This window comes from Kitasatospora sp. NPDC054768 (genome assembly GCF_053612025.1).
On record NZ_JBSHBN010000013.1, the window covers coordinates 48,342 to 93,301 of the forward strand.

A 44,960-nucleotide genomic window follows, 5' to 3' on the forward strand; every position below is an offset into this window, starting at 1 on the left:
CGGGCCGGCGAACTCGGGCATCTCCAGGTACAGGCAGAACAACGGCTGCCCCGAAGGCGGCACCGACACCCACGTGGCGGTGATGGGCTGCGGCGCCAGATCGTGAACGGTGAAATCCCGATCGGGGACCGGCATGCTTGCTTCTCCGGGCCCCTGCAACCAGAAAGACTGCAGATTTGAAACGCGATACTTTGCTTCGAGGATGGCGCGCAGGCCGTCAACAGGTCCTGAGATTCCAGCGACGACGTTCATCTGGTCCACGAAGTTCCCCATGGGATTGTGAGGGTGTACGCAGGCGGAAAAGCTCGGAGAGCACCAAGGGATGCCAAGCAGGGCGGACGGCCGGCCTGACCAAGGAGGAGGTCCCCGTTGCGCATGGGCGCGGTTCACCAGTCGGGCAACGACGAACTCGGTCGCTTCCTGAAGTCGCACCCGTCCGCGCTACCGCCTGATCGCTGACGGGTTCGTCGCATCAGACTATGGACGCCAACGCGCTCCCGTCAGCCGGTTCACTCGGACAACGATGTCCTCCCCGGGGCCGGGAAGCTGGCGAGCAGGTCCACGACGGACACCGACATGAAAAATCCCCTCGTTACCGACACGAGTGACGCTGCTGGTAGCGCCCGACCCTCGACAAAACAGGCCAGGCCGGACTCATCGCACCAGGAACCGAGCAGCGGGCATCGACCATCGTCATGGGCCCGCCCGCCTGGCAAGAACCGATCACATCACACATCGTGATCATCCGTCACCTCAAAGCGATATTTCGCCATCCGTGCGGCCGGAATCGGCAGCCACTCACTCCGGAAGTCGGCGAAGGCCGACCCGAACGCGACGCAGAGCAGGCTCCCGGCGAGAAGCAGCGGGCCACACCTCGATGATTTCCAGTCGACCTCGATCGAGCCAAAGACTGACGATACGTCATAGCACCTCCGTGACAGGTGATATGACGTAGTCGAGCTGGAGGTGGTCCGTCATGACCCGCTACTGCGTCGACCCCGCTCGACACGAACTCATCGCCACCTGGGGAACCGGCCAAGGCGACCTTGCCTCACGGATCGCCGCCGTCCCGGCCGGCACGGACCTCGCCGCGCTCTCCCGCCTGACTGCGGCCCTTACCCAACTGTCGGCGGCGGCCTGGCGCACCTACACCCACCCGGCCGGCGCCGCCGACTCATTGGAGGTGAACAGCGAGGGCTGGCGTCGGGAAGAGGAACGCAAGGCGTTCGCCGGGGTCGCCGCAGCCGTGACCACGCCGAACCTTCCCCAGGGCGGCTCGGTGATCGTCGAGTACAGCCCGGTGCTGGAGAACGCGCACCGCGTCGGGGATTCGCCTGCCGGGGAGGTACGCCTCGATGAGCCGGTGGTCGACGCTCGGCTCAGGGAGGGTGAGCGAGCGCAGCTCCGGGTCGTCGTAGGCCTCTGTCCCGAGGCCGACTGGTTTGCCGGACGTGAGGCCTCGGCCGTCGAGCCGCAGGGCGACCGCGGGGGCCACCGCCGAGCGCGCCCCTGCGGCCGGACAGGGCCAGGGGCAGGCGCGGGGGCCCCTCCTCCCGGGTGAGAGCTCGGTGGCCGGCTGCCCTACGGCTACCAACGACTACCAACGGCTGCGCGAGGGTGCGGAGTTGAGTCTGGAGGTGAGCGCCGCGAGGAAGGTCGGGAGCTTGTCCACCATGGATCTGGGGACCGGGGTGGTCTGGACGGTGTCCCGCCGCACGTCCTGGACGACGAGCCTGTAGGTGCCGTTCTCCTCGACGAGTTCGGCGGCGTAGAGCAGGGTTTCTGTGGAGGTTTCCATCGGGGGTCCTAGGCGTGGGTGTCGTTGAGCCAGGCGGTCCACGCCCCGGTGGCCCGCTGCTCGTCGGCGTCCTCGGCGAACAGGTGGTGAGCCAGCCAGATCGGCGTGCCCCAGGTGCTGCCGTTGAAGAAGCGGTAGAGCGTGTCCGGGCCGCGCAGGCCGACGAAGTCGGGGCTGAGCCAGTCCACGACCACCTCTTCCGGGCCGCCGTCCGGGCCGGGGACGTGGAGTGTGAGCCGGTCGCCGACGGCCGCGTCCTCGGCGAGGCCGAGGCGTCGGCGCAGGGCGGCGAAGTCGGCCGGGTCGGAGGTGGGTTCGGGGCGCTGGGCCTTGACGTAGACGGCGGGGCGGCCGGCGAAGTGCCGCAGGTACTCGGCGAGGCCGTGCTGGTAGAAGTCGACGTGCTTCTCGGCCGCGTCCGACTTGGCGTCCCACCTCCAGGCCTCGTCGACGACGCCCGTGTGCACCCAGTGGATTCCCATCCGCAGGTGGCTCGTTCCGCCGTCGGCCGGCTCGATGTGGTAGCTGAGCGTGTTGGAGAACCCGCCGTCCTGGGTCGCGCGGACGGCGAAGCGCCGCGGCGGCTCCCAGGCCACGACAGTGGCGTCGCCCCGGGTGGCCTTTCCGCCCACGCGCGGCTCGACCTCCATCGGGTACAGCCAGCCGAGGTTGCCGGCGCCGGTGGCGACCGCGTCCCAGACCTGTTCGGGCGTGGCGGGCAGGTCCTGTTCCCGGCGGACCTCGAACTCTCGGGCCATGGTCGGTTCTCCTTCGTCGTCGTTCATGGTCAGTAGCCGTCGTTCATGATCAGTAGCCGTCGTTCATGGTCAGTAGGTGAGCGGGAGGGTGCTCAGCCGCCGTTGCAGCGGGTTGGGCCGCCAGTCCAGCGCCGCTTCGTCGGCCAGCCGCAGCTCGGGCAGCCGGCGCACCAGCGTGCCGATCGCCACCTCGGCCTGGAGCTTGGCCAGTGGGCCGCCGAGGCAGAAGTGCGGTCCGTGGCCGAAGCTCAGGTGCCGGTTGCCGGGGCGGGTCAGGTCGAGCCGGTCGGGGTCCTCGAAGCGCTCGGGATCGCGGTTGGTCGCACCGAGGAACAGGTACGCCAACTCGCCCTCCCGCAGCGTCCGTCCGCCGATCTCCAGGTCCTCCGCGACGACCCGGACGATCGCCTGGGTCACCGTGTCGTAGCGGGCCAGTTCCTCGACGGCGCCGCGGATCAGCCCCGGGTCCGCGCGCAGCCGGGCCAGTTGGTCCGGGTGGCGCAGCAGGGCGAGGACGCCGTTGCCGAGCAGGTGGGTGGTGGTCTCGTCGCCGGCGGTGATCAGGACGAAGCAGGTGGACAGCAGTTCGGAGTCGGTGAGCCGGTCGTCCTGCGCCTGGGTGGCGACCAGGGCGCTGATGAGGTCGTCGCCCGGTTCGCGCCGGCGCTGCCGGATGAGCCCGGACAGGTACTCCTCGTACTGCCCGATCGCCTCCTCGGACTTGTCGATGTCCTCGCCCAGCCGGCCGAAGCGGCGGAACCAGGTCTTGACCTGCGGGCGGTCCTCGTCCGGAATGCCGAAGAGCTCACAGACGACGGACATCGGCAGCGGGGCGGCGACCGCCTCGATCAGGTCCATGGCCGGCCCCGCCGCGATCGACTCGTCGATGAGCCGGTCGACGATGCGCTGGATGCCGTCGCGCAGGGCTTCGACGCGCCGGGCGGTGAACGCGCGGTTGGCGAGCTTGCGCAGCCGGGCGTGGTCCGGCGGGTCGGTGTTGGTCATCACCCGGCCGAGCCGGTCGGTGAGCCGGCTGAAGGCCTTGAGGTCGCCGCCGAGCGCTCCGTAGGCGCGGGTCATCCGGTCCCGGTCGTTGGACAGCCGCAGGTCGCTCAGGGCCGCCTCGACGTCGGCGTACCGGGTGAGGTACCAGATGCCCTGGGCGCTGCGGTGGACGGGGCTCTCGCGCCGCATGCGGGCGTAGAACGGGTACGGGTCCCGCCGGGCCTCGGGGGTGAGCAGGTCCGCGGCGTAGTCGTGGGGCGGGGCGAGGCCCGCCGCGGGGCGGGCCTCGTCCGTGGTGTCGGTCGGATTCACTACGGGCCGCGTTACCGCTGGGCGTCCATGGCGTCGGCGAGGCTCCTGGGCCGCATGTCGGTCCAGGACTTCTCGACGTACTCCAGGCAGGCGGCGTTGGTGTCGGGGCCGTGGGCGACGGTCCAGCCGTCGGGGACGTCCGCGAACCGGGGCCAGAGCGAGTGCTGGTTCTCGTCGTTGACGAGCACGAGGAAGGTGCCGTCCTGGTCGTCGAAGGGGTTGGTCATGGGTCAGTCCTCCTGGTGGGAAAGGGTGGTGGTGCCGTCGGTGTCGCCGGTCGCCTCGGTGATCCTGGCGGCCAGGATCGGCCCGATCTGGGCGAGCGAGCCGGCTTGGGTCATCCGGTCGTGCCGGGTGGTGACCTCGTGGGATTCGATCCGGCCGGCGACGTACGGGCGCCAGATTGCGGGCCCCGCGTTGTCCTCGACCCGGTCGATCGTGGAGTTGAACAGCAACAGGTCTCCGCCGAACCTGCCGGGGACGAAGTCGACCGCCAGCTTGGCGTTGTTGATCATGATCTCGACGATCACCTCGATCTGTCGCTCGTTCAGGCCGGCCAGTGCGCTGCCCCGCCGGTTCAGGACCTCGGCAACCTCGGCGTAGGTGATCTCCTGGTCGCCCAGCTCGTCCGGGTCGACGTCGAGCACCCCGACGAGCACGTCGCGCACGGTGGGCACCGGCACCTCCGCGAACTGCACGTCCTTCACCGGGTAGGCGTCGAGGATCGCCAGCAGTGCGGTCCGTTCGCCGCGCGACTGCAGCTCGCAGGCGAGCGCGTGGGCGATCAGCCCGCCGGCGGACCAGCCGAGGAGCAGGTACGGGCCCTCCGGCTGGATCTTCTGGATCTGGTCGGCGTAGTCGGCCGCCATCTCCTCGTAGGACGTCGGCAGGGGTTCGGGCCGGCCGAGGCCGCGCGCCTGGATGGCGTAGACCGGGTGCTGCGGGCCGAGGTGGTTCAGCAGTCCGCTGTACGACCAGCTGATGCCGCCGCCGGGGTGGACGCAGAACAGCGGTGTGCCGGTCCCGGTCGAACGCAGCGGCAGCACCACGTCCAACGCGTCGTCGGGATTGTCCATGACCAGGCGCTCGGTGAGACCGGCCACGGTCGGCGCCTCGAACAGCATGCGCAGGCCCAACTCCAGGCCGAGCGTCTCGCGGACGCGGGAGGCCAGGCGGGCGGCCAGCAGCGAGTGCCCGCCCAGGTCGAAGAAGTTGTCGTCGATGCTCACCTGCTCCCGGCCGAGGACCTCGGCGACGAGACCGCACAGCAGCTGCTCCTGCGGCGTCCGGGGTCCGCGTCCGGCGTCCGAGGCCCCGTACTCGGGGGCGGGCAGGGCGGCCCGGTCGAGCTTGCCGTTGGCGGTCAGCGGCAGCGCGTCCAGGGTGACGAACGCCGCCGGCACCATGTAGTCGGGCAGGTCGCGGCGCAGCCGGCCGGACAGCTCGGCCGCCTCGGGCGCGCCCTCGGGGGCGGGCACCAGGTAGGCGACCAGGCGCTTGTCGCCCGGCCGGTCCTCGCGGGCGACCACGGCCGCCTGGGCGACGCCCGGGCAGCCCGCCAGAACGGCCTCGATCTCGCCGGGCTCGATCCGCAGGCCGCGCAGCTTGACCTGGTGGTCGGCGCGTCCGGCGAAGTCCAGCGTGCCGTCGGTCCGCCACGACGCGAGGTCGCCGGTGCGGTACATCCGGCTGCCGGACGGCCCGTACGGGTCGGCGGTGAAGCGCTCCGCCGTCAGGCCGGCCCGCCCGAGGTAGCCGCGGGCCACGCCCGTCCCCGCGAGGTACAGCTCGCCGACCATGCCGGTCGGCATCGGGCGCAGCCGGTCGTCGAGCACGTAGGCGCGCATGTTCGCCATCGGTCGGCCGATCGGCACGGTCGCGGCGTGTTCGGGGAGGTCGACCACCGGGTGCCAGGTGGCCAGGGTGGTGGCCTCGGTGGGCCCGTAGCCGTTGACCACCTCGATGCCGGGGCAGGCCTCCCGCACCCGGGCGACAGCGGCCGGGGAGACCACGTCGCCGCCGGTCCACACCTCGCGCACCCCGGCGAGCAGGCCCGGGCGCTCCTCGGCGACCAGGCGGAACAGTCCGGCCGTGAGCCACAGTCCGGTCACCCCGTGCGAGGTGATCGTGTGCTGGAGCAGGTCGAGGTCGAGCTGCTCCGGCGGCGCCACCACGACCCGGCCGCCGTTGAGCAGCGGGACCCACAGCTCGTAGGTGGAGAGGTCGAAGGCCGTCGGGGAGTGCATCAGCACCCGCTCGTGTCCGCCGCCCCGCCATTCGGGGGTGAGCGCGAGGCCCGCCACGTCACGGTGGGTGACGGCCACGCCCTTCGGCCGGCCGGTCGAGCCGGAGGTGTACATGATGTACGCCAACTGCCCGGGTTCACAGGGGACTTCGACGTCGGACGGATCGGCGGCCTCGGACCGCACCAGTGCGGTGAGCACCTCCCGGGTGAGCACCAGGGCGGCCCCGCTCTCCCGCAGGATCAGGTCGATCCGGGAGGAGGGGAAGCGCGAGTCCAGCGGCACGTAGGCGCCGCCGGCCTTGATGATCGCCAGGATCGCCACGACCAGCTCCGCCGAGCGGTCCAGCATGACCGCGACCGGCGTCTCCGGCCGTACGCCCTGGCGGATCAGCGCCCGCGCCAGGCGGCCGGCCCGCTGGTCGAGCTCCGCGTAGGTCAGCTCGGTGCCGCCGGCCACGACCGCGACCGCCTCCGGGGTGGCCCGCACCTGGCGGGCGAACAGCTCCGGCACCGCGGCCCGGGGCAGCTCGGCCGCGGCACCGTTGGAGCCGGCGAGCAGTCGGCGGCGTTCCTCGACGGGCATGATGTCGATCCGGCTGATCGGCCGGTCGGGGTCGGCGACGGCCGCGCGCAGCAGACGGGCCAGGCGCTCGAACAGCAGCTCCACGGTGGGCGCGTCGAACAGGTCGGTGGCGTACTCCACGGCGCCGACCAGGCCGTCGGGGGCCCCGTCCGGGCGGAACTGCTCCGCCAGGCTGAAGGTCAGGTCGACCCGCGCGGTCCCGGTCGGCGCCTCCAGGTGGCCGGTCTCCAGCCCCGACAGCGCGAACTCGCCGAGCGGCGCGTTCTGCAGGGCCAGCATGATCTGGAACAGCGGGTGGTGGGCCAGCGACCGCGCGGGGTTGACCACCTCGACCAGGTACTCGAACGGCACGTCCTGGTGGTCGTACGCGCTGAGCGCCTTCTGCCGGACCCGGCCGAGCAGTTCGGCGAAGCCGGGGTCCCCGCCGGTGTCGGTGCGCAGCACCAGGGTGTTGACGAAGAAGCCGACGAGCTCGTCCAGCGCCTCGTCGGTACGGCCGGCGATCGGACTGCCGACCGGGATGTCCGTGCCGGCGCCGAGCCGGGTGAGCAGGGCCGCGAGTCCGGCCTGGAGCACCATGAACATGCTGGCGCCGCGCGCGGCGGCCAGGTCCCGCAGGGCCTGGTGCAGTTCCGCGTCCAGTCGGACCGCGACCCGGTCGCCCCGCTGGGAGGCCACCGGCGGCCGCGGCCGGTCGGCGGGCAGCTGCAGCTGCTGCGGGACGCCGGCCAGCTCGTGCTTCCAGTAGGCCAGTTGCCGGGCGAACAGGCTGTCCGGGTCGGCGGCGTCCCCGAGCAGGTCGCGCTGCCAGGCGCTGTAGTCCGCGTACTGCACCGGCAGCGGGGACCACTGCGGGGCCTCGCCCCGGCAGCGGGCCGCGTAGGCCGCGGCGAGGTCACCGGAGAGCGGGCCCATCGACCAGCCGTCGGCGGCGATGTGGTGCACCACGACCAGCAGCGCGTGCCGGTCGGGGGCGAGCGCGTACAGCTCCGCCCGGACGGGCGGCTCCGCGGCCAGGTCGAAGCCGCGCCGGGCCGTCTCCGCCAGCCGTTCGGCCAGTGCGCTCTCGTCGATCTCCATCACCGGCAGTGCGGGGCGCGCCCGAGCGGCGCTCAGCACGACCTGGTACGGCACGCCGTCGATCTCGCGGAAGACCGTCCGCAGGCTCTCGTGCCGGGCGACCACGTCCGCGAGCGCGGCGTGCAGGGCCGGGCGGTCGAGTTCGCCGGTCAGGCTGAGCGCGAGCGGCATGTTGTAGGTGGCGCTCGGCCCGTCCATCCGGTGCAGGAACCACAGGCGGCGCTGGGCGAAGGAGAGCGGCACCCTCCCCCGGCCCTGACGGCCGGGAGGTGCCCCCATGGGGCGGGCCCGGGCGGTCAGTGCGGGCCGCGCAGCTCCGGAGCCGTCCAGGCGGGCGGCCAGCCCGGCCACGGTCGGGGTCTCGAACAGCGTCCGGACCTCCAGCTCCGCGCCGAGGACCGCCCGGACCCGGGAGGCCAGGCGGGTCGCCAGCAGGGAGTGCCCCCCGAGGTCGAAGAAGCCGTCGTCGACGCCGACCTGGGCCAGGCCGAGCACCTCGGCGAACAGCTCGGCGAGGAGCTGCTCCTGCGGGGTGCGCGGCGCCCGTCCGGCCGCGACCGGGCCGAGGTCCGGTGCGGGCAGCGCACGGCGGTCGAGCTTGCCGTTGGCCGTCAGCGGCAGCGCCTCCAGCGCCACGAACGCCGAGGGGACCAGGTGGTCGGGCAGCCGGTCCCGCAGCCAGTCGCGGAGTTCGCCCAGGAGGGCGCCGGCGCCCCGGTTGCCGGTCGGGCGGTTGGTCAGCGAGGACAGCGACGCTCCCGTGGCCCGGGCCGGCCGGTACGCCTCGACCGGGGAGCCGTGGAGCGCCCGGGGGTCGGTGAAGACGACGTCCACGGCGTCCGCCGCGGTGGCCGACCAGGTGACGGCCGTCGGGCGGCCGAACTCCGACCCGAGGGCGTGGAGGTCCTCCGGATCGGGGAGGCCGCCGTCCTCCGGGGCGTGCATCCGTTCCAGCAGCTCGGCGAGCGAGCCGTCCCCGTTCTGCACGGCCCGGGCCAGAGCGGCTTCCCGCGTCACGCGGCGGTTCGGCACCCCCGTGATCCGCAGCACTCCGCCGGACGGCCGGGCGAGCAGCTCGCGCAGTTCGGCCTGCCCGGCGACCTGCCGCCCCCACGCCAGCTCGACGGACCGCTCCGGAGCCGTCGGGGTGACCGGCGGCTTGTGCAGCGTCACGTCGTAGCGGTAGCGGGTCAGCTCGTTGTGGTGGCGGCCGCGCTTGACCTCGACGGCCGTCGTGCCGATGTCCGTACCGTGCTCCCGCAGGGCGGTGAAGAAGTCCGGGTCGACCAGGAGCTCCTTCTCCACCCGCAGGGCCTGCTCCACCGCGCGGCGCACCGCCGTGAGGTCCGCACCTTCGCCGACCCGGTGGAACTGGACGGCGGTGGCCAGCGGACGCAGCAGCCGCAGGTTGCGGACGTCGCCGACGAAGAGCGCGCCGCCGGGGGGCAGCAGCCCCATCAGCTTCCCGATCACGTCGGCGAGGTACTCCGCGGACGGGAAGTACTGCACCACCGAGTTGATCACGATGGTGTCGAACTCCCCGGCCGGGAGCCCGTCGGTGTCGTGCGCCGGGCGGGTCTGCAGCACCACGCGCCCGGCCAGGTCCTCCTGCCCGGCCACCTGGGCGGTGAGCGCCTCGATCGCGGTGGCGGAGAAGTCGGTCGCCCAGTACGTCTCGCAGTGCGGTGCGATCTGTGAGAGCAGCAGACCGGTACCGACGCCGACCTCCAGCACCCGGCGGGGGCGCAGGGCCAGGATGCGGGAGACGGTCGCGTCCCGCCACTCCCGCATCTGCTCGACGGGGATCGGGCTCGCGTCGTAACTGCTGTTCCAGCCGACGAAGTTCTGGCCGAAGCCGGCGTCCTCGGGAGCGATGGGCAGGGCGTCGTAGATGTCCTGCCACTCGCCCACGTGGTCCGCTTCCAGGGCGCTGTCGCGGGCCTCCTCCTGGCGAGGGACGACGTAGCCGACGAGCCGGTCGTCCTGGGCGAGGACCGCGGCCCGGGCGACGGCCGGGTGCTCGGCCAACGCCGTCTCGACCTCGCCGGGCTCGACCCGGAAGCCGCGCACCTTCACCTGGTCGTCCGCGCGGCCGACGTACTCCAGCTGCCCGTCGCCGAGCCAGCGGACCAGGTCGCCGGTGCGGTACATCCTCCCTCCTTGCCCGCCATCGGGCTGGGGGCACCTCCCGGCCGCCAGGCTGGGGGAGAGGGGCCCATCCCCGGCTGGGCCGAACGGGCAGGCGACGAACCGTCCGGCCGTCAGGCGCGGCCGGTTCAGGTAACCGCGGGCCAGACCCGCGCCCGCGACGTAGAGCTCGCCGGGAACGCCGGGCGGCACCGGCCGCAGCCGGTCGTCCAGCACGTACACCCGGGCGTTGGCGATCGGCCGGCCGATCGGCGGTACGCCCGCCCCCGGGGACAGCGGGTCGCTCATGGTCGCGCACACCGTCGTCTCGGTCGGACCGTACGCGTTGATCATCCGCCGGCCCGGCGCCCACCGGGCCACCAGCTCCGGCGGGCAGGCCTCCCCCGCCACGACCAGGGTCGACACCGCCACCGAGCCTTCCGGCACGGCGGCCAGGACGGACGGCGGCACGGTCGCGTGGGTGGCCGCCAGGCCCGGGTCGGTCAGCGCGGCCACCGGGTCCGCCGCCGGGGGCAGCACCAGGGCCGCGCCGCGCAGCAGGGCGGTGAAGATCTCCGACACCGAGGCGTCGAAGCTGGGCGAGGCGAACTGGAGCACCCGGCTGCCGGGTTCGATCGCGAACCGCTCGATCTGGGCGGCGACCAGGCTCGCGACACCGCCGTGGGGGACCACGACACCCTTGGGGCGGCCGGTCGAGCCCGAGGTGTAGATCACGTAGGCCGGGTGCCGGACGTCGAGTGCGACGTCCGGGTCGGTGTCCGGCCAGTCGCCCTCGGCCACCATGGCGGCGTCGTCGACCATCAGCGCCGGACGGGCGTCCGCCAGCATGAAGTCGATCCGCGCCTGCGGGTACACCGGATCCACCGGCAGGTACGCCGCCCCGGCCTTCAGGACGCCCAGGACCGCGACCACCGCCTCCACCGAGCGCGGCAGGGCCACCGCCACCAGCTGCTCCGGGCCCACCCCCCGGGCGATCAGCGCGTGAGCGAACCGGTTCGCCCGCGCGTTCACCTCCCGGTACGTCAACTCGACGTCGCCGCGGACGAGGGCGACCGCGTCCGGCGTCGCCGCCACCTGCGCCGCGAAGGCCTGCGGCACCGGGACGGCGCCCACCTCGCGGGCGGTCTCGTTGCCCCGCTCCAGCAGCCGGTGCCGCTCGTCGCCGTCGAGGAGGTCGATCCGGCCGATCGACCGGTCCGGATCGGCGGTGACCGCCTCCAGCAGGAGCGTCCAGCGCCGCACGAGGGCTTCGATCGTCGAGCGGTCGAACAGGTCGGTGGCGTACTCCGCCGCGCCGACGATCCCGGCCGGGCTCCCGTCCGGGCCGAACCGCTCGACGAGGCTCACCCCGAGATCGAACTTGGCGGTTCCGGTGGCCACCGCGTAGGTGGCCACCTCCAGTCCCGGCAGCGAGAACCGGCCCATCGGGGCGTTCTGCACGGCCAGGATGGTCTGGAACAGGGGGTGGTGGGACAGCGAGCGGGACGGGTTGAGCGCCTCCACCAGGTGCTCGAAGGGCACGTCCTGGTGGGCGTACGCCGACAGCGCCGTCTCCCGCACCCGCCCGAGCAGTTCGGCGAAGCTCGGATCACCGCTGGTGTCGGTGCGCAGCACCAGTGTGTTCACGAAGAACCCGACCAGGTCGTCCAGCGCCTCGTCCGTGCGCCCCGCGATCGGACTCCCGATCGGGATGTCCGTGCCCGCGCCCAGCCGCGTGTACAGCGCCGCCAGCGCCGCCTGCAGCACCATGAACAGACTGGTGCCGGTGTTCCGCGCCAGCTCGGTCAGAGCGGCGTGCAGTTCGGGGCTCAGCTCCAGGCCGACGTGGTCCCCGTGCCGGCCCGCGACGGCCGGCCGCGGCCGGTCGGCGGGCAGCCGGAGCAGCTCCGGCAGGTCGGACAGCTGGCGCTTCCAGTAGTCGAGCTGCTCGGCGAACCGGCTCTGCGGGTCGGCGGCGTCGCCGAGCAGGTCGCGCTGCCAGAGCGTGTAGTCGGCGTACTGCACCGGCAGGTTCGACCGACTCGGCGCACGGCCCTCGCTCCGGGCGGCGTACGCCTCGGCCAGGTCGCGGGCCAGCGGGCCGGTCGACCAGCCGTCACCGGCGATGTGGTGCATCACCAGCAGCAGCACGTGCTCGTCCGGCGCCACCGCGAACAGCTCCGCCCGCAGCGGCGGCTCCGCCGCCAGGTCGAAGGGCCGCCGGGCGAACTCGGCGAGCCGGTGGTGCAGTTCGGCCTGCGATACCTCGGTCGACCCGGCCCGGGGCCGGGCCTCGGCCGGGTCCAGGACCCGCTGGCACGGGACGCCGCCCACCTCCGGGAACACCGTCCGCAGGCTCTCGTGCCGGGCCACCACGTCAGCCAGCGCCTCGTCCAGCGCCGCCCGGTCGAGCGTCCCGGTCAGCTGGAGCGCCAGCGGGATGTGGTAGGTCGCGGCCGCACCGTCCATGCGGTGCAGGAACCAGAGCCGGCGCTGGGCGAAGGACAGCGGTACGGCCTCCGGCCGCTCCCGCGCGGTCAGCGCCGGGCGGGCGTTGCCGGCCTCCGTCAACGACACGGCCAGACCCGCCACCGTGGGCGCCTGGAACAGCGCGCGCAGCCCCAGCTCCACGCCGAGCACCGAGCGCACCCTGGCGGCCAGCCGGGTGGCGAGCAGCGAGTGCCCGCCGAGGTCGAAGAAGTCGTCGTCGATCCCGACCTGCGGGCGACCCAGCGCCTCGGCGAACAGCTCGCACAGGATCTGCTCCTGCGGGGTGCGCGGTGCCCGTCCCACAGCCGTGGTCACGGCCTCGGGCGCGGGCAGCGCGGCCCGGTCCAGCTTCCCGTTCGGCGTCAGCGGCAGCGCCTCCAGCAGCACGAACGCCGACGGCACCAGGTAGTCCGGCAGGCGCTCGCGCAGGTACGCCGCCAACTCCGCCGGACGGACGGTCGTGTCCGGACGAGCCGTGACGTAGCCGACGAGCCGGTCGTCCTGGGCCAGGACCGCGGACTGCGCGACGGCGGAGTGCCCCGCCAGGGCCGCCTCGATCTCGCCGAGTTCGATCCGGAAGCCACGGACCTTCACCTGGTCGTCGGCGCGGCCGACGTACTCCAGCTCCCCGTCGGCGCGCCGGCGCACCAGGTCTCCGGTGCGGTACATCCGCGCACCGACCGGGCCGAACGGGCAGGCGAGGAAGCGCTCGGCGGTGAGTCCCGGCCGGTCGAGGTACCCGCGGGCCAGGCCGGGGCCGGTGACGTAGAGCTCTCCCGCCACCCCCGGCGGCACGATGCGCAGCCGCTCGTCCAGCACGTAGACCCGGAAGCCGGCGACCGCACGGCCGATCGGCGGCACACCGCCCGCTCCCGGGGACAGCGGGTCGCTCATGGTCGCGCACACCGTGGTCTCGGTCGGGCCGTACGCGTTGACCATCCGCCGGCCGGGCGCCCAGCGTGCCACCAGCTCCGGCGGGCACGCCTCCCCCGCCACCACCAGGGTGGTGGCGGTGACGTCGGCACTGTCCACCACCGCCAGGGCCGAGGGCGGCAAGGTCACATGGGTGACGCCGAGCCGGTGGTCCGTCAGCGCCTCCAGCGGGGCGTCCGCCGGGGCCAGGACGAGGGCGGCACCGCTGAGCAGGGCACTGCACAGGTCCCAGAACGACGCGTCGAAGCTCGGCGAGGCGAACTGGAGCACCCGGCTGCCGGGCACCACGCCGAGCCGCTCGACCTGCGCGGCCACCAGGCCCGACACGCCGGAGTGGCTGACCACGACGCCCTTGGGGCGGCCGGTCGAGCCCGAGGTGTAGATCACGTAGGCCGGGTGCCGGACGTCGGGCGCAACCAGTGGATCAGTGTCCGGCCGGTCTCCGCCGGTCACCATCGCCGGGTCGTCGACCACCAGAGCCGGCCGGGCGTCCGCCAGCATGAAGTCGATCCGCGCCTGCGGGTACGCCGGATCCACCGGCAGATACGCCGCCCCGGCCTTCGACACACCCAGAACGGCCACCACGGCTTCCACCGAGCGCGGCAACGCCACCGCCACCACCTGCTCCGGCCCCACACCCCGGGCGATCAGCGCATGCGCGAACCGGTTCGCCCGGACGTCCAGCTCCCGGTACGTCAGCTCGGTGCCGCCGCAGACCAGCGCGACCGCATCCGGCGTCGCCGCCACCCGCGCCGCGAACAGCTCCGGCAGGCTCACCCCGGCCGCCCCGTCCTCGACGACGGGCAGCAGCTCGGCGCGCTCCTCGACGGACAGCAGGTCGATCCCGCCGATCCGCCGTTCCGGGGCCGCGGCGACCGCGGCCAGCAGCCTGGTCCAGCGGGCGACCAACGTCTCGACCGTCGCACGGTCGAACAGGTCGGTGCTGTACTCGACCGCACCGCTGAGCCCGGCCGGCGCACCGTCCGGCCCGTACTCCTCCGCGAACCCGAAGGTCAGGTCGAGCCGCGCGGTGCCCGTGGTCACGGCCATCCCGGAGACCCGCAGGCCGGGGAGGTCGAAGTCGCCGCCCGGCGCGTTCTGCACGACCAGCCCGGTCTGGAACAGCGGGTGGTGGGACAGCGACCGGGACGGGTTGAGCGCCTCCACCAGGTGCTCGAAGGGCACGTCCTGGTGGGCGTACGCCGACAGCGCCGTCTCCCGCACCCGCCCGAGCAGTTCGGCGAAGCTCGGATCGCCACTCGTGTCCGTCCGCAGCACCAGCGTGTTGATGAAGAACCCGACCAGCTCGTCCAGCGCCTCGTCGGTGCGCCCCGCGACCGGGCTCCCGATCGCGATGTCCGTCCCCGCGCCCAGCCCCGTGTACAGCGCCGCCAGCGCCGCCTGCAGCACCATGAACAGGGTCGCACCCGAGCGTCGCGCCAACTTCACCAGCGCCGTGTGCAGTTCGGCGTCGATCCGGAGTTCCAGCAGGTCGCCGCCGTACGACATGGTGGCCGGGCGCGGCCGGTCGACGGGCAGCCGCAGCTGCTCGGGCAGCCCGGCCAGCGCCTGTGTCCAGTAGGCGACCTGGCGGCCGAACACGCTGTCGGCGTCCTGCTCGTCGCCCAGGATCTCGTGCTGCCACAGGGTGTAGTCGCCGTACGTCACCGGCAGCGGCGGCCAGGTCGGCGCCCCGCCGCCCCGCCGGGTGGCGTAGGCCGTGGCCAGGTCGCGGGCCAGCGGGCCCATGGACCAGCCGTCCCCGGCGATGTGGTGCATCACCAGCAGCAGCACGTGCTCGTCCGGCGCGACCGCGAACAGCTCCGCCCGCAGCGGCACGTCCGAGGTCAGGTCGAAGCCGCGCACCGCCGCGTCGCGCAGCAGGGCGGGCACCTCCGCCTCGGCGGCCGCGCGCACGGCCAGCGGGACGGGCACCTCGGCGGGGTCCAGCACCCGCTGGTGCGGAATGCCCGCGGTGTGCGGGAAGACCGTCCGCAGGGTCTCGTGCCGGGCCAGCACGTCGGTGAGCGCGGCGCTCAGCGCGTCCCGGTCGAGGTCGCCGCTCAGCCGCAGGGCCAGCGGCATGTGGTAGGTGGCGCTCGGTGCCCCGAACTGCTGGAGGAACCAGAGCCGGCGCTGGGCGAAGGACAGCGGCATCGGTTCGCGGCGGGGCCGGGGAACCAGGGCCTGCCGCGCGGTACCGGCGTCGTGCAGCCCGGCCGCCAGCCCGGCGGGCGTCGGCCGCCGGAACAGGGCGCGCAGCTCCAGCTCGACCCCGAGGGTCGCCCGGACCCGCGAGACCAGCCGGGTGGCGAGCAGGGAGTGCCCGCCCAACGCGAAGAAGTCCTCGTCGACTCCGACCCGGGCCAGGCCCAGCACCTCGGCGAACAGCTCGCACAGGATCTGCTCCTGCGGCGTGCGCGGCGCCCGGCCCGCCTCCCTGGTCGTGGCCTCGGGAGCGGGCAGCGCCACCCGGTCCAGCTTCCCGTTCGGCGTCAGCGGCAGCGCCTCCAGCAGCACGAACGCGGACGGCACCAGGTAGTCCGGCACCCGGCCGCGCAGGTAGGCCGTCAGCGCCGCCGCGGTCGCCCCGCTCCCGGCCGACGGGACGACGTACGCGACGATCCGGTCCTCCCGGGCGAGCACCGCGACCTGGGCGACGTCCGGGTGCGCGGTCAGCTCGGCCTCGATCTCGCCCGGCTCGACCCGGAACCCGCGCACCTTCACCTGGTGGTCGACCCGGCCGGCGAACTCCAGCTCGCCGTCGGCGCGCCAACGGACCAGGTCGCCGGTGCGGTACATCCGGGTGCCCGCCGGACCGTACGGGTCGGCGACGAAGCGCCCGGCGGTGAGCCCGGGCCGGTTCAGATAGCCGCGGGCCAGCCCGGCCCCGGCCAGGTACAGCTCGCCCAGCACCCCGGGGGCGACCGGTCGCAGCGCCGCATCCAGCACGTACACCCGGCAGTTGGCGATCGGACGGCCGATGGGCACCGGCAGCGGGCAGTCGGCGGGGTCGGACGGCAGCGAGTAGGCGGTGATCACATGGGTCTCGGCGGGCCCGTAGTGGTTGTGCAGCACCCGTCCCGGCCGACGGGCCTGGAAACGGCGCACGGCACCGCCGAGGCGCATCGCCTCACCGGCCTGGGCGACCAGCCGCAGGTGCGGAAGCTCCAGCCCGGCCTCCTCGGCGGCCTCGGCCAGTGCCTCGACCACCAGGTTGGGCGCGAACAGCTCCGCCACCTCGTGCCGGTCCAGCCAGTGGGCGAACAGTTCGGCGCTGCGGCGCTGCTCCTCGGTCGGCACCACCAGGGTCTTGCCGTACAGCAGCGCGGACAGCACCTCCTGCACCGAGACGTCGAAGCTGATCGCGGTGAACTGCGCGGTGCGCGTGCCGGGTTCGCCGCCGACGGCCTCGTGGTGCCACTCCAACAGGTTCAGCAGCCCGGCGGCCGGCATCACGACGGCCTTGGGGCGGCCGGTGGAGCCGGAGGTGTAGATGACGTAGGCGGGACGGCGCCCGTCCACGGCCACGGCCGGATCGTGCTCCGGCAGGTCACCGTCCGGCGTGACGGCGGCGAGGTCGTCGAGCACCACGGCCGGGCCCGCGTCCTCCAGCATGTACGCGATGCGGGCGGCCGGGTAGTCCGGGTCGACCGGCAGGTACGCCGCGCCCGACTTGAGCACCGCCAGGACGGCGACCACCAGCTCGGCCGAGCGCGGCAGCCGCAGGGCGACGGTCCGTTCCGGTCCGACCCCCCGGGCGATCAGCGCGTGGGCCAGGCGGTTGGCCCGGCGGTTCAGCTCGCGGTAGGTCAGCTCGGTGTCCTCGAACACCACGGCCGGGGCCTCCGGGGTCGCCCGGACCCGCGCCTCGAACAGCGCGGGCAGATCGGCCGTGGGGACCGGGCCGGCGGTGTCGTTGCGGGCGACCAGCAGCTCGTGCCGCTCCTCGGCGGTGAGGACGTCGATCCGGCTCAGCGGCCGGTCCGGCTCGGCGACCACCGCCGCCAGCAGCCGCAGCCACCGGGCGAGCAGCGTCTCCACCGTGGCGTGGTCGAACAGGTCGGTGCTGTACTCGACCCGGCCGACGATGCCCTCGGCCGGCCCGCCGGCGCCACCGTGCTCCAGCAGGTGGAAGCCGAGGTCGAACATCGCGGTGGGCGTGCGCACCAGGAGGATCCCGGCGTCCAGACCGTCCAGCGCGAACTCGGTGCGGGGCACGTTCTGCAGTGCGAGCAGCACCTGGAACAGCGGCTGACGGGCGAGTGACCGGGACGGGTTGAGGGCCTCGACGACGTGCTCGAACGGCAGGTCCTGGTGGGCGTACGCGCCGAGCGCGTCCTCCCGGACCCGGCCCAGCAGTTCGGCGAACGACGGGTCGCCGGAGGTGTCGGTGCGCAGCACCAGGGTGTTGACGAAGAAGCCGACCAGCTCGTCCAGCGCCTCGTCGGTCCGGCCCGCGATCAGGCTGCCGACCGGGATGTCCGTGCCCGCGCCGAGCTTGTCCAGGAGCGATGCCAGGGCGGCCTGCAGCACCATGTAGACGCTGGCGCCGTGCTCCCGGCCCAGCCGGACCAGGCCGGCGTGCAGGTCGGGGTCCAGTTCGACGTCGAGGTGCCCGCCGGCGTAGGAGGGGGTCGCGGGGCGGTGGCGGTCGGCGGGGAGCTTGATCTGCTCCGGCAGGTCGGCCAGCGTCCGCGTCCAGTGGTCCGTCTGGCGGGCGAACAGGCTGTCCGGGTCGGCCGGGTCGCCGAGCAGCCGGTTCTGCCACAGGGCGTAGTCGGCGTACTGGACGGACAGCGGCGCCCACCGCGGCTCCTCGCCCCGGCGGCGGGCCGCGTACGCGGTGGCCAGGTCGGCGGACAAGGGGCCCAGCGACCAGCCGTCCCCGGCGATGTGGTGCATCACCACCAGCAGCACGTGCTCGTCCGGTGCCGTCTCGAACAGCTCGGCACGCAGGGGCGGTTCGGTGGCGAGGTCGAATCCGCGCGCCGCGGCCGCCGTCAGCAGCTCCGTCAGGTCCGCCTCACCCACCCGGGTGACGGCCAGCCGGGGTGGGGCCGTTCCGGCGTCCAGCACCTCCTGGCGGGGAACCCCGTCGAGCTGCGGGTAGACCGTGCGCAGGCTCTCGTGCCGGGCGACGACGTCGCCGAACGCCATCTGCAGGGCGGTCCGGTCGAGTTCACCGGTCAGCCGCCACGCCAACGGCATGTTGTAGACCGAGCCGGCGTCCTCCAGCTGGTGCAGGAACCAGAGCCGTCGCTGCGCGAAGGAGAGGGGGACCGGGGCCGGCCGCTCCGCGCGGCGCAGCGCGGGCCTGGCCCGGGCGGCCCCGCCGAGCCCGGCGGCCAGCCCGGCCACCGTCGGCGTCTCGAAGAGGGTGCGCAGCTCCAGTTCCACCCCGAGGGCGGCACGCGCCCGGGCGACCAGCCGGGTGGCGAGCAGGGAGTGCCCGCCGAGGTCGAAGAAGTCGTCGTCGGCCCCGACCTCGGCCACGCCCAGCACCTCGGCGAACAGCTCCGCGAGGACCTGCTCCGGCGGGGTGCGCGGGACCCTGCCGGTCCTCGGCGCGGTGTGGACGGGTTCGGGCAGCGCGCGCCGGTCCAGTTTGCCGGTGGCGGTCAGCGGCAGGCTCCCCAGGGGCACGAAGGCGGACGGGACCATGTAGTCCGGCAGTCGCTCGCGCAGGTGTGCCCGCAGTTCCTCCGGCCGGAGTTCCGCCCCGGTGACGGCCACCGGGTAGGCGACCAGCCGCGCGTCCCCGGCCCGGTCCTCCCGGACGGTCACCGCGACCTGGGCGACCTGCGGGTGTTCCGCCAACGCCGCCTCGACCTCGCCGAGTTCGATCCGGAAGCCGCGCACCTTGACCTGGTCGTCCGTACGCCCGAGGAACTCCAGGTTCCGGTCGGCGCCCCAGCGCGCCAGGTCGCCGGTGCGGTACATCCGCGTGCCGCCCGGACCGAACGGGTCCGCCACGAAGCGCCCCGCGGTGAGCCCCGGCCGGTTCAGGTAGCCGCGGGCCAGGCCCGCTCCGGCGAGGTACAGCTCGCCCGCCACGCCCGCGGGCACCGGCCGCAGCGTGCTGTCGAGCACGTACAGCCGGATGCCCCCGAGCGGCCGGCCGATCACCGGGCGCGGACTCGATCCCAGCGGTGCCACGAGGGCGTCCACCGTGCATTCGGACGGCCCGTAGTAGTTCAGGCAGGACACGCCCTCGACGGCCCGCAGCCGGTCCCACAGCTGGTCCGGAACGGCCTCCCCGCCCATCGAGACCACCGCGGGACGGCGCCCCGGGTCGTCCAGGAGCCCCCGTGCGACGAGCACCTGCAGATAGGACGGGGTGGCGTTGACGTAGTCCAGCCCGGCGCGCGCGGCGTAGTCGACGAAGGCGTCCGGGTCGGACCAGGTCGCCTCGTCCAGGACGTGCAGCTCGTGGCCCGCGTACAGGCTGGACAACTGGTCGCAGGAGGCGTCGAACGACACCGAGGTGGTCAGCCCGATGCGCAGCCGCTCCCTCGTCCGCCGCGGGAACAGCAGCTGCCGCTGGTTGGCGAACAGGTTGAGCAGGCCGCCGTGGGTCGACACCACGCCCTTGGGCCTGCCGGTGGAGCCGGAGGTGTAGATCACGTAGGCCGGGTGCCCCGGGTCGATGGCGACCAGCGGGTCCGTCTCCGGGCAGTCGGCCACCAGGGCGGCCGTCGCCGGGTCGTCGAGCACCAGCCATCCGGCCGCCCCGGCCTCCGGGAGCCCGTCCCGGGTCCGGGCGTCGGTCACCACCAGGGCCGGGTGTGCGTCGTCGAGCAGGTGGGCGATCCGGGCGGCCGGGTACTCGGGATCGACCGGGACGTAGGCCGCCCCGGTCCGCAGCACCGCGAGGATCGCCACGACCAGGTCGGCCGACCTCGGCAGGGCGACCGCCACCAGCCGTTCCGGCCCCGCGCCCCGGGCGATCAGGGCGTGCGCCAGCCGGTTCGCCCGCGCGTCCAGCTCCGCGTAGGTCAGCGAGAGGTCTCCGCACACCAGCGCCACCAGCTCCGGCGTCGCCCGCACCTGCGCCCGGAACAGCTCCGGCAGGCTCGCGGCCGGAAGCTCCACGTCCGGTCCGGTGCCCAGGGCCGTCAGGTCGCCGTGCTCCGCGGCGGAGAGCAGACCGTACCGGCTGAGCCGCCGCCGCGGGTCGGCGACCACGGCGCGGAGCAGTCGCTCCCATCGCTCGAACATCGTCTCGACGGTGGCCGGGTCGTACAGGTCGCTGGTGTACTCGACGAACCCGTCGATCCCCTCCGGGGAACCGTCCTCCGCGTGCCGCTCGGACATCGTGAAGATCAGGTCGAGCTTGGCGGTGGTCGTCGTCAGCGGCATGTCGCGGACGTGCAGCCCGGGCGGGGCGAAGTCGGCCCGGGGAGCGTTCTGCAGCACCAGCATCACCTGGAACAGCGGGTGGTGCGCCAGCGACCGCGCCGGGTTGAGGGCCTCGACGAGGTACTCGAACGGCAGGTCCTGGTGGGCGTACCCGGCCAGCGCGGTGTCCCGCACCCGGCCCAGCAGCTCGGCAAACGTCGGATCGCCCGAGGTGTCCGTACGGAACACCAGGGTGTTGACGAAGTAGCCGACCAGCTCGTCGAGGGCCTGGTCGGTCCGGCCGGCGACCGGGCTGCCGACCGGGATGTCGTCGCCCGCACCGAGCTTGCTCAGCAGCGCCGCCAGCCCGGCCTGGAGCACCATGAACAGACTGGTCCCGTGTACGCGGGCGAGCTCGCGCAGTCCGCGGTGCAGCTCCGCGTCCAGCCCGGCCGGCACGAAGCCGCCCCGGTGGGAGGCGACGGCCGGGCGGGGCCGGTCGGCGGGCAGCCGGAGCTGCTCCGGCAGATCGGCCAACTGCCGTGTCCAGTAGGCCGCCTGGCGGGCGAACGGGCTGTCGCTGTCGGTGGCGTCGCCGAGCAGCTCGTGCTGCCACAGGGCGTAGTCGGCGTACTGGACCGGCAGCTCCGCCCACTGCGGCTCCTCACCCCGGCAGCGCGCCGCGTAGGCGGCGGTCAGGTCCTGCGTGAGCGGGCCCAGCGACCAGCCGTCGCCGGCGATGTGGTGCAACACCATCTGGAGCACGTGCTCGTCCGGTCCGAGCTCGAACAGGCCGGCGCGCAGCGGCAGATCGACGGCCAGGTCGAACGGCCGGGCCTTCGCGGTCGCCAGCACGCCCGGCAGCCCGGCCTCGGTGGTCCGGCTCGCGTCCAGCCGCGGGCGGCCCGCCACGACGTCCAGCACCTGCTGGTGCGGCACGCCGTCCACCGCCGGGAAGACGGTGCGCAGGCTCTCGTGCCGGGCGACCACGTCCGCCAGGGCGGCCTCCAGCGCCCGCCGGTCCAGGTTCCCGGACAACCGCCAGGCCAGCGAGATGTGGTAGTTCGCGCCGGCACCCTCCAGCTCGTGCAGGAACCAGAGCCGCCGCTGCGCGAACGACAGCGGGATCCTCCCCCCGCCTTGACGGCCGGGAGGTGCCCCCATGGGCCGCGGGTAAGGTGCCAGTGCCAGCTGCGCCCGGCGGGCACCCGTCAGGGCGGAGGCCACGCCGGCCGGGGTCGGGGTCTCGAACAGGGTGCGCAGCTCCAGCTCCACCCCCAGGGTCGCGCGGACCCGGGCGGCCAGGCGGGTCGCCAGCAGCGAGTGCCCGCCCAGGTCGAAGAAGCTGTCCTCGACGCCCGCCCCGGCCACCCCGAGGACCTCGGCGAACAGCTCGCAGAGGACCTGCTCCTGCGGGGTGCGCGGCGCGCGGCCGGTGCCCGCGGGGGCGAGGTCGGGAGCGGGCAGAGCCCGGCGGTCCAGCTTCCCGTTGCCGGTCAGCGGCAGCGAGTCCAGTGCCACGAACGCCGACGGCACCATGTACTCCGGCAGCCGTCCGGCCAGGTGGGCGCGCAGCTCGGCCGGGCGCGGCGCGGAGCCCGGGGCGGGCACCAGGTAGGCGACCAGCCGGGTGTCGTCGGCGCGGTCCTGCCGGGCCAGCACGGCGACCTGGGCGACGCCGGGGTGTGCGGCGAGCGCCGCCTCGATCTCGCCGAGCTCGATCCGGAAGCCGCGCACCTTCACCTGCTGGTCGGCCCGGCCGACGTAGCGCAGGCTGCCGTCGGCCGCCCGGCGCACCACGTCGCCGCTGCGGTACATCCGGGAGCCGGCCGGTCCGAACGGGTCGGCGAGGAACCGCCCGGCGGTCAGGCCGGGCCGGTTCAGGTAGCCGCGTGCCAGGCCCGGGCCCGCGACGTACAGCTCGCCCGCGACGCCCGGGGCGACCGGACGCAGGCCGTCGTCGAGGACGTACGTCCGCAGGTCCGGGACGGCCGTCCCGATCTGGCCGGCCGGGGTGCCGGACCGGTCGAGCGCCGCGTGGGTGACGTGCACCGTGGTCTCGGTGATGCCGTACATGTTGACCAGCCGCGGCGCGTCGTCCGGGTGCCGCTCGTACCAGCCCGCGAGGCGGGCGGGCTCCAGCGCCTCTCCGCCGAACACCACTGTGCGCAGGGCGAGTTCGGGCCTCGTCTCCTGATCCGCCTGGATCAGCTGGTGGAAGGCGGACGGGGTCTGGTTGAGCACCGTCACCCGCTCGCGGGCGAGCAGCTCCAGGAAGCGGCCGGGCGAGCGGCTGGTCTCGTGGTCGACGACCACCAGCCGGCCGCCGTGCAGCAGCGCGCCCCACAGCTCCCACACCGAGAAGTCGAAGGCGTAGGAGTGGAAGAGCGTCCAGACGTCCTCGGCGGAGAAACCGAACAGTTCCCGGGTGGTGGCGAACAGCCGCACCACGTTCCGGTGCGGGACCACGACGCCCTTGGGGTTGCCGGTGGAGCCGGAGGTGTGGATGACGTAGGCGGGGTGGGCGGGATCGACCGCGACCTCCGGGTCGGTGTCCGGCAGCCCGTCCAGGTCGGTGGTGTCCAGCAGCAGCCGGTCCACCGCCTCCGCGCCCGGCAGGTCGCCGATCCGGCCGGTCGTCACGAGCAGCGCGGGCCGGGTGTCCTGGAGCAGGTAGGTGATCCGGGCCGCGGGGTACTCCGGGTCCACCGGCACGTACGCGGCGCCGGCCTTGAGCACCGCGAGGATCGCGACCACCAGCTCGGCCGAGCGCGGCAGGCCCAGCGCCACCAACTGCTCCGGCCCCGCCCCGCGGGCGATCAGGGCGTGCGCGAGCCGGTTGGCCCGGGTGTTCAACTCGCCGTACGTCAGGCTGGTTTCGCCGTCCGTGAGCGCGACCGCGGCCGGGTTCGCCCGGACCTGTCGCTCGAACAGCGCGGGGATGCCGGTCTCCGGCAGCTCGCCGTCCCGGCCTTCGCCGGCCGTCAGCAAGGCGCTCAGCTCGTCGGCGGACAGCACGTCCACCCGGCCGATCCGCCGACCGGGGTCGGCGACCGCGGCCCGCAGCAGTCGCAGCCACCGCTCGACGATCCCGGCGGCGGTGGCCTCGTCGAACAGGTCGGTGCTGTACTCCAGGACGCCCGAGAGACCGTCGGGCTGTTCGGCCAGGACGAAGGTCAGGTCGCACTTGGCCGTCCCGGTCTGGACCAGATCGGTCGCCACCCGCAGCCCCGGCAGCTCGAACGCGCCGAGCGGAGCGTTCTGCAGGGCGAGCATGGTCTGGAACAGCGGGTGGTGCGCCAGCGTCCGGGACGGGTTCAGCGCCTCCACCAGCTGCTCGAACGGCACGTCCTGGTGCGCGTACGCGGCGAGCGCGTCGGCGCGCACCCGGCCGAGCAGTTCGGTGAAGGACGGGTCGCCCGACAGGTCGGCGCGCAGCACCAGGGTGTTGACGAAGAAGCCGACCAGGTCGTCCAGCGCCTCGTCGGTGCGTCCGGCGATCGGCGTTCCGATCGGGACGTCGGTGCCGGCGCCGAGCTTGCCCAGCAGCGCGGCCAGCCCTGCCTGGAGCACCATGAACAGGCTGGCCCCGCCGTCCCGGGCGAGCGCACGCAGGCCCTGGTGCAGTTCGGCGTCGATCCGCACCGGCAGCTGGGCGCCCCGGTAGGACATCGCCGTCGGCCGGGGCCGGTCGAACGGCAGCTCCACCTGCTCGGGAAGGTCCGCCAGCTGCTCGCGCCAGTAGGCCAGTTGACCGTTCAGCAGGCTGTCCGGGTCCGAGCCGTCGCCGAGCAGGTCCCGCTGCCACAGGGCGTAGTCGGCGTACTGGACGGGCAGCGGCGCCCATTCCGGTTTCGCCCCCGCGGAGCGGGCCGCGTACGCGGTCGTCAGGTCCTGCGAGAGCGGCCCCGTCGACCAGCCGTCACCGGCGATGTGGTGCACCACCAGGAGGAGCACGTGCTCCTCCCGTCCCAGCCGGAACAGCTCGGCGTGCAGCGGCGGCTCCGCGGCGAGGTCGAATGCGTGCCGGGCCGCCTCGGCCAGCCGGTCCGTCAGGTCGCGCTCGCCGACCTCGGTCATCCGCAGCCTCGGCCGTGCCGCGTCGGGGTCCAGCACCCGCTGGCTCGGCACGCCGTCGACCGCCGGGAACACCGTGCGCAGGCTCTCGTGCCGCTCGACCACGTCCGCCAGGGCGGCCTCCAGGGCCCGCCGGTCCAGCTCTCCGGCAAGCCGCAGCGTCAGCGGGATGTTGTACGTGGCGCTCGGGCCCTCCATGCGGTGCAGGAACCAGAGCCGGCGCTGCGCGAAGGACAGCGGGACCGCCCCGCGCCGCTCCCGCCGCCCCAGGGCCGGCCGTGCCCGGCCGGCGGCGTCCACCGCCGCCGCCAGCTCCGCCACCGTCGGCGTGTCGAACAGGTCGCTCAGCCTCAGCTCCACGCCGAGGGCCGACCGGACCCGGGAGACCAGTCGGGTGGCCAGCAGGGAGTGCCCGCCGAGGTCGAAGAAGCTGTCGTCCGAGCCGACGTCGGCCACCCCGAGCACCTCGGCGAACAGCCCGGCGAGCAGGTGCTCGGTGGCGGTGCGCGGGGCGCGGCCCGGGACGGCGGCGGTCTGCTCCGGCGCGGGGAGGGCCCGCCGGTCGAGCTTGCCGTTCGGCGTCAGCGGCAGTGCGTCCAGCACCACGAACGCCGACGGCACCATGTACTCCGGCAGCCGCTCCCGCATCCGGGTCCGCAGGGTGTCCGACCGGACGGCCCGCCCTTCGGCGGGGACGACGTAGCCGACCAGCCGGGGCTCGTCGTCGGTGCGCACCACGGCGGCGGCCCGGGCGACCTCCGGGTGCTCCACCAGGACGGCCTCGATCTCGCCGAGTTCCACCCGGAATCCGCGGATCTTGACCTGGTCGTCGGTGCGGCCGAGGAATTCCAGGTTCCCGTCCGGGCTCCGCCGCACCAGGTCGCCGGTGCGGTACATCCGCGAACCGCTCGGCCCGAAGGGGTCCGCCACGAAGCGCCCGGCCGTCAGGACCGGCCGGTTCAGGTAGCCCCGGGCCAGCCCGGCGCCGGCGATGTACAGCTCGCCCGGCACACCGGCGGGCAGCGGCCGCAGCGCGCTGTCGAGCACGTACAGCCTGGCGTTGGTGACCGGTCGGCCGATGACCGGGACCGGGCTCGAACCCACCGGCGCGACGACCGAGTTGACCGTGCACTCGGACGGCCCGTAGAGGTTGAGTCCGCGCACCCCGTCGGCCTCCCGCAGATCCGCCCAGAGCTGCGCGGGGACGGCCTCGCCGCCCGCCGCGAGCAACGCCGGCCGCCACTGCGGATCGCTCAACAGCCCGTGCGCGACCAGGACCCGGAGGTAGGACGGGGTGGCCTCGATGTAGTCGAGCCCGCAGCGCGCGGCGTAGCCGACGAAGGCGTCCGGGTCGGTCCAGGTCGCGTGGTCCAGGACGTGCAGCTCGTGGCCCCCGAACAGGGCGAGCAACTGGTTCAGGGAGGCGTCGAAGGACACCGACGTGGTCAGCGCGACCCGCAGCCGCTGCCGCTCGTCGAGCACCGGCCGGAACATGGCCTGCCGGTGGTCGGTGAGCAGGTTCAGCAGGCCGCCGTACGTCGGCAGCACGCCCTTGGGCCGCCCGGTGGAGCCGGAGGTGTAGATGACGTACGCCGGGTGTGCCGGATCGACGGCCACCCTCGGGTCCGTGTCCGGCAGCCCGTCCAGGTCGGCGGTGTCCAGCACCAGCCGGTCGACGGAACCCGCCTCGGGCAGCCGCTCGCCGCTGCGGGAGTCGGTCACCAGCAGCGTCGGCCGCGCGTCGTCGAGCAGGTACCCGATCCGGGCGGCCGGGTACTCCGGGTCGACCGGGACGTACGCCGCACCGGTCTTCAGCACCGCGAGGATCGCCACCACCAGCTCGGCCGAGCGCGGCAGGGCCACCGCCACCAGCCGCTCCGGTCCGGCGCCCCGGGCGATCAGGGCGTGCGCCAGCCGGTTCGCCCGCGCGTCCAGCTCCGCGTACGTCAGCGAGACGTCCCCGCACACCAGCGCGACGAGGTCCGGGGCCGCCCGCACGTGCTCCCGGAACAGCTCCGGCAGGCTCGTGGCCGGGACCTCCGCCGCCGGCCCGCTGCCGACGGCCGCCAGCTCGCCGTGTTCCTCGGCCGTGAGCAGCTCGATCCGGCCCAGCAGGTCGTCCGGGTCGCAGTCCGCGACGGTGTCGAACAGCGCGAGCAGCCGCTGCTGGTGCGCGGCGAGGTCGTCGTCGCCGTACGCCTCCGGTGCTCCGTGGAGCCTGAGGAGCGGAGGGTTGCCGTCCCGGTAGTCGAACACCCAGACCGCCAGGTCGGTGGTCGATCCGGACACGAAGTGGTGCACGGCGGCGGGGTGCCCGCCGAAGCCCGGCCTGGAGTTGAAGGCCATGATGTTGACGATCAGCGGGAACGCCGTGCCGATGCTGCCGGGCGCGCCGAGGTCGCGCAGCAGGTCCTCGCTCCGGTAGCGCTCGTGCGCGACGGCCGCCTCGACCTCCCCCGCCACCTGGTCGACGAGTTCGCGCCAGCGCATGTCGGGGCGCACGGTCAGCCGCAGGGGCACCACGTTGGACATCGTGCCCGGCACCGACATCAGGTCCCGGTCGGCGGATCGACGGGCCGTCACGGGAAGCGCGAGCACCACGTCCTGGGTGCCGGTCAGCCGGTGCGCGTAGAGCGCCGTCGCCGCGATCACCAGACGGGACCAGCGGACACCGGCCCGTCCCGCCGCCGCCCGCAGCGCGTCCGGGCGACGCAGTTCCCGCTCCTCGCGCAGGCGCAGGGCCAGGTTCGGGTCGGTCGGGGACCGGTCGGTGAGCCTCGTCGGTGCCGGCCGGTCCGCGAACCGCTCCGTCCAGTAGGCGCGGTCGGCGGCGAAGTCGGCGGACGAGCGGTAGGCGGCGTCGCTGTCGACCAGCTCCCGCAGCGAACCGAACGGGGACGGCGGCACCGGGCCGCCCTCGGCCAGCGCCGAGTACACCTCGCCGACCCGCTGCCGGACCAGGGCACTGCTCAACGCGTCCAGCACGACGTGGTGGTAGTTCAGGTACCAGAGGAATTCCGTCGGTGACAGCCGGATCAGCGCGTGGCCGAACAGTGGGTCGCGGGCGAGGTCCAGCGGGCGCGTCAGGTCCCGCTCCATCCACTCCATGGCCGCCGCCCGGGGAGCGGGTTCCCCGCTGAGGTCGAGGTGGGCCGGCGCCCAGTCCCAGGTCTCCCGGACGACCTGCCGCGGGCCCTCGCCGTCGTCGACGAAGCTCACGTGCAGGGCGTCGACCTCGTCGACCACCCGGCGCAGCGCGGTCTCGAACGACTCCGGGTCCACCGGCCCGTGGATCTCCAGGCACTCGCCGACGCGATAGCCCGGGATGGCCGTCCGGGAGCGTTGTTCGGCCAGCCAGATCTCGCGCTGGGCCGCGGTCAGGGGAAGGACGTCGCCGTCGCGACGGGACATGGGGGTACCTCCAGAAGAATGGGCAGGCGTGTGCGCAGGGCACGCCGGGCCCCGCCGACCGCGGTGGCGTCACGCGGTCGGCGGGCGGGTGCTGCTGCTGTGGTCAGGCGGCGAGTTCGCCGGCCTGGAGCTGCCAGAGGGATGCGTAGAGTCCGTGCCGGGCGAGGAGTTCGTCGTGGGTGCCCTGTTCGGCGACCACGCCGCCCTTGTCCATGACGTAGATCCGGTCCGCGTGGCGGACGGTGGAGAGCCGGTGGGCGATGACGACCATGGTCCGCTCGGCCGCGAAACTCCGCAGGGTGCGCTGGATGGCGGCCTCGGTCTCGTTGTCCACGGCGGAGGTGGCCTCGTCGAGGACCACGACCGGTGAGTCCTTGAGGATCGCCCGGGCCAGGGCGATCCGCTGGCGCTGGCCGCCCGAGAGCGCGGCGCCGCGTTCGCCGATCAGGGTGTCGTAGCCGTCCGGCAGCGTCGCGACGAAGGCGTGCGCCTCGGCCATCATGGCCGCCTCGACCACGGCCTCGTCCGAGGCCCCGAAGCTGCCGTAGCGGATGTTGTCGGCGATGCTGCCGTCGAAGAGGAACGGGTCCTGGGCGACGAACCCGATCGCCTGGCGCAGGTCCCGGCGGGGCAGGTCGCGCACGTCCCGCCCGTCGAGCAGCACGCTGCCGGACTCCGCGTCCTGGAAGCGCATCAGCAGCTTGGCGACCGTCGTCTTGCCGGAGCCGGTGGCACCGACGAGGGCGGTGACCTGCCCGGCGGGGATGGTCAGCGAGAGGTCCTCCAGCACCGGCGGCCGGCCGGGGTAGGCGAAGGTCACGCCGTCGAGGACGACCTCGCCCCGTACCTTCCCGGTGTCGAGCGGTCCGCCGGTGCCCTCGGCCTCGACGGGCAGGGCGTGCAGCCGGTGGACCCGGTCGTAGGCGGCGAGCGTGCGCTGGTACTGGTCGACGATGCCGCCGAGCCGGTTCATCCGCAGCAGCACCATCTGGGGCAGCCCGATCAGCGGGCTGAACACCTCGAACGGCAGGCTTCCGTTGAGCACCGACCGACCGCCGATCAGCAGGGTGCCCGCCATCGAGCTGGTCGTGCAGACCCGGACGGTCTCGGCGTGCCGGATCGTGCTCCGGTCGGTCCGCTCATTGCTGTCCTGGGCCCGCGCGCTCAGCCGGTCGATGCGCTCGGCCTCGTAGTCCTCGGTGCAGAAGCTCTTGACGGTGGCGCCGGCCTCCAGGGTGTTCACCAGTTGGCTGTGTAGCCCGGCCCGGTCCTCCCCGGCGACGGCGTAGTCGGCGGTGACCTTCTCCTGGTAGCGGAGCGACAGCCAGGCGATGACCGGGATGGGCAGGAAGGCGATCCAGGCGATCTGCGGTGCCAGCAGCAGGAACACCGGCACCAGGATGGCCAGGCTGGTGCCCATCTGGAGCACGTCGTTGGCCGAGGTGGTGAAGAAGGCGCCCAGCTGGCGGACGTCGTCGGTGAGCACGCCGGCGATCCGGGTGGTCCGTTCGCCTTCCAGGTGCCGCAGTTCGAGGTGCTGGACGTGGTCGTACGTGCGGCTCCGCCAGTCGTGCTCGATGTCCTGGCCGAGTCGGCGCCACTGGAGGTTCGAGGAGTAGGAAAGGCCCGCGACGGCGGCACAGGCGACGGCCACCAGCCCTGCCAGGCCCCAGAGTTGGGCGGACGCGGTGGTCAGGCCGATGCGGACCAACGGCGCGGCCTCGCCCTTGATGAGGACCAGCGCGGTCCAGCCGAGGAAGGTGGCGAGCGCCATCTCCGCGACCTGGCAGGCGACCGAGAGCGCGGAGGCGCGGAAGAGTCGGCGCCGGTGCGGTCCGACGACCTCCAGCAGGGGGTGGCGTTCGGTTCCGGTCCCGGCCGGCTCGCCGGCCGTGTCGGCCGTTCCGCGCCAGGCCTTCCGAAGGACGGCCACGGTCGCGGTCGCGACCCCGCCGAGTGCCACCAGTTGCCTGCTCAGCGCCGACCCCCGGATCAGCGCGACGCCGGCCGCCACCCCGCCGCCGACGGCGAGGACCGGTCGCACGACGAGGCCGCGGTCCGGGCGCGGGGCCGGTGCGGCGGGCCGCGCCGGCGCCGGGCGCACCGTCCCGGTCGGCCCCTCCAGGACCAGGGTGACGGCCCTGCGGACGATCCGGCCGACGTCCGCGGCGCGCACCCGCGCGTCGTGCCGGACGAGGACTCCACCGGTGACCGGACTCGCCTGCGCCTCGGTGATCCCGGGGACGCGCCGCAGGGCGGCGGCGAGGATCTCGGCCGTCCGGGGCCGTCCGAGGACCGGCTTGACGTCCCAGCGCTGGCGCCCCGGGATGACCGAGCGCGGGCGCACGTCCGAATCCACGGGAAGGTTCCCGGCCGCTGCGGCCAGCAGAGATGGCATGTGTACGATCACCTGTTTGCGGAGGTCGCGGATGGACCGTCACTGGGCATGACGGAGCACCGCGACGAATGGAAAGTCTGAAGGGAAAGCGATACGGCCGACAGGGCGGTGGTAGCTGCTCGGGCACATCTTCCGAGACCGGTCGAAACATGCGCCCGAGCGACTGATCGGTCCGCGGGGCGGAGCGTCAGGGCGTCTTGCCGGCGCCGGCGGTCGCGGTCGCGCGGATCTTCGGGGCCCTCGACTCGTGCTCGACCCGGTGGACGGGCTCGGTCTTCTCCTTGTGCGGGACGGGGCCCTCGGCGGCCCGGCGGTGCTCGTCGGCGGTGATCTGCGCTGCCACCATGTCGGCGGCCACCTCGGCCGCGAGGTCGTGGATGCCCTCTCCGGCCTCATGGGCCGCCTTCTTCACCTCCATGGCGATGCCGACGGACGTCTTGACGACGCCACGGACCAGCGGCTTGAGGAGCCGCTTGGCCAGCGGCGCGACGACGAGGCCGATCAGGAAGGGCGGTACTACGGGCGGCATGATGCTCCAACCTCTCTACGCAGACGGATGACAGGGGACCCCGGGGGCACTGCGAACTCCGGAGCACGCACAACAGGGCGGACGGAAGCACCCGTGTCCGAAATTCTTCGTTCCCGTGCCGGATTCCCTGCTGGGCCGAAAATTCCTCTCGGGGTCCACCGCCCGCTCCGCTGGCCACCGTAGTCGAGCCAGGTCCACCGAGAGCAAACTTCCTTGGCAGATTTCACCCGTGCGAGTGCTTTAAATCCAATCCGCCTCCAAGGGTTTAAATATGCATACTCACCGAATAAGCCAATGATCCTATTTACATATCAGGTCCCGTCCTTAGCCCCTCGTTCCACCCGTCGGCGCAGCACGGGGAACGGCAGCCCGCCACCACCCAGCACGGCCTCGTGGAAGGTCCGCACCTCGAAACCGGCCCCCTTCTCGGCCTCCGCCCGGGCCCGCAACCGAACGAACTCCAGGTAGCCCGCACGGTAGGAGAGCGCCTGCCCGGGCAGGTCCGTCGCGTAGCGCAGCAGGTCCGAGGCGATCTGGCCGTCCGCCTCGGTGGAGTTGGCGCGCATGAAGTCCCGGGCCTGCTCCAGGCTCATCGTCCCGAGGTTGAGCCCGGTGTCCACGACGAGGCGCTGCGCGGTGAATCGCTCCTGCGCAAGGCGCCCGTAGGCGTCCCAGGGGTCGTCGTAGAGGCCCATCTCCCAGCCGAGGCCCGCCGCGTACTCGGCCCAGCCCTCGTTGAAGGCGCCGAACTCGGCCACCTCACGACGCAGTTGCGGCAGCACGCGGTTCTCGGCCTGCCGGGCGAGGTGGAAGTGGTGCCCGGGGGCCAGCTCGTGGTGGATCAGGGAGGCCGCGCCGATCAGCGAGCGCCCTTCCAGACCGGAACCGTTGTAGCGGTAGCGCCCGATCGGGGCGGCCGGAGTCGGCAGCTCGTAGTACCCGAAGGTCATCCCCGCCTCCAGCGCCGGATCCAGCCGCGCCAGTCCGTACGGCGCGGCCGGCAGCACCGCGAACCAGCGCGGCAGCAACGGGGCGAGCCGGTCGAGGTAGCCGCGATAGCGGGCCTCGACCTCCTCGGGAGTCCGCGCGTAGAGCCGGGGCTCGGTGCGCAGCCGCTCGTGGAACTCCCCCTCCGGGCCGTGGAATCCGAGGGCGACGCGGACCTCCCGCATCCGCTCGGCGAGCTCCCGGCACTGCTCCCGGCCGAGCTCGTGGAGCCGCTCGGGCGGCGTGTCGCCCCCGCTGTGGATCCGGACGAACTCCCGGTACGCCTCCTCCCCGCCCTCGTACCGCGCCCAGCCGACGGCCCGCGGTGCCTCCCGCAGGTAGTCCGGGTCGTCGAGGACGGCGAGCAGGCCGTCGAAGACCGGGGCCAACTCCGCCTCCACCAGCCGCCGCACCCCGTCCCGGAGTCGGCCCCGGACGGCCGGGCCGAGCCCGCCGAGCCGGCCGTCGTCCACCGCCACCCGACGCGTCACGGAGCTCCGCAGGCCGACGACGGTGGTGCGTGCGCCGGCCAGGGCCGGGGCCGGCACCCGGAAACCGCGGGCGGCCTGTTCCGCCGTCTTGTCGACGATCGAGCCGACCGCCCGGGCGAGCTGGTGCAGCAGCGACAAATACCGCTCGACGTCGGACGGTTCGACGAACCGGAAGGGGCACAGGACCGCGTCGACGTACTGCGACAGCGGGAACAGCCGGTACGGCGTGGCCGCGGGCGTCAGCCCGTAGCAGCGGTGGGCGCGCACCTCCTGCTCGGCCAACCCCGCGAGGAATCCGACGGTGTCGGCATCGGTACCGGACAGCTCCGCGCCGTCGAGCGTCCGCGCCCGGGCCAGCACCTCCTCGGCGAACCGCGCCCGCTCCTCGGCCTCGGCGGGCGACACTCCGGGGAGCGTCTCGACCGGGAGCCCCTGGCGGACTCTCAGCAGTGGATCGCGCTCCAGCAGGAACTCCCAGTAGCGATCCGCCAGATGGCTCGTCGCCCGGCCCGGCTCGTTCGTCCTCGCGCTCATGCGGCCAGTGTGGCGGTGACGGGTCGGCCGCCCTGCCCGGTCGGCGAAACAGCAGCCGCAGTATCCCTCGAACGGATGAGGCGGCGGGTTTCGCCCCCGACCCGTACGGAAGCCGACCGCATCAACCGGAGCGCCGGGATATCACCGTGCGCACGGACGTTCTGATGAGCTTACTTGTCCCTGGTCGGCGCGCCAGGAGGGTCCCGCATGCGTGCGCCGCATCCGGTTTCCGGGATCGCGGCGCCCTCATCACCCGGACCGCCCGACGTAGCGTGCTCGGCGACCCCTGCGCCTCCGGCCGCTGCCACACCGCCCCGGAGGTCCTGATCGCGCCCGAGCGGAGCACCGTCGCATGACCGTCACCCAGGACAAGCCCCTGCACCACCACACCGGCGCGGGGCTACCCGCCCCGTTCGCCGTCGCGGGGACCGGGGTGCACCTGCCCCCGACCGTCGTCACCAACGAGCAGCTGACCCGCTCCCTCGACACCAGCGACGCATGGATCACCAGCCGCACCGGCATCCGTGAACGCCGCCGCCTGGCCCCGGAGCTGGCCACCTCCGACATGTGCGTCGACGCCGCACACCAGGCCCTGGACGCGGCGGGCACCGCCCCCGCCCAGTTGGACGCGGTGATCGTCGCCACCTACACCTGGGACCAGCCCCTGCCCTCAACCGCACTGATCGTCAAGGACGCCCTGGGCGCCCACCGAGCCCTGTCCCTGGACGTCACCCAGGCGGCCTGCGCATCCGGCGTCCAGGCCGTACTGATCGCCGCCCACCTCCTCCAGAACCCTTCCATCACCACCATCCTGGTCCTCGCCGCCGACTGCGCCTCCAGGATCACCGACCCCACGGACCGCACCACCGGCGTCTTCTTCGGCGACGCCGCGGCCGCCGTCGTGCTCACCCGCTCCGAGACCGCCGGCGCGGGCCTGCTCTCCTACGACCTGGGCTCCCAGCTCTCCTACGACGTCCAGGTCCCGGCCGGCGGCTCCCGGCTGCCCACCAGCACGGCCACCCTGGCCGCCGGCGCGCACTACCTGCGCATGGACGGCCGCTCCGTCTGGAACACCGCCACCACCCGCCTGCCCGAGAGCATCACCAGCGCCGCCCGGCAGGCCGGTGTGCCGCTCGACGAGATCCGGCACTTCTTCCTGCACCAGGCCAACCTGAACCTCCTCGCCGAAACCGTGAAGGCCATGGGCGTCCCTCGGGAGCGCGTCCCCGTCACCGTCGACCGGCTCGGCAACACCGGTTCGGCCGGCCTGTTCACCGCGCTCCACTCCACCGTCACCGCGGGCGGCCTGCGACCGGGCGACACCTACGTCCTGTCCGGGATCGGCGCGGGCTTCCAGTGGGGCACCCTCTGCCTCCGGCACGCCTGACCCCGATCACCGTGTCACATTCGAACACTCTTACTGCGCAAGCGAGTTGACTCGCCAGTGGCAGAACTCGGTGGCACCATGACGCCCATGCCCCGTCGTACTCCGCCGCCCGTCCGGACGGCCACCGCCACCGTCCTGGCCGCCGCGGTGACCCTCGCGATGACCGGCTGCGGGGGCACGGCCCGCCCCTCGACGAGCACCCCGCTCGTCGAACACGGCACCGTCCGGATCGCCGTGTCCAGCGAGACGCCGAGCTTCGACCCGTACTCGACCTTCGGCGCCGCCCAGGCCCGCTACGCCTACGACTCGCTGGTCTCCCTCGCCCCCGACGGCACCGTGGTCCCCGGCCTGGCCACGTCCTGGCAGGCCTCCACCACCACGGCCACCTTCACCCTCCGCCCGGGGATCACCTGCTCCGACGGCACCCCCCTCACCGCCTCCGCGGTGGCCCGGGCACTGACGTACGCGGGGGACCCGGCCAACCAGCTCGCCGGCGCCCAGACCGTCCTGCCCGACGTCCCCTTCACCGCGACCGCCGACGACCCGGCCGGCACGGTGTCGGTCGGCGCCACCGCCCCCTTCCCGTTCCTCACCCGCACCGTCGGCCTGCTGCCGATCGTCTGCCCCGCCGGGCTCGACCGCCCCCGGTCGCTCGACCGCGCCACCCAGGGCACCGGCCCGTACGTCCTGAGCCGCTACTCCCCCGGCGGGCCGTACGAGTTCACCGTCCGCGAGGGCTACACCTGGGGCCCGGCCGGCGCGACCACCGCGGCGCCCGGCCTCCCGGCCCGCATCGTCATCTCGGTGGTGCCCCAGGCCTCCACCACCGCCAACCTGCTGCTCACCGGGGGCGTCGACATCGCGGACGTGAACGGGCCGGACCGCGCCCGGCTCACCGGCCACGGCCTGTCCGCCACCGACGTGCCGACCGTCGTCGGGATGACCTTCTTCAACCAGCGCCCCGGCCGCCCGCTGGCCGACCCCGCGCTGCGCCGGGCCCTGGTGTCCGCGCTCGACCGCCAGGGGCTCGCCAACGTCGCCGTCGGCGGCACCGGCCGCCCGGCCGGCGACTTCGGCGCCGAGGGCGCCGTCTGCCACGCCGACCTCGCCACCGCCAACCTGCCCACCCAGGACGCCGTCGAAGCGCTGCGGGCCGCCGGCTGGACCCGCGGCCCGGACGGCCGGTTGGCCAAGGACGGCCGACCGCTGCGGCTGCGCCTGATCACCAGCCCGGACCTCGGACCGACCCTGCCGCCCGCCGCCGAGCTGATGGCCCGGACCTGGACGGCACTCGGCGCCGACGTCAAGCTGGTCACCGAGAGCCTGCCCGCGCTCGTCAACGCCATGTACCGGACCGGCGACTTCGACGTGGTGGTCGGCACCTCGCCGGGCTTCGCCCTGCCGGTCGGCTTCATCCCGTTCTTCTCCGGCCCCACCCCCGCCCAGGGCCTCAACTTCGCGGGCGTCACCAACCCCGAGTACGACTCCCTGGTCGCCCAGGCCCTCCGGGAGCAGGACACCGAAGGCTGCGGCACCTGGAACCGGGCCGCCGCCGCGCTGTTCCGCGCGGCGGACGCCCTGCCGATCGCGGACGGCCGGAGCACCGTGTACGGCCGGAGCACCACCTTCGCCACCACCTTCGGCGGCCAACTCGTCCCCACCAGCATCCGCCTCCACCAGTGATCGGTGGCCTCCGTGTCCTTGCCCCACCTGCTCCGGCGCCCCTGGGCGGCCTTCCTCGGCCGCCGCACCGCCCGGCTGCTCCTCTCCCTCGGGGTCGTGCTCACCGCGTCGTTCGCGATGATCCGCCTCGTCCCCGGCGACCCGGTCCGCGCCGCCCTCGGAGTCGACGCCGCCCCCGCCCTGGTCGCCGCACGCCGACACCGACTCGGGCTCGACGTGCCGTTCCCGGCCCAGTTCCGGCACTACCTGGGCAGCCTCGTGCACGGCGATCTCGGCACCTCGCTGGTCACCGGGACACCGGTCGCGGAGCTGGTCCGCACCCGGCTGCCGGCCACCCTGGAGATCGCCGGTCTGGCCTTCCTCGTCACCCTCGCCGTCGCCCTGCCCGGCGGACTGCTCGCCGCCGTCCGCACCCGCGACGGCCGCCACCCCCGCAGCGAACTGGCGTTCACGGCAGTGACCGCCGGGCTGGCCGGAGTGCCGGACTTCGTCCTGGCCGCCGGACTCACCGCGCTCCTGGGCGTTGGCCTCCAACTGCTCCCGGTGGCCGGCGCGGCGGGCGCCGAGTCCTTCGTGCTGCCGGTCCTCGCGCTCTCCCTCGCACCCACGGCCGTCCTGGTGCGCATCGTCCGGGTGGAGGCGCTGAAGGTGCTGGGCGAGGACTACCTGCGCACGGCCCGGAGCAAACGGCTGTCCCCCGCCCGCCGCTACCTGCGGCACGCGGCGCCGAACATGGCGACCGCCGCGCTCACCGTCGCCGGGAGCCTGCTGCCCGCCATGATCGCCGGCACGGTGCTGGTCGAGAAGGTGTTCGCCTGGCCCGGCATCGGCTCGGCGATGGCCCAGTCCGTGGTCTCCCAGGACTACCCGGTGATCCAGGCGATGGTGCTGATCCTGGGCTCCGCCGTGCTGCTCTCCGGCCTCCTGGTCGATGTGCTGCTGGCGCTGCTGGACCCTCGTTCGACGATCCGGGAGAGCTGATATGCCCCTTCCCACCCGGTACCTCCGCTCACCGATGGCCTGGCTCCCGGCGATCATGCTGACCTCGCTGGTCGTGCTCGCGCTGGCCGGCCCGCTCCTCTGGGGAGCGGCGGCCGAGCTCCCCGATCCGTCCGCGGTGCTGCACGGCCCCTCCGCGGCACACCCCTTCGGCACCGACAACCTCGGGCGGGACGTGCTCGCCCGCGTCCTGACGGCCACCCGGCCCTCCCTGCTGCTCGCGCTGGCAGCGGTCCTGCTCGGCGCGACCATGGGCGTCCTCCTCGGCGCGGCCACCGCCGTGGTCGGCCGTCGTGCCCGCCGACTGCTCGCCGCGCTGATCAATCTGCTGCTCGCCTTCCCCGCGCTGCTGGTCGCGATGTTCCTCGCGGTCGTGTTCGGCGCGGGCGCCGGCGGGGCGACGCTCGCCCTCGCCGTCGCGGCGGTGCCCGGCTTCGCCCGACTCGCCCAGACCCTCGCCGCCGCCGTCGCGGGCACCGACCACCTGGCCGCGGCCCGGGTCCTCGGCCTGCGCCGGCACCGGCTGCTGTGGCGGCACGTCCTGCCCAACATCGCCGAGCCGCTGCTGCTGAGCACCACCACGGCCGCGGGCACCGCCCTCGTCGCGCTCGCCGGGCTGAGCTTCCTCGGCCTGGGCGTCCAACCGCCCGGCTACGACTGGGGTCAGCTGCTCAACCAGGGACTCGACCGCATCTACGCCGACCCCCTGCCCGCACTCGCCCCCGGCCTGGCCGTCCTCTACGCGGCGGTGGCCTTCCAACTGCTCGGCGAGGCCCTGGCCGGAGGCGTCGCCCGGCGCAGCCCCGCACCCCCTACGCCCGCACCCCCTACGCCCGCGCCACCGCCCGCCCCGAGCGGGCCCGCCGAGGACGGTCCGGTGCTCCAGGTCGAGGACCTCACCGTCGAACTCCCCACCCCGGAGGGGGTGATCCGGCCGGTGCGCGGCGTGAGCCTGTCCCTGCGCGCCGGCGAGATCGTCGGGCTCGTCGGCGAGTCCGGCTCCGGCAAGTCGCTCACCGCACTCGCCGTCGCCGACCTGCTCCCGGACCGGGCCCGGGTCTCCCGGCGGACCCTGCGCCTGCTCGGCACCGACCTCGCCGCCCTGACGCCGAAGGAGCGCGAGCACCACCTCGCGACCGGCCTGGCGGTGATCTTCCAGAACCCGGCCTCGGCGCTGAACCCCTCGCTGCGCATCGCCACCCAGCTCACCGAGACCGTCCGGGCGCACCGCGGCGCCGGCCGTGCCCAGGCATCGGCGGAGGCCTCCGCCGCCCTGGAGCGGGTGGCCCTGCCCCCGGCCGTGCTGCGGGCACGCCCCCACCAGCTCTCCGGCGGCCAGCGCCAGCGGGTGCTGATCGCCGCCGGGCTGATGGTGCGTCCGGGTCTGATCATCGCCGACGAGCCGACCACCGCGCTGGACGTCACGGTGCAGCGGCAGATCACCCGGCTGCTCTCCGACATCCGACGGGACACCTCCGCCGCCGTCCTGTTCATCAGCCACGACGTCGCGCTGGTGGGCGAGTTCTGCGACCGCGTCCTGGTGATGTACGCGGGGACCATCGTCGAGTCCCTGCCCGCCGACCGGCTCGCGTGCGGCACCCGGCACCCCTACACCCGGGCCCTGGTCGCGTCGGTGCCGGACCTCGCGGCGGACCGCGACCGGCCGCTGCCCACGGTGGAGGGCACACCGCCCGACCCGCTGGCGCCCGCCCCGGGCTGCCCGTTCGAGCCCCGCTGCCCGCGTCGCCGGGGCAACTGCGCCGAGCAGGCCCCACCACTGGAGGACCTCGACGCGGTCCACCAGGTGGCCTGCTGGTACCCGGTGCCGGTGACGGCGGAGGTGGTCACGCCATGACCGTCCTTCAGCTCTCCGACCTCACCGTCCGCCACCACAGCCCGCACGGCCCGGTCGCCGCCGTCGACGGGGTCTCGCTGGAGATCCCGGCCGGCACGACACTCGGGCTCGTGGGCGAGTCCGGCTCCGGGAAGTCGAGCCTGGCCCGCGCGATCGTCGGCCTCACGCCCGTGCACGGGGGCCGGGTGCTGCTCGACGGCCGGGAGGTCCGGGTCCGTACGATCGGCGACCGGCGTCGGCTCGGCCGCCTGGTCCAGATCGTGCTCCAGGACCCGGACACCGCGCTGGATCCCCGGATGACCGTCCGCGGGACACTCCTCGAAGCGGCCACCGCGTTCCACCGGCTCGACCGACGGGCCCGGGCCGAGCGCGTCCCCGCCCTGCTCGAACTCGTCGGCCTGGACCCCCGGTTCGCGGACCGTCTGCCCCGGCAGCTGTCCGGCGGCCAACGCCAGCGAACCGCCATCGCACGTGCCCTGGCGGTCGAGCCCGGGCTGCTGATCGCCGACGAGATCACCTCGGCACTCGACGTCTCGGTGCAGGCCTCCGTCCTCAACACGATCCGCGACCTCCAGCGGCGGCTCGGCCTGTCGATGCTGTTCATCGGCCACAACCTGCCCGCGGTCTGCCACGTCTCCGACACGGTGGCGGTCATGCGGCACGGCCGGATCGTCGAGACCGCCCCCACCGAGGTCCTGTTGCGGAATCCGCGGCACCCGTACACTCGGACGCTGCTCGACTCCGTCCCCCGCCTACCCTCTCGAAGGTCCTGATGACCAGTCGCCAACCGGACGTCGTGGTGGTCGGAGCCGGAGTGATCGGTGCCGCCGTCGCGCTCGAACTCGCCCGCACCGGGCGGCAGGTGGCCGTCGTGGACAAGGCGGGCGCCGCCGGCCACGGCTCCACCAGCGCCTCCAGTGCGATCATCCGGTTCAACTACTCCACCTTCGCCGGCGTGGCCACGGCCTGGGAGGCGCAGCACCTCTGGACGTCCTGGCCCGACCACCTGCGGCTCACCGGCCACCGCCCGCTCGCGGCCTTCCACCGCACCGGCGCCGTACTGCTCGACTCCCCCGCCGTCGCACCGTCCGAGGCAGCCGCCCTGTTCGACCGCGCCGGAGTCCGGTACGAGCGGTGGGACGCCCCGACGCTGCGCGCGCGCCTTCCCGGGATCGATCCCGGGCGGTACTGGCCGCCGAAGCCGGTGGACGACGACGCCTTCTTCGCCGACCCGTCCGGCGAGCTCGGCGCCCTGTACACCCCGGACGCCGGGTACGTCGACGACCCGCAGCTCGCCGCCCGGAACCTCGCCGACGCGGCGGCCGGACTGGGCGCACGCTTCCTGTTCCACCACACCGTCGTGGCCGTCGACCGGCGCGCGGACCGGGTGGCGGGCATCCGGCTGGCCGACGGAACGCGGATCGCCGCGCCGGTCGTGGTCAACGCCGCCGGCCCGTGGTCCGGAGGCCTCAACCGGCTGGCCGGCGTCGGCGACGACTTCACGATCGGCGTCCGCCCGCTGCGCGAGGAGGTCCACCAGGTCCCCGCCCCGAGCAGCCGCCCCATCGACCCCTTCCCCCTCGTCGCCGACCTCGACCTCGGCACCTACCTGCGGGCGGCTCCCGGCGGCCACCTCCTGGTCGGCGGCACCGAGCCGGACTGCGACCCGCACGAGTGGATCGACGACCCGGACGAAGCCGACCCCCGCCCGACCGCCCGCCGCTTCCGGGCCCAGGTGACCAGGGCCGCCCGCCGCTTCCCGGACCTCGGCGTCCCCAACCGGCCCGTCGGGATCGCCGGCGTGTACGACGTCGCCGACGACTGGACCCCGATCTACGACCGCACCGCGCTGGACGGCTACTACGTCGCCATGGGGACGAGCGGCAACCAGTTCAAGAACGCCCCGCTGGTGGGCCGCTTCCTCGCCACCCTGATCGACCGGATCGAGGCCGGCCACGACCACGACCGCTCACCCCTCTGTCACCGCTGCGAGCACACCGGCAACGTCGTGGACCTGGGCGCCTTCTCCCGCCGGCGCCCCACCCGGGCGGACTCCGCGCGGACGGTCATGGGTTGAGCGCCCGCAGCTCCCGCACCAGGTCCGCGACCACCCCCGCCACGAACCCGGGCGCCTCGCGCGGGAAGTCGTGGCCGGTGCCGTCCGGCGTGTGCACCAGCCGGGAGGCCGTCGACGCCGCCAGGTACCGGACCCTGCTCCGGAGGTAGAAGCGGCTCATCCGCTCGGCCTCGGCCGCGTCCCGGGCCCCGGCCAGCACCGCCTCACCGCCCGTGAGGTCCCGGGGTATCACCAGGACCAACAGCAGGTCGCCGAGGTCCCCGTCGTACACCACGGTCTGCCAGCCCACCCGGGCCAGGCCCGCCGGTGAGAGCTCCGCGAACACCGACGCGGCGGCGCAGCCCTGGCCGGTGCGGCCACCGGGGCCGCGATGGGCGCCGAACAGCTGCCGCACCGCGGCCGAGACGGCCTCGCGACGCATGCGCGCGAGCTGCCGGTTGGCCGGCGCGAAGGCGATGACCTCCAGGGGTGTCGGGTCCAGCAGCACGAGCCCGGCCACCAGGTCCGGCCGCCGTCTGGCCGCGTTCGCGACCAGCAGCCCGCCGAAGGAGTGGCCGACGAACACGTACGGGCCCCGCTCCCCCGCCCGCTCCAGCGCCGCCAGCAGCTCCTCCGCCTCGGCGGCCGTCGTCCGGGGGAAGGGCCCGACCTCGCTCCAACCCGTGCCGAACCGGTCGACCAGCACCGAGCGGGTCGAGGCCGCCAGCATGGCGTGCAGCTGCCCGAACTCCGCTCCCGGCGTGTGTCCACCCGGCATCCAGACCACCGTCGGCCCGTCACCGGCCTCCCCCTCGGCGAGGACGTGCATCCGGTGTCCGCCCACGTCGACCAGCCGCCCGGGCGGCGGATGCGCCCCCGCCTCGCGGGCCACCAGCACCAGGTGCCGGACGGCCCCGGCCGCCAGCACGACACCGAGAGCCAAGGCCACAGCGCCGAGCGCCACCGCCCAGTCCGTGCCGAGCCGAAGGAGGACACCACCCACCACTGCCACCACCAGCGCGGCCGGCACGCCCGTCCAGTCCCGGCTCAGCAGCGCGAGCAGGAAGTTCGCCACCCGTCCGTCCCGGTGCATCGGCCCTCCGTGACAGCAGCATCCGACAACCGACCCCTGTCCGTCTTCTTCCCCCTCTGCCCGTACCCTCACCCGGCGACCGCCCGAGCGCACCCGCTTCGGAAGGTCACCGGCACTGCTCCATTCGGGGTGCCCTCTGGTGATGGCCCCTCGACCGGTCGAGGATGACGGCATGGATGTCGACAACTCCGGTGCCGGATTGCTGGTGACCAACGTCCGCGTCTTCGACGGAATCGGCGCGGAGGCGGTGCCGGGACATGTCCGTGTCGAGCGGGACAGGATCGCGGACGTGGTGCTGGGCACCCCGTCCCCGCTCAGCGCCCGCGGGGCGCGGGTGCTCGACGGCGGAGGCCGCACGCTCATCCCGGGGCTCACCGACGCCCACGTCCACCTGTTCGCGATCGGCGGCACCATGGCGGAGCTGCAACTCGGACCGACCGGCACCGTGTACTACCAGGCCCTGGCCTCGGCCCGCGACATGCTGATGCGCGGCTTCACCACCGTCCGGGACATGGCCGGCGACACCGAACCGCTACGGCGGGTCCTCGACCGCGGGCTGTTCCCGGGCCCGCGGATCTACCCGAGCCAGGCAGCCGTCTCCCAGACCTCCGGGCACGGCGACTTCGGGGCCGTCCACGACACCCCGACCGCGTTCGGCGGTCCGCAGGCCCGCACCGAACGGATCGGGTTCACCCGGGTGGCCGACGGACCGGAACGGGTGCTCGCGGCGGTACGCGAGCAGCTGAGGAAGGGCGCCGCACAGGTCAAGCTGATGGCCGGCGGGGGCGTCGTCTCCGAGTTCGACCCGCTGGACGTGCTGCAGTTCACCACCCCGGAACTGGAGGCGGCGGTCGCCGCGGCCACCGACTGGGGCACCTACGTGACCGCGCACGTCTACACCTCCGAGGGCGTGCGCCGCGCGGTGGACGCCGGGGTGCGCTGCATCGAGCACGGCCACCTCGTCGACGAGGCCACCGTCCGCCACCTCGCGCAGAAGCACGTGTGGCTGAGCACCCAGCCGTTCGAGGTCGACGACCACCACTACGCCTCCCCGGACAGCACCCGCAAGAACCGCGAGGTGTGCGAGGGCGTCGCCCGCGTCTTCGACTGGGCACTCCGCCACGGCGTGCGGCTCGCCTTCGGCACCGACCTGGTCTTCGACCCCGCGAAGGCCGACCGGCAGATCCAGATGCTCGTCCGGCTCGGCCGGTACCTCAGCCCGGTCGACGCCCTGAAGCTGGCCACCTCCGGCAACGCCGAGCTCTTCCGCATGTCCGGTCGCCGCGACCCCTACCGCGCGGCGCCGCTCGGCGTCGTCGCGCCGGGAGCCTGGGCCGACCTCCTGGTCGTCGACGGCGACCCCACCACCGACCTGTCCGTCCTCGCCGACCCCCAACGCAACCTGCGCCTCATCGTCAAGGGCGGCGTCGTCCACAAGAACCAGCTCGACTGACCGGCCCACCCGGACACGGGCTCCGTCACGTGCGGGGTAGGGGCGCCGACCGCCGGGTGGGCCTTCGTGGTCAGTCCGCCCCGGGAGCGTTCGAGGGCCTGTTCGTGCGGCTCGCCGGCCGGGGCCCGGACGGGCCGACCGCGTGCTGGTGTGGGCGCAGGACCGTCGAGCGGTCCACCCAGCCTCTGACCTGGGAGGAACCGTGGATCGCGTGGTATGCGGTGGAACTTCACCGGCCGCACCCACGAGGACATCGTCCAGGCCCGCGAGGAGTGGCAGGCCCGCCACCGACCGCTTCGGCGCCGTCCAGGGCTACCCGGGCGACCGCCTCCCCGCCCCGGAACTCCCCGGCACCCCACTCAAGCCACGCGGACGCACCCGCCGACCTGCACCCTCGACGGACGGGGAGCCGGCCGCAGGATCAGGGACGCGCTCCCCACCTCCACACCCACGACCCCCTTCCGCGATCGGTCGCGGAGGGCGTCGAGCAGGGCCTCCAGGGCGTCCCGGTAGGCACGGTAAGCGCGGTAGCCGAGGCGACCGCCCCGCAGCGGCGGGGCCCGGACTGGCTCGTCGCCGAATCGGTCGGCGGGGGACACGGCCGTCGCCGCACTCGGCCCGGGCCTTTGGCGTGATCGTCCGGCACCACCGGGGTGCTCCCCCGGTCGAGCCGGACGGCGGCCACCGGGCTGCCGATGGACCCCGCGCAGCCGGTGACCAGTACGTTCTCCGTCCGAGGTGGATCGCTTCCCGGTCACCGGGTGCCCGATGGCGCCCGATGACCGGGAAGGACGTCCGTTCGCGCCCGGGCGGTCCCCGGCAGGCACCCCGGCGGTACGGCCGGACTGCTCGGCCCGGCGACCGGGGCCGGCGGCTCAGGCCCGGCGGCGCCGGCGGAGCCAGAGCCCGGTGCCGACCAGCAGCACGGCCACGACGGCGGTGCCGGCGGCGGCCCAGGTGGCGGAGTCGGAGGTGTCGCGCTCGGAGGCGGAGCCGGAGGCCGCGGCCGGTGCGGAACCGGCGGGAGCGGGCTCGGACACCGTCCCGCCGGTGGGCACCGGGACGGGCCCGGCGTCCGTCCCCGTCGACGCGGCCGACGGCACACCGGTCGGGGGCGACGCGGCCGCCGTGCCGGCGGGCACCGGGTCGTCGATGACGGCGTCCGCCACGTCCAGTTCGCGCTGGGCGTGGCCGAGCGAGGGGAAGGCGCAGTCGACGGTCACCTGCCAGTGCCCGGCGGGCAGGATCTCCCGGGTGGTGTACGTCCCCGGGCGGCCCGGGACGCCGAGCAGTCGCAAGGGGCCCACCGTCCGGCCGTCCGCCGCGGTGGCGGAG

The 44,960-nt window shown here is 74.1% G+C and carries 18 protein-coding genes and 2 pseudogenes; 9 read left to right on the plus strand and 11 right to left on the minus strand.

The window, feature by feature from the left end; genetic code table 11:
• Positions 1 to 261, minus strand: a 261-nt coding sequence (locus ACWGKU_RS06325) for a hypothetical protein (RefSeq protein WP_452178468.1), incomplete at its 3' end; no start/stop codon positions are given.
• Between the two features lie 715 nt (positions 262 to 976).
• Between ACWGKU_RS06325 and ACWGKU_RS06330 the strand changes: the two genes are divergently transcribed.
• Positions 977 to 1,561 carry a hypothetical protein gene (locus ACWGKU_RS06330; protein WP_452178466.1) on the plus strand — a complete coding sequence of 195 codons (585 nt, stop codon included), beginning with the start codon at positions 977 to 979 and terminating at the stop codon, positions 1,559 to 1,561.
• Positions 1,562 to 1,597: 36 nt separating this feature from the next.
• On the opposite strand, the gene ACWGKU_RS06335 is transcribed toward ACWGKU_RS06330, so the two are convergent.
• The 8 genes from ACWGKU_RS06335 to ACWGKU_RS06370 form a co-directional block, all read right to left on the minus strand.
• Positions 1,598 to 1,798: a hypothetical protein gene (locus tag ACWGKU_RS06335; protein ID WP_452178465.1), complete on the minus strand. Its 201-nt coding sequence runs from the start codon at positions 1,796 to 1,798 to the stop codon at positions 1,598 to 1,600.
• 8 nt (positions 1,799 to 1,806) lie between these two features.
• Positions 1,807 to 2,556 carry an SRPBCC family protein gene (locus ACWGKU_RS06340; protein ID WP_401053972.1) on the minus strand — a complete coding sequence of 250 codons (750 nt, stop codon included), beginning with the start codon at positions 2,554 to 2,556 and terminating at the stop codon, positions 1,807 to 1,809.
• 69 nt (positions 2,557 to 2,625) lie between these two features.
• Positions 2,626 to 3,873, minus strand: coding sequence for a cytochrome P450 (locus ACWGKU_RS06345; protein WP_452178464.1), 1,248 nt, complete (start codon positions 3,871 to 3,873; stop codon positions 2,626 to 2,628).
• An 11-nt stretch (positions 3,874 to 3,884) separates the two neighbouring features.
• Positions 3,885 to 4,100, minus strand: coding sequence for an MbtH family protein (locus ACWGKU_RS06350; protein ID WP_401053975.1), 216 nt, complete (start codon positions 4,098 to 4,100; stop codon positions 3,885 to 3,887).
• Between the two features lie 3 nt (positions 4,101 to 4,103).
• Positions 4,104 to 28,160, minus strand: coding sequence for a non-ribosomal peptide synthase/polyketide synthase (locus ACWGKU_RS06355; protein ID WP_452178463.1), 24,057 nt, complete (start codon positions 28,158 to 28,160; stop codon positions 4,104 to 4,106).
• 103 nt (positions 28,161 to 28,263) lie between these two features.
• Entirely contained in the window at positions 28,264 to 30,558 is a 2,295-nt protein-coding gene (locus tag ACWGKU_RS06360) for an ATP-binding cassette domain-containing protein (RefSeq protein WP_452178462.1), read from the minus strand.
• A gap of 187 nt (positions 30,559 to 30,745) precedes the next feature.
• Entirely contained in the window at positions 30,746 to 31,087 is a 342-nt protein-coding gene (locus ACWGKU_RS06365) for a DUF5132 domain-containing protein (protein ID WP_401043354.1), read from the minus strand.
• Positions 31,088 to 31,398: 311 nt separating this feature from the next.
• Complete coding sequence (locus ACWGKU_RS06370; protein WP_452178461.1) at positions 31,399 to 33,099, minus strand: DUF885 domain-containing protein; 1,701 nt, start codon at positions 33,097 to 33,099, stop codon at positions 31,399 to 31,401.
• A 352-nt stretch (positions 33,100 to 33,451) separates the two neighbouring features.
• Here ACWGKU_RS06370 and ACWGKU_RS06375 point away from each other — a divergent pair, with 352 nt between their 5' ends.
• From ACWGKU_RS06375 to ACWGKU_RS06400, 6 genes are all read left to right on the plus strand, one after another.
• Entirely contained in the window at positions 33,452 to 34,486 is a 1,035-nt protein-coding gene (locus ACWGKU_RS06375; protein WP_452178460.1) for a 3-oxoacyl-ACP synthase III family protein, read from the plus strand.
• 87 nt (positions 34,487 to 34,573) lie between these two features.
• Positions 34,574 to 36,169 (plus strand): ABC transporter substrate-binding protein, encoded by a 1,596-nt coding sequence (locus ACWGKU_RS06380; protein WP_452178459.1) that lies wholly within the window; start codon positions 34,574 to 34,576, stop codon positions 36,167 to 36,169.
• A gap of 12 nt (positions 36,170 to 36,181) precedes the next feature.
• On the plus strand, positions 36,182 to 37,150 hold the full coding sequence (locus tag ACWGKU_RS06385; RefSeq protein WP_452178458.1) for an ABC transporter permease: 969 nt from the start codon (positions 36,182 to 36,184) through the stop codon (positions 37,148 to 37,150).
• 1 nt (position 37,151) lies between these two features.
• Positions 37,152 to 39,023, plus strand: coding sequence for a dipeptide/oligopeptide/nickel ABC transporter permease/ATP-binding protein (locus ACWGKU_RS06390; protein WP_452178457.1), 1,872 nt, complete (start codon positions 37,152 to 37,154; stop codon positions 39,021 to 39,023).
• On the plus strand, positions 39,020 to 39,796 hold the full coding sequence (locus ACWGKU_RS06395; protein ID WP_452178456.1) for an ABC transporter ATP-binding protein: 777 nt from the start codon (positions 39,020 to 39,022) through the stop codon (positions 39,794 to 39,796). The genes ACWGKU_RS06390 and ACWGKU_RS06395 overlap by 4 nt, the downstream gene beginning before the upstream one ends.
• A complete protein-coding gene (locus ACWGKU_RS06400) occupies positions 39,796 to 41,100 on the plus strand; it encodes an NAD(P)/FAD-dependent oxidoreductase (RefSeq protein WP_452178455.1) in 1,305 nt (434 codons plus the stop codon). The genes ACWGKU_RS06395 and ACWGKU_RS06400 overlap by 1 nt, the downstream gene beginning before the upstream one ends.
• Here ACWGKU_RS06400 and ACWGKU_RS06405 read toward each other — a convergent pair.
• Entirely contained in the window at positions 41,090 to 42,172 is a 1,083-nt protein-coding gene (locus tag ACWGKU_RS06405) for an alpha/beta fold hydrolase (RefSeq protein WP_452178454.1), read from the minus strand. The genes ACWGKU_RS06400 and ACWGKU_RS06405 overlap by 11 nt on opposite strands.
• Before the next feature lie 172 nt (positions 42,173 to 42,344).
• Between ACWGKU_RS06405 and ACWGKU_RS06410 the strand changes: the two genes are divergently transcribed.
• A complete protein-coding gene (locus tag ACWGKU_RS06410) occupies positions 42,345 to 43,625 on the plus strand; it encodes a metal-dependent hydrolase family protein (protein ID WP_401055893.1) in 1,281 nt (426 codons plus the stop codon).
• A 216-nt stretch (positions 43,626 to 43,841) separates the two neighbouring features.
• Positions 43,842 to 43,995: pseudogene (locus ACWGKU_RS06415) on the plus strand (pirin family protein); the annotation flags it as partial.
• Between the two features lie 505 nt (positions 43,996 to 44,500).
• Here the strand turns inward: ACWGKU_RS06415 and ACWGKU_RS06420 are convergent.
• Positions 44,501 to 44,960 (minus strand): annotated as a pseudogene (locus ACWGKU_RS06420) (hypothetical protein); the annotation flags it as partial.

What these genes read in the sequence shown, in the direction of transcription:
- ACWGKU_RS06330 (WP_452178466.1), top strand. Translation starts at nt 977, where the DNA reads ATGACCCGCTACTGCGTCGACCCCGCTCGACACGAACTCATCGCCACC.
- ACWGKU_RS06335 (WP_452178465.1), bottom strand. Translation starts at nt 1,798, where the DNA reads ATGGAAACCTCCACAGAAACCCTGCTCTACGCCGCCGAACTCGTCGAG.
- ACWGKU_RS06340 (WP_401053972.1), bottom strand. Translation starts at nt 2,556, where the DNA reads ATGGCCCGAGAGTTCGAGGTCCGCCGGGAACAGGACCTGCCCGCCACG.
- ACWGKU_RS06350 (WP_401053975.1), bottom strand. Translation starts at nt 4,100, where the DNA reads ATGACCAACCCCTTCGACGACCAGGACGGCACCTTCCTCGTGCTCGTC.
- ACWGKU_RS06355 (WP_452178463.1), bottom strand. Translation starts at nt 28,160, where the DNA reads ATGTCCCGTCGCGACGGCGACGTCCTTCCCCTGACCGCGGCCCAGCGC.
- ACWGKU_RS06360 (WP_452178462.1), bottom strand. Translation starts at nt 30,558, where the DNA reads ATGCCATCTCTGCTGGCCGCAGCGGCCGGGAACCTTCCCGTGGATTCG.
- ACWGKU_RS06365 (WP_401043354.1), bottom strand. Translation starts at nt 31,087, where the DNA reads ATGCCGCCCGTAGTACCGCCCTTCCTGATCGGCCTCGTCGTCGCGCCG.
- ACWGKU_RS06370 (WP_452178461.1), bottom strand. Translation starts at nt 33,099, where the DNA reads ATGAGCGCGAGGACGAACGAGCCGGGCCGGGCGACGAGCCATCTGGCG.
- ACWGKU_RS06375 (WP_452178460.1), top strand. Translation starts at nt 33,452, where the DNA reads ATGACCGTCACCCAGGACAAGCCCCTGCACCACCACACCGGCGCGGGG.
- ACWGKU_RS06380 (WP_452178459.1), top strand. Translation starts at nt 34,574, where the DNA reads ATGCCCCGTCGTACTCCGCCGCCCGTCCGGACGGCCACCGCCACCGTC.
- ACWGKU_RS06390 (WP_452178457.1), top strand. Translation starts at nt 37,152, where the DNA reads ATGCCCCTTCCCACCCGGTACCTCCGCTCACCGATGGCCTGGCTCCCG.
- ACWGKU_RS06395 (WP_452178456.1), top strand. Translation starts at nt 39,020, where the DNA reads ATGACCGTCCTTCAGCTCTCCGACCTCACCGTCCGCCACCACAGCCCG.
- ACWGKU_RS06400 (WP_452178455.1), top strand. Translation starts at nt 39,796, where the DNA reads ATGACCAGTCGCCAACCGGACGTCGTGGTGGTCGGAGCCGGAGTGATC.
- ACWGKU_RS06405 (WP_452178454.1), bottom strand. Translation starts at nt 42,172, where the DNA reads ATGCACCGGGACGGACGGGTGGCGAACTTCCTGCTCGCGCTGCTGAGC.
- ACWGKU_RS06410 (WP_401055893.1), top strand. Translation starts at nt 42,345, where the DNA reads ATGGATGTCGACAACTCCGGTGCCGGATTGCTGGTGACCAACGTCCGC.